Origin of the sequence: Caulobacter sp. SSI4214 (assembly GCF_012184455.1) — a bacterium.
Taxonomy (GTDB): domain Bacteria; phylum Pseudomonadota; class Alphaproteobacteria; order Caulobacterales; family Caulobacteraceae; genus Caulobacter; species Caulobacter vibrioides_E.
This window is the reverse complement of the sequence record NZ_SZWJ01000001.1, coordinates 115343-171815: the sequence shown is the minus strand read 5'-3', so window position 1 is coordinate 171815 and position 56473 is coordinate 115343. Positions and strand designations below refer to the sequence as shown.

Annotated in this window: 51 protein-coding genes and 2 pseudogenes (2 of these 53 cut by a window edge); 33 read left to right on the top strand and 20 right to left on the bottom strand. The window is 66.7% G+C overall.

Annotation, left to right across the window (positions count from 1 at the left end; genetic code table 11):
• The 4 genes and pseudogenes from eutC to FCU40_RS00710 all read left to right on the top strand — a co-directional run.
• Positions 1-497, top strand: partial view of an ethanolamine ammonia-lyase subunit EutC gene (gene eutC / locus FCU40_RS00725; protein WP_168072208.1) — the 3' portion only. It extends 271 nt beyond the left edge of the window; only the last 497 of its 768 coding nucleotides appear in the window; its start codon lies off the left edge, out of view; its stop codon occupies positions 495-497.
• 3 nt (positions 498-500) lie between these two features.
• Positions 501-1169 (top strand): RraA family protein, encoded by a 669-nt coding sequence (locus FCU40_RS00720; protein ID WP_168072206.1) that lies wholly within the window; start codon positions 501-503, stop codon positions 1167-1169.
• Entirely contained in the window at positions 1166-2242 is a 1077-nt protein-coding gene (locus tag FCU40_RS00715; RefSeq protein WP_168072204.1) for a PepSY-associated TM helix domain-containing protein, read from the top strand. The genes FCU40_RS00720 and FCU40_RS00715 overlap by 4 nt, the downstream gene beginning before the upstream one ends.
• A gap of 320 nt (positions 2243-2562) precedes the next feature.
• Positions 2563-3714: pseudogene (locus tag FCU40_RS00710) on the top strand (acetyl-CoA C-acyltransferase).
• 291 nt (positions 3715-4005) lie between these two features.
• Here FCU40_RS00710 and FCU40_RS00705 read toward each other — a convergent pair.
• Entirely contained in the window at positions 4006-4662 is a 657-nt protein-coding gene (locus tag FCU40_RS00705; protein WP_004624254.1) for a TetR/AcrR family transcriptional regulator, read from the bottom strand.
• Between the two features lie 63 nt (positions 4663-4725).
• Between FCU40_RS00705 and FCU40_RS00700 the strand changes: the two genes are divergently transcribed.
• From FCU40_RS00700 to FCU40_RS00685, 4 genes are read left to right on the top strand one after another with little or no spacing between them, the layout of a single operon-like run.
• Positions 4726-5850 (top strand): acyl-CoA dehydrogenase family protein, encoded by a 1125-nt coding sequence (locus FCU40_RS00700; RefSeq protein ID WP_168072202.1) that lies wholly within the window; start codon positions 4726-4728, stop codon positions 5848-5850.
• A gap of 10 nt (positions 5851-5860) precedes the next feature.
• Positions 5861-7042 (top strand): acetyl-CoA C-acyltransferase, encoded by a 1182-nt coding sequence (locus FCU40_RS00695; protein WP_168072200.1) that lies wholly within the window; start codon positions 5861-5863, stop codon positions 7040-7042.
• A 12-nt stretch (positions 7043-7054) separates the two neighbouring features.
• Positions 7055-7816, top strand: coding sequence for an SDR family NAD(P)-dependent oxidoreductase (locus FCU40_RS00690; RefSeq protein ID WP_004624248.1), 762 nt, complete (start codon positions 7055-7057; stop codon positions 7814-7816).
• A complete protein-coding gene (locus FCU40_RS00685; protein ID WP_168072198.1) occupies positions 7813-8631 on the top strand; it encodes an enoyl-CoA hydratase/isomerase family protein in 819 nt (272 codons plus the stop codon). The genes FCU40_RS00690 and FCU40_RS00685 overlap by 4 nt, the downstream gene beginning before the upstream one ends.
• Before the next feature lie 85 nt (positions 8632-8716).
• Here FCU40_RS00685 and FCU40_RS00680 read toward each other — a convergent pair whose 3' ends face one another.
• The 3 genes from FCU40_RS00680 to FCU40_RS00670 are packed head-to-tail and all read right to left on the bottom strand — an operon-like array spanning position 8717 to position 12512.
• On the bottom strand, positions 8717-9772 hold the full coding sequence (locus FCU40_RS00680; RefSeq protein ID WP_168072196.1) for a phosphotransferase family protein: 1056 nt from the start codon (positions 9770-9772) through the stop codon (positions 8717-8719).
• Positions 9769-10956: an acyl-CoA dehydrogenase gene (locus FCU40_RS00675; protein WP_168072194.1), complete on the bottom strand. Its 1188-nt coding sequence runs from the start codon at positions 10954-10956 to the stop codon at positions 9769-9771. Before FCU40_RS00675 ends, FCU40_RS00680 begins: the two co-directional genes overlap by 4 nt.
• A 2-nt stretch (positions 10957-10958) precedes the next feature.
• The gene (locus FCU40_RS00670; RefSeq protein ID WP_168072192.1) at positions 10959-12512 is read right to left on the bottom strand and encodes an acyl-CoA synthetase; all 1554 of its coding nucleotides are present in this window, start codon (positions 12510-12512) and stop codon (positions 10959-10961) included.
• Positions 12513-12758: 246 nt separating this feature from the next.
• Between FCU40_RS00670 and FCU40_RS00665 the strand changes: the two genes are divergently transcribed.
• The 5 genes from FCU40_RS00665 to FCU40_RS00645 are packed head-to-tail and all read left to right on the top strand — an operon-like array spanning position 12759 to position 19724.
• A complete protein-coding gene (locus tag FCU40_RS00665; protein WP_168072190.1) occupies positions 12759-14984 on the top strand; it encodes a TonB-dependent receptor in 2226 nt (741 codons plus the stop codon).
• Positions 14984-16228, top strand: coding sequence for a cytochrome P450 (locus FCU40_RS00660; protein WP_175582046.1), 1245 nt, complete (start codon positions 14984-14986; stop codon positions 16226-16228). The genes FCU40_RS00665 and FCU40_RS00660 overlap by 1 nt, the downstream gene beginning before the upstream one ends.
• An 11-nt stretch (positions 16229-16239) precedes the next feature.
• Positions 16240-17118: an AraC family transcriptional regulator gene (locus FCU40_RS00655; RefSeq protein ID WP_168072188.1), complete on the top strand. Its 879-nt coding sequence runs from the start codon at positions 16240-16242 to the stop codon at positions 17116-17118.
• Positions 17119-18591, top strand: coding sequence for an aldehyde dehydrogenase family protein (locus tag FCU40_RS00650; protein WP_168072186.1), 1473 nt, complete (start codon positions 17119-17121; stop codon positions 18589-18591).
• 14 nt (positions 18592-18605) lie between these two features.
• Positions 18606-19724, top strand: a complete 1119-nt coding sequence (locus FCU40_RS00645; protein ID WP_241693522.1) for an NAD(P)-dependent alcohol dehydrogenase — start codon at positions 18606-18608, stop codon at positions 19722-19724.
• A 32-nt stretch (positions 19725-19756) separates the two neighbouring features.
• Here the strand turns inward: FCU40_RS00645 and FCU40_RS00640 are convergent, their stop codons facing one another.
• Positions 19757-19900 (bottom strand): hypothetical protein, encoded by a 144-nt coding sequence (locus FCU40_RS00640; protein ID WP_168072184.1) that lies wholly within the window; start codon positions 19898-19900, stop codon positions 19757-19759.
• Between the two features lie 74 nt (positions 19901-19974).
• Between FCU40_RS00640 and FCU40_RS00635 the strand changes: the two genes are divergently transcribed.
• Together FCU40_RS00635 and FCU40_RS00630 are read left to right on the top strand one after the other, a co-directional pair.
• A complete protein-coding gene (locus FCU40_RS00635) occupies positions 19975-20289 on the top strand; it encodes a 2Fe-2S iron-sulfur cluster-binding protein (RefSeq protein ID WP_168072182.1) in 315 nt (104 codons plus the stop codon).
• Between the two features lie 2 nt (positions 20290-20291).
• Positions 20292-21506: an FAD-dependent oxidoreductase gene (locus tag FCU40_RS00630; RefSeq protein ID WP_168072180.1), complete on the top strand. Its 1215-nt coding sequence runs from the start codon at positions 20292-20294 to the stop codon at positions 21504-21506.
• A gap of 966 nt (positions 21507-22472) precedes the next feature.
• Here the strand turns inward: FCU40_RS00630 and FCU40_RS00625 are convergent.
• From FCU40_RS00625 to FCU40_RS00585, 9 genes are all read right to left on the bottom strand, one after another.
• Positions 22473-23393, bottom strand: a complete 921-nt coding sequence (locus tag FCU40_RS00625; protein WP_241693521.1) for an oxidoreductase — start codon at positions 23391-23393, stop codon at positions 22473-22475.
• A gap of 39 nt (positions 23394-23432) precedes the next feature.
• Positions 23433-24437, bottom strand: coding sequence for a zinc-dependent alcohol dehydrogenase family protein (locus tag FCU40_RS00620; protein ID WP_168072179.1), 1005 nt, complete (start codon positions 24435-24437; stop codon positions 23433-23435).
• Positions 24438-24692: 255 nt separating this feature from the next.
• The gene (locus FCU40_RS00615) at positions 24693-25493 is read right to left on the bottom strand and encodes a hypothetical protein (protein ID WP_131368842.1); all 801 of its coding nucleotides are present in this window, start codon (positions 25491-25493) and stop codon (positions 24693-24695) included.
• A gap of 198 nt (positions 25494-25691) precedes the next feature.
• Positions 25692-26705: a zinc-binding alcohol dehydrogenase family protein gene (locus FCU40_RS00610; protein ID WP_004624261.1), complete on the bottom strand. Its 1014-nt coding sequence runs from the start codon at positions 26703-26705 to the stop codon at positions 25692-25694.
• 59 nt (positions 26706-26764) lie between these two features.
• Positions 26765-27538: an alpha/beta hydrolase gene (locus tag FCU40_RS00605; RefSeq protein WP_175582045.1), complete on the bottom strand. Its 774-nt coding sequence runs from the start codon at positions 27536-27538 to the stop codon at positions 26765-26767.
• 44 nt (positions 27539-27582) lie between these two features.
• Positions 27583-28689, bottom strand: a complete 1107-nt coding sequence (locus FCU40_RS00600; RefSeq protein WP_004624257.1) for an L-dopachrome tautomerase-related protein — start codon at positions 28687-28689, stop codon at positions 27583-27585.
• Between the two features lie 106 nt (positions 28690-28795).
• A complete protein-coding gene (locus FCU40_RS00595) occupies positions 28796-29680 on the bottom strand; it encodes a LysR family transcriptional regulator (RefSeq protein WP_004624256.1) in 885 nt (294 codons plus the stop codon).
• 701 nt (positions 29681-30381) lie between these two features.
• A complete protein-coding gene (locus tag FCU40_RS00590; RefSeq protein WP_168072178.1) occupies positions 30382-31389 on the bottom strand; it encodes an aldo/keto reductase in 1008 nt (335 codons plus the stop codon).
• Between the two features lie 29 nt (positions 31390-31418).
• Positions 31419-31802, bottom strand: a complete 384-nt coding sequence (locus tag FCU40_RS00585) for an AraC family transcriptional regulator (protein ID WP_168072177.1) — start codon at positions 31800-31802, stop codon at positions 31419-31421.
• Positions 31803-31987: 185 nt separating this feature from the next.
• Here FCU40_RS00585 and FCU40_RS00580 point away from each other — a divergent pair, with 185 nt between their 5' ends.
• The 3 genes from FCU40_RS00580 (at position 31988) to FCU40_RS00570 (ending at position 34275) form a co-directional block, all read left to right on the top strand.
• Positions 31988-32515: a sigma-70 family RNA polymerase sigma factor gene (locus tag FCU40_RS00580; RefSeq protein ID WP_168072176.1), complete on the top strand. Its 528-nt coding sequence runs from the start codon at positions 31988-31990 to the stop codon at positions 32513-32515.
• Positions 32512-33543 (top strand): FecR domain-containing protein, encoded by a 1032-nt coding sequence (locus tag FCU40_RS00575; RefSeq protein WP_168072175.1) that lies wholly within the window; start codon positions 32512-32514, stop codon positions 33541-33543. Before FCU40_RS00580 ends, FCU40_RS00575 begins: the two co-directional genes overlap by 4 nt.
• A gap of 120 nt (positions 33544-33663) precedes the next feature.
• Entirely contained in the window at positions 33664-34275 is a 612-nt protein-coding gene (locus FCU40_RS00570; RefSeq protein ID WP_168072174.1) for a hydrolase, read from the top strand.
• A 59-nt stretch (positions 34276-34334) separates the two neighbouring features.
• On the opposite strand, the gene FCU40_RS00565 is transcribed toward FCU40_RS00570, so the two are convergent.
• A complete protein-coding gene (locus tag FCU40_RS00565) occupies positions 34335-34811 on the bottom strand; it encodes a cupin domain-containing protein (RefSeq protein ID WP_168072173.1) in 477 nt (158 codons plus the stop codon).
• Positions 34808-35743: an alpha/beta hydrolase gene (locus FCU40_RS00560; RefSeq protein ID WP_168072172.1), complete on the bottom strand. Its 936-nt coding sequence runs from the start codon at positions 35741-35743 to the stop codon at positions 34808-34810. The genes FCU40_RS00565 and FCU40_RS00560 overlap by 4 nt, the downstream gene beginning before the upstream one ends.
• 227 nt (positions 35744-35970) lie before the next feature.
• On the opposite strand from FCU40_RS00560, the gene FCU40_RS00555 reads away from it, so the two are divergent.
• The gene (locus FCU40_RS00555) at positions 35971-39033 is read left to right on the top strand and encodes a TonB-dependent receptor (RefSeq protein ID WP_168072171.1); all 3063 of its coding nucleotides are present in this window, start codon (positions 35971-35973) and stop codon (positions 39031-39033) included.
• A gap of 61 nt (positions 39034-39094) precedes the next feature.
• Here FCU40_RS00555 and FCU40_RS00550 read toward each other — a convergent pair whose 3' ends face one another.
• A complete protein-coding gene (locus FCU40_RS00550) occupies positions 39095-39703 on the bottom strand; it encodes a hemerythrin domain-containing protein (RefSeq protein ID WP_168072169.1) in 609 nt (202 codons plus the stop codon).
• 536 nt (positions 39704-40239) lie between these two features.
• Between FCU40_RS00550 and FCU40_RS00545 the strand changes: the two genes are divergently transcribed.
• The 6 genes from FCU40_RS00545 to FCU40_RS00525 all read left to right on the top strand — a co-directional run bounded on the left by FCU40_RS00545 (position 40240) and on the right by FCU40_RS00525 (position 46699).
• Positions 40240-41529: a cytochrome c gene (locus FCU40_RS00545; RefSeq protein WP_168072167.1), complete on the top strand. Its 1290-nt coding sequence runs from the start codon at positions 40240-40242 to the stop codon at positions 41527-41529.
• A 7-nt stretch (positions 41530-41536) separates the two neighbouring features.
• Positions 41537-42001 (top strand): (2Fe-2S)-binding protein, encoded by a 465-nt coding sequence (locus FCU40_RS00540; protein WP_168072165.1) that lies wholly within the window; start codon positions 41537-41539, stop codon positions 41999-42001.
• The gene (locus FCU40_RS00535; protein ID WP_175582044.1) at positions 41998-44322 is read left to right on the top strand and encodes a molybdopterin cofactor-binding domain-containing protein; all 2325 of its coding nucleotides are present in this window, start codon (positions 41998-42000) and stop codon (positions 44320-44322) included. The genes FCU40_RS00540 and FCU40_RS00535 overlap by 4 nt, the downstream gene beginning before the upstream one ends.
• 411 nt (positions 44323-44733) lie before the next feature.
• Entirely contained in the window at positions 44734-45486 is a 753-nt protein-coding gene (locus tag FCU40_RS23485) for a DUF2252 family protein (protein ID WP_275052032.1), read from the top strand.
• Positions 45483-45956, top strand: a complete 474-nt coding sequence (locus FCU40_RS23480) for a DUF2252 family protein (protein WP_275052031.1) — start codon at positions 45483-45485, stop codon at positions 45954-45956. Before FCU40_RS23485 ends, FCU40_RS23480 begins: the two co-directional genes overlap by 4 nt.
• A 65-nt stretch (positions 45957-46021) precedes the next feature.
• Positions 46022-46699, top strand: coding sequence for an exopolysaccharide biosynthesis protein (locus FCU40_RS00525; protein ID WP_206677283.1), 678 nt, complete (start codon positions 46022-46024; stop codon positions 46697-46699).
• A gap of 233 nt (positions 46700-46932) precedes the next feature.
• Here the strand turns inward: FCU40_RS00525 and FCU40_RS00520 are convergent, their stop codons facing one another.
• Positions 46933-47856 carry a LysR substrate-binding domain-containing protein gene (locus FCU40_RS00520; RefSeq protein WP_168072164.1) on the bottom strand — a complete coding sequence of 308 codons (924 nt, stop codon included), beginning with the start codon at positions 47854-47856 and terminating at the stop codon, positions 46933-46935.
• Positions 47857-48066: 210 nt separating this feature from the next.
• Here FCU40_RS00520 and FCU40_RS00515 point away from each other — a divergent pair, with 210 nt between their 5' ends.
• From FCU40_RS00515 to FCU40_RS23575, 4 genes and pseudogenes are all read left to right on the top strand, one after another.
• Complete coding sequence (locus FCU40_RS00515) at positions 48067-48906, top strand: metallophosphoesterase (RefSeq protein ID WP_168072162.1); 840 nt, start codon at positions 48067-48069, stop codon at positions 48904-48906.
• The gene (locus tag FCU40_RS00510; RefSeq protein WP_168072160.1) at positions 48903-50195 is read left to right on the top strand and encodes an MFS transporter; all 1293 of its coding nucleotides are present in this window, start codon (positions 48903-48905) and stop codon (positions 50193-50195) included. The genes FCU40_RS00515 and FCU40_RS00510 overlap by 4 nt, the downstream gene beginning before the upstream one ends.
• A 106-nt stretch (positions 50196-50301) precedes the next feature.
• Complete coding sequence (locus FCU40_RS00505) at positions 50302-52584, top strand: TonB-dependent receptor (RefSeq protein WP_168072158.1); 2283 nt, start codon at positions 50302-50304, stop codon at positions 52582-52584.
• A 72-nt stretch (positions 52585-52656) separates the two neighbouring features.
• Positions 52657-53370: pseudogene (locus FCU40_RS23575) on the top strand (DUF6615 family protein); the annotation flags it as partial.
• A 157-nt stretch (positions 53371-53527) separates the two neighbouring features.
• Here the strand turns inward: FCU40_RS23575 and FCU40_RS00495 are convergent.
• Together FCU40_RS00495 and FCU40_RS00490 are read right to left on the bottom strand one after the other, a co-directional pair.
• Positions 53528-54184, bottom strand: coding sequence for an NAD(P)-binding domain-containing protein (locus FCU40_RS00495; protein WP_004615607.1), 657 nt, complete (start codon positions 54182-54184; stop codon positions 53528-53530).
• Positions 54185-54824: 640 nt separating this feature from the next.
• Entirely contained in the window at positions 54825-55025 is a 201-nt protein-coding gene (locus FCU40_RS00490) for a hypothetical protein (RefSeq protein ID WP_004615605.1), read from the bottom strand.
• A 223-nt stretch (positions 55026-55248) separates the two neighbouring features.
• Between FCU40_RS00490 and FCU40_RS00485 the strand changes: the two genes are divergently transcribed.
• The 4 genes from FCU40_RS00485 to FCU40_RS00470 form a co-directional block, all read left to right on the top strand.
• Positions 55249-55446, top strand: coding sequence for a Flp family type IVb pilin (locus tag FCU40_RS00485; protein WP_035016819.1), 198 nt, complete (start codon positions 55249-55251; stop codon positions 55444-55446).
• Positions 55447-55527: 81 nt separating this feature from the next.
• Entirely contained in the window at positions 55528-55971 is a 444-nt protein-coding gene (locus tag FCU40_RS00480) for a prepilin peptidase (RefSeq protein ID WP_054508489.1), read from the top strand.
• An 18-nt stretch (positions 55972-55989) separates the two neighbouring features.
• On the top strand, positions 55990-56169 hold the full coding sequence (locus FCU40_RS00475) for a hypothetical protein (RefSeq protein WP_168072155.1): 180 nt from the start codon (positions 55990-55992) through the stop codon (positions 56167-56169).
• Positions 56166-56473 carry the 5' portion of an RcpC/CpaB family pilus assembly protein gene (locus FCU40_RS00470; protein ID WP_168072153.1) on the top strand. Its footprint extends 604 nt past the window's final position, so the window shows 308 of its 912 coding nt (coding positions 1-308); its start codon is at positions 56166-56168; its stop codon lies beyond the right edge, outside the window. Before FCU40_RS00475 ends, FCU40_RS00470 begins: the two co-directional genes overlap by 4 nt.

Genomic DNA, 56473 nt, shown 5'->3' with positions numbered 1-56473 from the left:
CGGGCTCCGTCGAGCGGCTGCGGGCGACGGAGCAAAGCCACGACCTGGTTATCGTCATCGGCGACGGCCTGTCGGCTCGGGCTGTCCAGGCCCATGCGCCCGCCGTCGTCGTGGCGCTGCGCGAGCAACTCGTTGGCTGGCGGATCGCCCCGATCGTCCTGGCCCGGCACGCGCGCGTGGCCCTGGGCGACGAGATCGGCGAGAGTTTGGGCGCGGCCATGTCGCTGATGCTGATCGGCGAACGACCCGGCCTCAGCTCGCCCGACAGCCTGGGCGCCTACCTCACCTGGGGGCCACGATCAGGACGAGCCGACAGCGAGCGCAACTGCGTCTCCAACATTCGCCCGCCACGGGGCCTGTCCTACGAGTTCGCCGCCGCCAAGCTCGCCTGGCTGCTGTACCAGGCTCGCGCTCGCGCCCTGACCGGGGTGGGACTGAAAGATGACTTCGATCCGGCGCTGGTCGGCGATGTCCAAAGCCGCGCCCTGGAGGGCTGAGCCATGTTCACTATCAATCCCATGCCTCCGCAGATCCCCACCGACCTGATCGCTCTGCTGGAGCAAGTCGAGACCGCCACCCTGGGGCATGTGCTGCACCACGGCTTCGTCGATCCGGCGATCCGCGCGGTGTGGGAGGGGCCGCGTGTGGCGGGTACGGCGGTGACGGTGCGGATTCCGGGCGCGGACTCGACCCTGCTGCACCACGCCGTCAGCACGGCGCGGCCCGGCGATGTGCTCGTGATCGAACGTTGCGGCGACATCCGTCACGCCTGCTGGGGCGGGGTGACCACCAACGCCGCCAAGCTGGCGGGGATCGCCGCCGTGGTGATCGATGGCCCCGCCACCGACTTCGGGGAAATCCGCCGTGCCGAAATGCCGGTCTGGTGCAGAGGCCCCACGCCCCTGACCACCAAGTTCCTCAGCTTGGAAAGCGCGATCAACGCACCGGTGTCGGTGGGCGGCGTGGCGGTCAATCCCGGCGACGCCATTCTGGCTGATGAAAGTGGCGTCGTGGTGCTCGTGCCTGACCGCGTCGAGGCCCTGGCCCGCCGCGCAATCCAGATGCAGCAGGATGAACTGGCGGTGCTGGCGCGCCTGAGGGCGGGCGAGGCGCTGGCGGACATCTCGGGCGCCAACCGCTTGATCGCTCGAGCCCTGGCGTCGCGATGAGCGGGGTGCTCAATCCGCGCGGCGTGGCGGTGCTCGCGCATCGCTGGGCCGGATTGGTGATCGGCGCGCTCTGGGCCGTGCAGGGCCTGACGGGCGCGTTGCTGGTCTTCCAGCCACAGCTCGAACGGCTGGCGCATCGTCCGTTCTCAATCGCGCGCTTGGCTTCGCTCGACCAATTGACCGACGCTGCCCAGGCGGCCGCTGGCGCGCCGATCCGTCGACTGGCCCTGCCGGATCGCGCGGTTGGCGTCGTCAACTCGGACTATCTCGATGCCGGTGGGAAGCGAAGGTTCGTCCGCCTCGACGCCGAAAGCGCCAGGGTCGTCGCGGTGACGACGAGCGCGCTCGGCGTGGCCGCGCCGGCGACAGGCTGGGGCTGGGTGCGCTCCGTCCATGAGCGCGCCTTGTTGAGCCAAGGCGGAGCCGGTCTGATCGCCGCCTCGGGGGCCTTCCTGATCACTGGCGTTCTGATAGGCGCGTGGCTCGGCTGGCCTCGACCGGGCAAGTGGCGAGTCAGCTTCGATGTGGCCCGATGGCGTAATCCGGCCCAGCGCCGATACGGTTGGCATCGCGCGGTCGGGCTCCTCGCCGCAGGTCCCTTGGTGATCATCGCCGGCACGGGCGTCTACATGGCGACCCTGGACCTCAACCCCTCACGCGCCGTTCCCGCAGTGCTGACCGCGCCGCCGATCGGGCCTCAGAGAGCCTATGAGATCGCGCACGCTCGTTTCCCAGAAGCGGTCTTTTCCAGTCTGCAGTTTCCCACCCAAACGCGCGGCGTTTACGCCGTGCGGCTGACCCAGCCCACCGAGGTGCGGCGGCGTTCGGGGCGCACCCTGGTCGAGGTCGACGCCCGAACGGGCCACACCGCCAAGATATACGATCCGTTGAACGCGCCGCTCGCCGCGCGACTTTCGGATCTGGTGCTGCCGATCCACTATGGCGAGATGGGAGGTCTGATCGGCAAGGTTCTCGCGGCGGCTGCGGGTCTTTCCCTGCCGGCGCTTTATGGCTTGGGTCTATGGATCTGGCTGGCCCGGCGCGGTGTCCTGGGGCGTCGGAAACAAGGCTAGGTTTGCGGAAGGCACAATGCCCGAGAATGAGCACCTCGTCCTAAAGATCCTTTTTCTGGGCAGATTATAATGTCGGCTTTGGGGTGAGCGGAAGTCGATCCATGCACTGCGCTATATGTCAAGCATCTGAATTTCTGAGTGAATTTAAAACTCTAATATTCGGAGGTATTGATCCCAGGTATACACGAGCACGTGATCAATGAAATATAATAAATCCAGCGGGTTGGTATAATTATTGGAATTGAGTGGGAATGATTCAGAGCCTTTCGGGGACCTTCGCGGACCATCGCGAATATAGGTTAAATCATTGAAATACGCCCATGGGCGGCTTTCAGGGCGCGCCCGCCAAGGTCACAGCAACCCAACTGGGCGCCGTGGCCATCAAGGCCGCCCTCGAACGCGCCGCCAGACGCGGTCGATCAGACGATCATGGGCTGCGTGTTCGCGGCTGGACTTGGTCAGGCGCCGGCGCGCCAGGCCGCGCTTGGCGCCGGCCTGGCAAAATCCACCCAGGCCACCACCATCAACAAGATGTGTGGCTCGGGCATGCAGGCGGCGATTATGGCGCATGACGCCCTCATGGCCAGCACGGCAAAGGTCGTCGTGGCGGGCGGCATGGAGTCGATGACCAACGCGCCGTTTTTGTCCAAGAAGCCCCGCGGTGGCGCAAAGGCTGGGCACGACATCGCGTACGACAGCCTCTACCTGGACGGTCTAGAAGACGCGTACGATCCGGGCAAGCTGATGGGGCAGTTCGCCAAGGATGCTGTCGAGACCTATCAGTTCACCCGCCAGGAACAAGACGCCTACGCGATCGAGAGCGCCACGCGCGCGCGGCGGGCTCAGGCGAGCGGAGACTTCGCCGACGAGATCGCGCCGGTCGTCGTGACCTCCAAAGCCGGACCGGCGACCATTGCCCTGGACGAGCAGCCCAGCCGCGCCGACCCCGCCAAGATCCCCAACCTCAAACCCGCCTTCAGGCCCGACGGCAGCATCACGGCCGGCTCGGCCGCCTCTATTTCCGATGGCGCGGCCGCCCTTGTGCTGACGCGGGCTTCGGTCGCCGCCGCGTTCGGTCTCAAGCCGATCGCCCGTATCGTCAGTCGCGCCGCCTTCGCCCACGAACCGGGTCTCTTCACGACCGCGCCGGTCTTCGCGCTCCGCGCCGCGCTTGAGAAAGCGGGCTGGTCTCCGACGGACGTCGATCTTTGGGAGGTCAACGAGGCCTTTGCCTTGGTGCCGCTGATCGTCATGCGCGAGCTGCACATCCCGCACGAGCGCATGAACGTGAATGGCGGCGCCTGCGCTCTCGGGCACCCCCTCGGGGCCTCGGGGCCTCGGGGCCTCGGGTTCTGACAACTCTCCTGTCGGCTCTGGCGGCGCGTGGCGCACGACGTGGGGCTGCGGCCTTGTGCATCGGTGGCGGGGAGGCCACGGCCATGTTGGTGGAGCTGCTTGATCCGCAGGCATAGCTGTCATTTCCAAGAAGGTTGTTTACACGCGGCCAAGGGTGAGGCCGCCGATGCCAGAGTGTGGTTGGCGCTGCTAGTGGGCTTCTCCGTCCGGAAGCCCCGTCCACGGATGGGAAGGCGGCGTGACCGGCCCGCCGAACGGAGAAGTCTGACTCTTTTGGGAAGTTCGAAATGGCCGCTTTCAGGCAAGCGCGCTCGGCCGATCAAGTTTCCGTATCGAGAACGCGCGCGTGACCGCGCGCTAAGCCGAACCGGCGCCTATTTGCTTGATCCCGCGGCGCGCCGGAGACGCTAGGGCCGAGGATCCACGCCCCGCATAAGGATTTGGACCATGTCGCGGGCGATCTCGCCAGCCGAGATTTCTCCGTCCGGCTGATGCCAGCGGGCCAACCAGTTCAGGGCTCCAGCCAGGGTGAAGGCCGTTAGCCGCACGTCGGGCGCAACAATCGAGCCATCCGCGACGCCTTGCTCAATCAGGTCACGCATCGCCTTGTCGACCTCGCCCTTGAGAGTTCGAAATTTCGCCGCGCTGTCGGGGGAGAGCGCTTCTTCGGCGGTGCGGATCACGCATCGGCCGAAGTCGTCCATGATGATCTCGGCGTAGTGGCGCAGGAAAGCGACGAGGCGATCGCGGCCAGAGCCTGGGCCCTTGGCGTTGCGACGCGCGGCGGCGCGAAGCTGCTCCAGCCCGCGGGTCACGCATTCCAGCAGCACCTGATCCTTGTTGCCAAGGTAGTGATAGATCGTCGGCTTGCTGACGCCGAGGCTGGTGGCCACCTCGTCGAGCGACGCGGCGTGAAAACCATGTTGGTTGAACGCCTTGACGGCGGCGAGGAGCACCGCCTCGCGCTTACGTTCGCGGTCCGCGGCGCGTTCGGACGCCGAGCGGAATGGGGACGGCGTCTCCGCCGTGGGTTGGCTCACGATCAGAAACTCCAGATCGAACACGTTGACTCTCTACGCATCATTATCATAGCTACTCACGGGTATAAATTAATCCGGAGAGTTCTCTTGCTTGCCGAGACGCAGATCGCGGTCAGAGACCATGTCCGAAACTTCGCCCAGGCGCGCATTCGTCCCCACAGCCAGGCCTATGAAGCGGCGGGCGCCTTTCCCGCCGATCTCTTTATCGACCTCGCGGACATGGGCCTGCTGGGCATGACCGCTCCAGAGGCGTTCGGAGGCGCCGGCGCCGACTATGTGTCCTACGCCCTGGCGCTGATCGAACTGGCGGCCGCGGACGGCGCCCTCTCGACGATCGTCTCGATCCAGAACAGCCTGATCGTCAACGGCTTGGCGCGGTTCGGCGACGCCGAGCAGCAGCGCCGCTTCCTGCCGGATTTGATCGCCGGTCGCACTATCGGCGCCTTCGCGTTGACGGAGCCAGACGCGGGATCGGACGCTTCGGCCATCCGCACCCGCGCCGAAAAGGTCGAGGGCGGATGGCGGCTGAACGGCGCCAAGCAGTTCATCACCTCGGGTCGCATAGCGGGCCTGGCGATCGTCTTCGCCGTCACCGATCCAAGCCTTGGAAAGAAGGGCATATCGGCCTTCCTCGTCCCGACCGATCGCGCCGGCTATATCGTCGATAATATCGAGCACAAGCTTGGCCAGGGCGCTTCCGACACCTGCGCCATTCGGTTCGAAGACCTCTTCCTGGAGGACGACCTGCTGCTGGGCGCGCCAGGCGAGGGCTACAAGATCGCCCTTTCCAATCTGGAGGCGGGTCGCATCGGCATCGCCGCGCAAAGCGTCGGCATGGCCCGGGCGGCGCTGGAGCTCGCGGTCGACTACGCCAAGACGCGCGTCAGTTTCGGCAAACCGATCATCGAGCATCAGGCCGTGGGCTTTCGCCTGGCCGACCTCGCCACCCGGCTGGAGGCCGGGCGGCTGATGGTGCTGGCCGCGGCCGAACGCATGGACGCCGGAGAACCGAGTCTGACGCAGGCCTCAATGGCCAAGCTTTTCGCTTCCGAAGTCGCCGAGCAAGTGGTGTCCGGCGCCATCCAGACCCTTGGGGGCTACGGTTATCTGGAGGCGTTTGGCCTCGCCAAGATCTACCGGGATGTGCGGGTGACACAGATCTACGAAGGCACCTCGGACATCCAGCGCATGGTCATCGCGCGGGCGCTTTAAGGAAACGAGCATGATCGATCCCGTCGTCATCTGTTCTTTCGCCCGCACGCCGATGGGGGCCATGCAGGGCGATCTTTCTGGTGTCACCTCGACCGCCTTGGGCGCGGCCGCGGTCGCCGCGGCGGTCGCGCGCGCCGGCGTCGCGGGTGATCAGGTCGAGCGCATCTATATGGGTTGCGTCCTGGCCGCGGGCCTTGGCCAGTCGCCGGCGCGGCAAGCCGCGCTTGGCGGCGGGCTGCCGCTTTCGGTGGAGGCCGCGACGGTCAACAAGATGTGCGGCTCTGGCATGATGGCCGCGATGTTGGCCCACGACACGCTGGCGGCTGGCGCGGCGGACGTGGTGGTGGCCGGCGGCATGGAAAGCATGACGCAGGCGCCCTACCTTCTGGCCAAGCACCGCTCCGGCGCGCGCCTGGGCCACGACGTGGTCAAGGACTCGATGTTTCTGGACGGCCTGGAGGACGCCTATACGCCCGGCAAGTTGATGGGCGGCTTCGCCGAGGAGGCCGCTCGGTCCCTGGGCTTTACTCGCGAGGAGCAGGATGTTTTCGCGATCCGCTCCTTGGAGCGGGCGAAGACGGCGATCGCCAGCGGCGCGTTCGACGAGGAGATCACGCCCGTTACGGTCAACGGGCGCGACGGGAGCCGCCAGATAACGATCGACGAACAGCCGGGCAAGGCGTCGCCAGAGAAGATACCGACCCTCAAGCCGGCCTTCGCCAAGGATGGCGCCATTACGGCCGCAAACGCCTCCTCGATCTCCGATGGGGCCGCGGCGCTGGTCATGGCGCGGGCCAGCGTGGCCGAGCGCCTGGGTCTGCCGGTGGTCGCGCGGGTCGCGGGGCAGGGCGCTCACGCCCACGAGCCAGGCCTGTTCACCACCGCGCCAGCGCCCGCCATGCGCAAAGCCCTCGCCCGCGCGGGCTGGCGAGTCGGCGATGTTGATCTCTGGGAAGTCAACGAGGCGTTCGCCGTCGTCGCGATGATCGCCGCCCGGGACCTGGGCATTCCCGAGGATCGGCTGAATGTCAACGGCGGCGCTTGCGCGCTGGGCCACCCGATCGGCGCCAGCGGCGCGCGCATCCTCGCGACCCTGCTGGCGGCTCTGCGCCGGCGAGGACTGAAGCGCGGCGTGGCCAGCCTCTGCATCGGCGGCGGCGAAGCGACCGCCATGGCCATCGAACTGATTTGAAAGGACCAAGCGATGCGAATTGAGGGACTGGCCGCGATCGTCACGGGCGGGGCCTCCGGGCTGGGCGGGGCCACGGCGGATCGCTTGGCCGAGGCCGGCGCCAAGGTCACGATTTTCGACCTCAACGCCGAGCTGGGCGCGGCGAAGGCCGAGGCGATCGGCGGCCATTTTGTTCAGGTGAACATCAGCGACGAGGACGCTGTCGAGCGCGCTCTCGTCGAGGCGGAAGGCCTGCACGGCAAGGCGCGCATCCTGGTCAATTGCGCCGGCATCGGTCCGCCGGCCAAGGTGATCGGGCGCGACGGTTCAGCCCTGCCGCTGGCTGATTTCTCCAAGATTATCACGGTCAATCTGATCGGCACGTTTAACGTCTTGTCCAAGTTCGCCGCGAGGATCGCCGACGCCGACCTGGTCGGCGAGGAACGCGGTGTTGTCGTCAACACCGCTTCGGTCGCCGCCTTCGACGGCCAGATTGGCCAAGCCGCCTATGCCGCGTCCAAGGCCGCCGTCTCGGGCATGACCCTGCCGATCGCCCGCGAATTCGCGCGTTATGGCATTCGCGTGGTGACCATCGCTCCGGGCCTTTTCCTGACCCCGTTGCTGATGAGCCTGCCGCGGGAGGCTCAGGATTCGCTGGGCAAGCAAGCCCCGTTCCCCAATCGGCTGGGCCATCCAGATGAGTACGCCCAGATGGTCGAGGCCATCGTCGCCAATCCCATGCTGAACGGCGAAACCATCCGCCTGGACGCGGCGATCCGGATGGCGCCCCGATGATCGACGTCGCGAGCGGGATCCGGTTCGAGCGCGACGGCGCGCGAGCGCGCATCGTGCTGGATCGGCCAGCGGCCGGCAACGCCATCGATCTGCCCATGGCCAAGGCCTTGGTCGCCGCGGCGATCCTCTGTGATCAGGACGAAACCATCCGGTGTGTCGAATTGACAGGCGAGGGGCGCTTCTTCTGCGTCGGCGGCGACGTCGCCGCCTTCGCGGGCGCCGAAAACACCGCCGCGTTCCTGAGCGAGTTGGCTGGGGTCCTGCACATGGCGCTCGCGCGGCTCGCGCGGATGGCCAAGCCGCTGGTGGTCGCGGTCAATGGTCCCGCAGCCGGCGCGGGGGTCAGCTTGGCGGCGCTGGGCGACCTCGTGCTGGCCAAGCGCTCGGCGCATTTCACGCTCGCCTACGGCGCCATCGGCCTGACTCCGGACGGCGGCGCGACCTGGCTTTTGCCGCGACTGATCGGCCTGCGGCGCGCGCAGGATCTGATCATGAGCAACCGACGCGTACCAGCCGAGGAGGCCGCCTTGATCGGGCTGATCACCGCCATGGTCGAGGACGCTGACTTCGCGGCCGAAGCCGATGCGGCGTGCGCGCGTCTGGTCCAGGGCCCCACCGCCGCGCTTGGCGCGGCCAAGGCGCTGTTGGCCGCGAGCTTCGCCAACGGTCTGGAGAGCCAGATGGAGCTCGAGGCGCGCGCCATCGCGGCCGCGGGCGCTCGCGGCGAGAGCCGAGAGGGCGTCCGCGCCTTCCTGGAAAAGCGACCGCCGAACTTCTTGAGTCTCGACACCCAAGGCTCCGCGGCTCGCCAGTAGGATTCGCCGCGCGGCATCCCCTCGCATGCGGGCTCGCCGCGCCCCGCGCTGGACGTCGAGAAGGCGCTGGAATACGGCGGAGACTTCAGCGCGCGCCGGCGCGTCTGGCGGCGTCCCAGGCCAGGGCGGTGAGTTCGGGCAGGACTCGCACACGCTGGGACGCTTCGGCCGACGCGGCCGAACCGCGGATAACGCGTCCCTTGATGCCGTGGAAGATGGCCGCCAGGCGGAACAGATTGAACGCGATCGCATAGTCATAATCGGCGCGGACGTCTCGACCACTCAGGCGCTGATAGAGGTCGATGTATTCGCTTTCGCTAGGAATGTTCAGAGCCGGCAGGTCCGCGCCCTTCAAGCCGGCCACGATGTGCGGCGGCGTCCGGTACATCATCGCGTGGTAGGCGAAGTCGGCCAGTGGGTGTCCCAAGGTCGAAAGCTCCCAATCCAGCACCGCGATCACGCGCGGCTCGGTCGGGTGGAAGATCATGTTGTCGCAGCGGAAGTCCCCGTGAACGATGCGGGTCTCGTCGCCTTCGGGAATGCGGGACGGCAGCCAGGCGATCAATCGATCCAGGTGCTCGTCGCGGCCGGCGTCCTCATCCTCGAGATACTGCCTGGACCACCGGGCGATCTGGCGCTCGAAGTAGCCGCCGACGCGGCCGTAGTCGGCCAGGTCGACCTCGGCTGGAACCAAGGCGTGCAGACGCGCCAGCGTCTCGTTCATGGCCTCGAAATAGCGCGGACGTTCGTTCCTGGGCGCGTCGGAAAACGTCGCGTCCCAGAAGATGCGACCCTCGACCAGCTCCATCACGTAGAAGACCGAACCGATCACCCCTTCGTCCTCGCACAGGCCATGCACCTTCGCGACGGGAAAATCGACCGCGCCCAAGGCGCTAAGCACCCGGGCCTCGCGTTCGACCGCGTGAGCGCCCTTCAGCAGGCGACCGGGCGGACGGCGGCGCAGCACGTAGGCGCGGCCGGGCGTCGTCAGCCTGTAGGTCGGATTGGACTGGCCGCCCTTGAACTGCTCGATGCTCAGCGGTCCTGAGAACCCCTCGACGTGTTGGGCCATCCAGCGCGATAGACGCTCTTGGTCGAGCGCGAAGCCGGGACGAACCGAGGTGACATCGGCGGCGCTCATTGGGCGGTCTCCGCGACCCGGGCGACCCGACGCTTGAGCGCCTTGGCCAGACTCCATTTGTGAACCTCGGTGGGACCGTCGTAGATCCGGAAAGCGCGGATCTCGCGGAACACCTGCTCGACAATGGTGTCGCCGGTGACGCCCGAGCCGCCCATGACCTGCACGCAGCGATCGGCCACCCGCATTAAGGCTTCGGACACGGAGACCTTGGTCATCGAGCTCTCGACGACCCCCAAGGCGCCCGTGTCGAGCACGCCGGCGCACCAATCGATCATCAGCTCGGCCTGTTTTAGATCGATCTCGTTCTCGGCCAGCATGAAGCCGACGCCCTCGTGATCGATCAGAAGCTTGCCGAAGGCCTGTCGCCGGCAGGCGTAGTCGAGGGCGATCTCATGGGCGCGCGTACAGGCGCCGAGCCAGCGCATACAATGCGACAGCCGGGCGGGCGACAGCCGGATCTGCGCGTACTTGAAGCCTTCGCCGCTCTGACCCAGCATCTGGTCGGCGGGAACCCTAAGATCCTCGATCGAGACCACGGCGTGGCCGCCGGGCATCGACGAGTCGAGGGTGTCGAGCACGCGCTCGACACGGATGGCCGGGTTGGGCAGATCGACGAGGAACATGCATGCGCCGTCCTCGGACCTGGCCATGACGATGCCGACCGCCGCGCCCTCGGCGCCGGTGATGAACGCCTTGCGGCCATTGATCACCCAATGATTGCCGTCCAGGCGGCAGGTCGTCTTCATCATCGACGGGTCCGAGCCCGCGCCGCCATCCTCGGCCGGCTCTGTCATGAAGAAGGCGGAGCGGGCCCGCCCGGCCACCAGCGGCGCGAGAAACCGCTCCTTCAATTGGGGGGCGCCGACCTTGCCCAGCAGGTACATGTTGCCTTCGTCCGGCGCGGCGGTGTTGAAGGCGAGCGGACCCAAAGGCGACAGCCCGGTCGCGCGCAGCACCACGGCGGTTTCACGCTGCGTCAGATGCGAGCCGTCCGGCAGGATGTGGGGCGTCATCAGGCCCGCCGCCCTGACAAGGGCCTTCAGTTCATTGACAAGCGCGTCGGACGGTCCGTGCGGGCCACGCCGCGGATCCCGTTCGTAGGGGGCGATCTTTTCGCGGACCAACCGCTCGATCCGCGCGGCGAGCTGGGCGACGTCAGGCCGCAGGATAGGGGTCTCTGTCATCGTCAGGTCGCGCTCTCGTTTTGGAAGGCCGCCGCGCGTTCAGGTGATGCCTGATACTCGTCACGGAGCAGCCGCTTCAGGAGTTTGCCGGTCGGCTCACGGGGCAGGGCGGCGCGAAAATCGATCTGACGCGGCGTCTTCACGCCGCCCAGACGCTGTCGGACGAAGCCGCGCAGAGCCTCCGCCAAGCCTGGCCCGGCCAACGCCATGTCAACGGGTTGGACGACCGCCACCACCCGTTCGCCCATCTCCTCATCCGGCGCGCCGATGACGGCCACATCGGCGACCGCCTCGTGCGTGGTCAGCAGGTTCTCGATCTCCTGCGGATAGATGTTCACCCCGCCCGAGATGATCATGAAGCTCTTGCGATCGGTCAGGTACAGATAACCGTCTTCATCGAGACGCCCTATGTCGCCCAGGGTCGCCCAGCCTCGCGCGTTGTAGGCCCGAGCGGTTTTGTCGGGGTCGTTGTGGTACTCAAAGCGCGGCCCGTCGGCGAAATAGACCTCCCCGACCTCGCCCGCCGGCAGAGGCTCGCCCTCCTCGTTGACGATCTTGACGACGCCGAGGACCGCTTTGCCGACGGAGCCTGGCTTTCGCAGCCATTCTTCCGCGGACAGGGCCGTGATGCCGCAGGCCTCGGTGCCCGAATAGTATTCGTGGACGATCGGCCCCCACCAGTCGATCATGCGACGCTTGATCTCGACGGGGCAGGGCGCGGCGGCGTGGATCACGGCGCGCAGCGAGCGCGTATCATAGGCCTCGCGACGCTCTTGGGGGAGCTTCAGCAGTCGGACGAAGTGTGTCGGCACCCAGGTGGCCGCGCTGATCCGATGGCGCTCAATGAGGCGCAGGGCCTCTTCGGCGTCGAACTGTTCCATGATCACCACGGTCCCGCCCAAGCGATGGATGGTCATGGCCCAGCGCAATGGCGCGGCGTGATAGAGCGGCGAGGTGGACAGATAGACCGTCTCCTCGTCCATGCCATAAAGCGCCTGGCCCATCGCGGTTAGAGGCGTGGGCGCATCGACCGGCCCTTCGGGCAGGGGCGGCTTGACACCCTTGGGACGCCCGGTGGTGCCCGACGAATAGAGCATGTCGGCGCCGGGCGATGCGTCGCCCAGGGGGGAGGCGTCCAGGCTCGCTCGCATGGTTGTCCAATCGGCCAGCGGACTTGGATCACCTACGCTCCAGGCCTGGATCGCCAGGTCCTCCAAGGCTTCGGCGACCAGCGACGCGAACCGCGACGAGGCGACAATCACCTTGGCGCCGGAGTCCCTGAGGATATAGGCCGCGTCCGCGGCCGAGGTCTTGGTCGACAGGCAAGTGAGATAGAGGCCGGCCCTCTGCGCGGCCCAGGCCAACTCGAAAATCTCCAGGCCGTTGTCGAGCAGCGCCGCGACCACGTCGCCGCGCTTGAGCCCCGATCGGCGCAGGAGTCTGGCGCCTTGGTTGGACGCGGCCACGAGTTCGGCGTAGCCGAGAGTCTGGCCGGTGGAGGCTAGGACGCAAGCGGGCTTGTCCGGAGCGTTCAACGCGTGGGCGTCGGGATGCATCGATTGTCCTTCCTGGCCTCGACGCGATCGCTAGGACGGTCGCGTCCGCCAGCGTCCTCCCGTTCTTCGCGGCGCTGGCGACTTCTGTTCTTGCGAGCCAAGCAGCCGAACTTGCTCGTGGGACACAAGAGAGGCGCAGGAATCGGCAAATCTTGAAGCAAGTCCGGAACAAGCCATGACGCGGATCAAGTCGTAGGGTCCTTAACAACAAAAAAGCCGGCCTTGAGCTGGCGGTTGGAGGAAACGATGATCTCAGTGTCGGTGAAGCGGGGGGCTCTATGCGTCCTTCTATTAAGTACCGCGTCAGGCGCGGCCCTGGCTCAAGAGAGCGGCGCGACGAACGTCGATGAGGTCGTGGTCACCGCTCAGCGTCGATCGCAGGCGGTCCTGAGCGTTCCCCTGGCCATTTCGGCGATCGGCGGCGAGGCGCTGGCCGCCAAGGGCATCAACAATTCGGCTAGCCTGTCCACGGCGGTGCCAAACCTGCAGGTCAGCAGCCCTTACGGATCGACTCAGCCCAACTTCTCGCTGCGCGGTGTTAGCGTCGCCAACGAGTACAACGCCAACCAGGCTTCGCCCGTCGGCGTCTATATCGACGACGTCTATATAGCCTCGCGCACGAGCCAAGGCATGGGCCTGTTCGATCTCGACCGCGTCGAGGTTCTGCGTGGACCGCAGGGCACGCTGTTCGGCCGCAATACGACGGGCGGGGCGATCAATTTTATCACCAAGAAGCCGTCGCTGGGCGCCACGACGGGGCGGGTCGAGGCCGGCTACGCCAACTTCAACACGGTCAGCGCGCAGGGCGCGATCGAGACCACGCTCGTGCCGGACGCCCTGGGCGTGCGCGCGGCGATCAACTACCAGAAGGGCGACGGTCAACTGCGCAATGTCGCGCCCGGCGGCGCGGACGCCAACTCCATCGACACGTTGCAGGGCCGCGTTTCAGTGCGCTATCGCCCGGCCGGGGGGCCGCTGGACATCAATCTTCGCGCCTATGCGGGGCGCGATCGCGGAACCCAGGCGGGCGTCCACGGCCTCGCCGCCGCGCGTACGGGTCTGGGTTTCTTCGAGATCAACGAGAACCGCGTTGGCAAGAATAAGACCGACGCCTGGGGCGCGGCCTTGAACGTAGCCTATTCGCTCAGTAACGCGCTGACCTTCACGTCCATCACGTCGATCGACGGCGGCAAGCAGAACCTGCAGCAGGCCGCCGATGGCGCGCCGATTGATATCCTCGATATCAACTGGCGTTCGAAGTTCGGTCAGGCCAGCGAGGAAGCCCGCTTTAACTACGAAGGACAGGGGTGGAACCTGGTCGCCGGCGGCTTCTATGGCGAGGACATCACCAAGACCGACAATACGTTCAATATCGCCAGCGCGCTCGGCCCTGGCGTCAACGGCGGCTTCTATCAGCACTATCGTCAAAAGCGGTCGTCATGGGCGCTGTTCGCCCAATCGGATGTCGACCTCTCCGACAAGCTCGTGCTGACGGCCGGCGCGCGCTACACCAGTGACGACGCCACCTATCGCGATGGTCGCGCCTTCCTGTTCCTGGGCAATATCGGTGGGGCGCAAACGCCGTTGGCGACGACCGTTCCCTGTCCGACGGCGCCTGGAACCTGCGCTTATAACCCGAACGCTCACTATGACATTTCCGGCGACGGGAGCGCGGTCACCGGGCGTCTCGCGCTCAGCTACACCTTTGACTCGGGGCTGTTGGGCTACGCCAGCTATAGCCGCGGTTATCGGGCGGGGGCCTTTAATGGCGGCGGCTACACCTCGTCGGCGGGCATCACCTACATCAAGCCCGAGCAGGTCAACGCCTATGAGCTGGGTCTGAAGGGCCGGCTGGCCGAGAACCGCATGACGCTGTCGGCGGCGGCTTTCTACTACGACTATTCGAACCAGCAGGTTCAGGACACGCGTCCGGGTCCGGTGTCGTTCCTGGTCAACGCCCCGAAGTCCGAGATCTACGGGGCGGAAATCGAGGCCGGCTATCGCGTCTCGCCGGATTTCCGCATCTCCGGATCGGCCGGCTATCTGCACGCTCAATACAAGGAGCTGTCGCTACAAGGCACGGACCTGTCGGGCAACGACTTGCCGTTCGCGCCGCGCTGGACCGCCCAGCTCGGCTTCGACTGGACCCTCGCCCATCCGGCCAGTGGCGATCTGACGCTCTCTCCGACCGTGAACTACTTCAGCCGACAGTACTTCTCCCCGTTCAACGCCAAGAACGCCGCCGGCACGGGCCAAGTGAACGCCGAGTTGCAGCAGCCCGGCTACGCGAAGGTCAATCTGGCGCTGGTCTGGGCGCGGGACGGTCTGACGGTCAAGGGGTGGGCCAACAACCTGTTCGAGAAGAAGGTCTATGCCTACGGCCTGGATCTGCGTGGGGCCGGCTTCCCGTACAACTTCCTCGTCCCCGGCACGCCGCGCACCTACGGCGTCTCGATCGCCAAGGCCTTCTGATGAACCCCGCGCCGGTCCAGCTCATGACCCAGCCCGACTTGAAGAATCCCGACCTCTATGTCGAGGCGATGCCGCACGCGGTATTCGCCGAGCTAAGAGCGTCCTCGCCCGTCTATTGGAATCCCGAGAGCGACGGCTCGGGCTTCTGGGCGCTGACCCGCCACGCCGACATCGTCAGCGTTTCGCGACAGCCGCAGCTGTTTTCGTCGGCGTATGAGAATGGCGGCCATCGGATCTTCAACGAGAACGAGGTCGGACTGACCGGCGCGGGGGACTCCGCCGTCGGCGTACCGTTCATCTCCGTCGATCCGCCGACCCATACCCAGTACCGCAAGGTGATCATGCCCGCGCTTTCCCCGGTGCGTCTGGGCGACATCGAGGCGCGCATCGAGGCGCGGACCCGCACGCTGCTGTCCGAGGTGGCGTTCGACGAGCCGGTCGATCTGGTGCCGCTGCTGTCGGCGCCTTTGCCGCTGCTCACCCTGGCTGAACTGCTCGGCGTTCCCGCCGAGATGTGGCGGGATCTCTATCACTGGACGAACGCCTTTGTCGGCGAGGACGACCCGGAGTTTCGAAAGTCGCCGGAGGCGATGGCCGAGATCCTGGGCGCCTTCTTCGCCTTCGCTCAAGAGCTTTACGCCTCGCGCCGCGCCCAGCCTGGCCCCGATATCGCCAGCTTGCTGGCCAACGCCCAGGTCGACGGCGAGCCGATCGCGTTCCGCGACTTCGTGGGCAACCTGATCCTGGTGCTGGTCGGCGGAAACGAGACCACGCGCAACTCGCTCAGTCACACGGTGGCGGCTTTCGCGAACGACCCCGACCAATGGAACCTGATCCGCGAGAACCCTGGGCTGCTGGCGACCGCGACCGCCGAAATGGTCCGCTACGCCACGCCCGTCATCCACATGCGTCGAACGGCGATGAGCGACACAGAGCTGGGCGGCCAACAGATCCGCAAGGGCGACAAGGTCGTGATGTTCTACGCATCGGGCAATCGCGATGAGGCCGTCTTCGACGACGCCGGCCGCTTCGACGTGACGCGCCGGGCGGTCCAGCACGTCGGCTTCGGGACAGGCCAGCACGTCTGTGTCGGGTCGCGGCTGGCCGAAATGCAGTTGCGTGTCGCCTTCCGCCTCCTGGCCGAACGGGTCCGCCACTTCGAGTTGATTGCGCCGCCCAGAAGATTCCGATCGAACTTCATCAACGGGCTCAAGAACCTTGAGGTCAGGCTCGTCTCAGCTTGAGGGTGGAAACGATGACCAGCGCCGACGTGTGGACCAACGAAGCGATCATCAGTGACGCGTTTTCCAGCGCGCCGGACGTTGAACTTGGTTCCTCGCAGTCTGGCTGGAAGCTCTGTCGCTGGCGACATTTCGTCGGCAGCTACGCCCTGCCGGCGCTGCCGTCTCCAACCTTCGTGGTTCACATCGCCGGCAAGCCTCAGGTCAAGACCTGGGATCGCGATGGCTGGAGCGAGACAAGTTCCATTCCGGGCGACGCGACAATCTTGCCGCCGCACCAGCCGTCGCGCTGGCTGGTCGATGGCGAACTCGACGTCGTCACCCTGAGCTTCGCGCCGCGCCTTGTCGAACACGCCGGCCGGCCGGACCGCTTCAACCGTCTGCGTTTCGCCTTTTCCGATCCGCTCGGGACGGCCCTGACCCGCCAAGTGCTTTCCGAGCTCTACGCGCCGGCGTCGGACGAGCGCGACAGTTATGTCGGCGCGCTGGTCGACGCCTTGACGGCCCACGTCCTGCGCGGCGCGTCGGGACAGGGCGCGCCGGTCATTCCCAGCTCGGTCAGCTCGGCCTACCGCCTGCACACGGTGATGAACCAGATCCGAGAGCATCCCGAGGACGATCACGGGCTGGAGCGCCTTGCGGCGACCGCCGGCCTGACGACGTCACACTTCTGTCGGGTTTTCCGCAAGGCCACGGGGGTGACGCCGCATCAGTTCGTGATGAAGACCAAGCTCGACCGCGCCAGCCATCTGCTCACCAACTCGGAGCTGAGTTTGGCTCAGATCGCCGACAGCCTGGGCTTCAAGAACCAGAGCCATTTCACGCGCGCGTTCCGTCAGTTTTCCCAAGAGACGCCCAGCGATTTCCGTCGCCGAGGGCGGGAGGCCAGTTAGGTGACGACCATTCAGGGTTTCGAAGACCTGGTTCTACCAGCCCTCAAGTTGCGCGCCGGCGACGACCCGCTGCCAGTCAGCGCCGTGTTCGAGGACGAGGATCCTTGCACGGGCGGGGTCTTCGCCGAAATTCCACAAGCCAGCGCCTTGGACATCGACGCCGTGGTCGCCGCGGCCAATCAGGCTTTCCGCGACCCAACCTGGCGCGGTCTCGCGCCCTTGCAACGCGAGCGACTCCTGCACCGCTTCGCCGATGCGATCGAGGCGGACCTGCCCCGGCTGGCGGCGCTGGAAGCCCTCGACGTCGGCAAGCCGATCAGCTTGGCCGAAGCCGTGGACGTTCCGGCCGCCGTGGCCTGGATGCGCGCCTACGCCGGCTGGCCGTCCAAGCTGCATGGGCGGACCGCATCGCTCTCGGCCACGCCCGGCGAGCATCACGTCTATTCGCGCCGGGAGCCCGTGGGGGTCGTGGCGGCGATCACGCCCTGGAACTTCCCGCTGGTCCTGGCCGTCTGGAAGGTCGCGCCGGCCTTGGCGGCGGGCTGCGCGGTGATCATCAAGCCAGCCCCCGAAACCTCGCTGACGGCGCTGCGCCTCGCAGAAATCGCCCGCGAAGCGGGTTTGCCTCCGGGCGTGCTGTCCGTGGTCACCGGCGGGGGCGAAGTCGGCGCGGCGCTGGCCAGCCACCCGGGCGTGGCGAAGGTGGCGTTCACCGGGTCGACGCGCACCGGCCAGGCGGTGCTGAGCGCTTCGGTTCCCAGCCTCAAGCGTGTAACGCTGGAGCTTGGCGGAAAGTCGCCGTCGATCATCTGCGCGGACGCCGACCTTGATCGCGCCGCCGCGCAGGCCGCCATGGGCTGCTTCTTCAATTCCGGCCAAGTCTGCTATGCGGGCACACGCCTCTACGTTCATCGGTCCATCTATGAGGACGTGCTGGATCGTGTCGCCGCCATCGCTGCGGCCCAGAAGCTTGGCCCTAGCAGTGAGCGATCGTCCGAACTCGGGCCCTTGATCAGCCGGCGCCAGCACGAGCGCGTCGCGGGCTTCGTCGATCGAGCCCTGGCCGCCGGTGTGCGGCGTCATCCTGGCGCCGATATCGTCGTGCCCGACGTGGGATACTTTTTCGCCCCCACCCTGCTGCGGGATGTGCCGCCCGAAGCCGAGATCGCCCGCGAAGAGGTCTTTGGTCCGGTGCTCGCGGCCTCCCCATTCGACGATCTCGACGAGGCGATGGACCTGGCCAACGACAGCGCCTACGGCCTCGCCGCCCATGTCTGGACGCGCGATCTGGCCACCGCCCACCGCGCCGCCGCGCGGCTCGAGGCCGGCACGGTGTTCGTCAATTGCATCCTCGCCGCTGATCCGGGTTTTCCCTTCGGCGGCATGAAGACCTCGGGTTTGGGGCGCGAGAACGGCTCCGAGGTCTTTGACGCCTATCTCGAACACAAGACCGTCGTGATGGACTTGTCCTGATCAGCGGCCAAACCATGAAAGCTCTGTCCATGAACGTCCTCGCCGCCGTCGCTCGCGCGCCCCAAGCTGATTTCTCGCTTGAAACGGCCACCATCGAGAGTCCTCGCGACGACGAAGTGCTCGTGCGGATTCTAGGGGTTGGCCTTTGCCACACCGACCTCGTCGCGCGGGATCAGTTCATCCCGATCGCCCTCCCGGCGATCCTCGGTCATGAAGGTTCCGGCGTGGTCGAGCAGGTCGGCGCCGGCGTCACCAAGGTCCGGCCCGGCGACCGCGTGGTGATGAGCTTTTCCAGCTGTGGACACTGCGCGCGCTGCGAAGAGCGCCTGCCGTCCTATTGCCAGTCGTTCCCCGTCCTGAACTACTCGGGACGGCGAGCCGACGGGACGTCGGGACTCAGCATCGGCGGAGAGCCGGTGTCGGCCAATTTCTTTGGCCAATCTTCCTTCGCGAGCCATGCGCTGACCTTCGAGCGGAACCTGGTGAAGATCGACGACCCCGAGGCGCCGATCGAACTGTTGGGCCCCCTAGGTTGCGGCTTCCAGACGGGAGCTGGCGGCGTCATGCGTTCGCTGGCTTGTCCGGCGGGGTCCTCGCTGGCCGTCTTTGGCGGCGGCCCCGTCGGGTTGGCCGCGGTGATGGCGGCCGTCGTCCAAGGCTGTGCGACGATCATCCTGGTCGAGCCCATCGCTGAACGTCGAGCCCTCGCGCTTGACCTCGGCGCCACGCACGTGATCGACCCCGCCGCGGGCGATGTGGTGACCGCGATCCGAGCCATTCGGCCCGATGGCGTGGAGTTCGCCTTCGAGACCAGCGGACGTGTCCATGTCGTCGAAAGCGCCCTGGCCTCTCTCGGCAGTCATGGGCTGCTGGGTCTCGTAGGGGTGCCGCCGAACCCGCAGGACGCGCTCGCGATAAACCTGGCGAGCGCCATCACCTATGGACACCGCATCCACGGGATTATCGAAGGCGACAGCGATCTGGATACGTTCATTCCGGAACTCGTCGCGCTCTACAAGGCCGGCCGCTTCCCGATCGACCGACTGATCAAGACGTTCCCCCTGTCGGAGATCAACGCGGCCGTCGCCGCCCAACATCGGGGCGAGGTCGTCAAGGCCGTTCTGGTCCCATGACCTAAGCCGTCCCTCTCGGTCGTCCGACCGTTTTAACCGCTATCGCCCAAACGCAGCTTCGACGCGGCTCGCCGCGTCGCGCTCGAACGCAACTTGATCAACGCGCGAACGCCCAGGAATCGCCCATGCCAGAACTCTTCATCGTCGAAGTCGCGCGCGCCGCCGGAGGCCGTCATGAGAGACCGCTTACGGGCCAACGCTCGACCCGTCTCGACGGCCTGGCCAATGCAACTCGTATCGAGGCGCCGTGATGAGCAAGATCATTGTTATTTCGCGCGACGGCGAGGAGCGCGCGATCGAGGCCGAGAACGGGTTGTCGGTGATGGAGGCGATCCGCAACGCCGGCATCAATGAGATCATGGCGCTGTGCGGCGGCTCCTGCTCCTGCGCGACCTGTCACGTGTTCGTCGAGGCTGGCGGAGAAACCTTGCCGCCGCCGGAGGCGGACGAGGACGACATGCTCGAGGCCAGCGCCTATCGGCGGGAAAATTCCCGCCTGTCCTGTCAGCTGACGGTGTCGTCCGCGTTGGAGGGGCTGACGGTTCGCGTCGCGCCCGAGGAATAGGCATGACCCGCTTCCATGACGTTCTCATCGTGGGCGGCGGACACGGCGGCGCTCAGACGGCCATCGCGCTGCGCCAGAACGGCTTCGCCGGATCGATCGCCATTATCGGCGACGAGCCGGAGCCGCCCTACGAGCGACCGCCGCTGTCGAAGGAATATCTGGCCGGCGACAAGACCTTCGAGCGGCTGCACCTGAGGCCCGAGGCGTTCTGGCGTGATCGCGCGATTGACCTTGTCTTGGGGGCGCGCGTCGATTTCCTGGACCCAACCCTCAAGCAGGTCGTCACCACGGGCGGCGAGCGCTTCGGTTATGGCGCGCTGGTCTGGGCCACGGGAGGACGACCTCGTCGTCTGGATTGCGAGGGGGGCGATCTGGCCGGCGTTCATGCCATCCGAACGCGGGCCGACGTTGATCTTTTGCGGTCCGAACTGCCGGCCGCGCGACGGGTGGTGATCATCGGCGGCGGATATATCGGGTTGGAGGCGGCCGCGGTGCTTCGCAAGTTCGATAAGTCCGTCACGCTGATCGAGGCTCAGCACAGACTTTTGGCGCGAGTGGCCGGGCCGACCCTGTCGCGGTTCTACGAAGCGGAACATCGCGACCGCGGGGTAGATGTGCGGCTGGCCTCCACAGTGAGCCGTCTGGTCGGCGCCGAGGGCAGGGTCAACGGCGTTGTGCTGGCGTCCGGAGAGAGGCTGGCCGCCGATCTCGTGATTGTCGGCATCGGCGTCGCGCCCGCCGTCGAGGTCTTGCGGCAAGCCGGGGCGCTCGGGACCAATGGCGTGCTGGTCGACGATCGCTGCAGAACGTCCTTGGCCGATGTATTCGCCATCGGCGATTGCGCCGCGCGGAAGTCTCGGTTTTCGCCGACGGCCGTCAGAATAGAGTCCGTGCCGAACGCCAACGAACAGGCCCTGACCGTCGCATGTGAACTGACCGGGCGTGAGCGAGATCATGATGCTCCGCCATGGTTCTGGTCGAACCAGTTCGACCTGCGCCTGTTGACCGTCGGGTTATCGGACGGCTTCGATGTCGAGGTCGTTCGCGGGGATCCCGCGACCAAGAGCTTTTCGGTCGTCTATCTTCGCGAAGGACGGATTATCGCTCTGGACTGCGTCAACGCGGCGAAGGATTTCGCCCGGGGGAAGTCTCTGGTCGCTAACGGAGTTCTCACCACGCCCGATCTGATAGCGGACGTGAACATTCCGCTCCCGTGAGACGCCAAGGTTAGCCTTCAACGCCAAGCTCCGCGCTCGTTTAAGAGTCTCACAAGGCTCGCTCATCCTGCTTTCGAGCGACAATCGTCCTTTCTGCACGAACCGTTGACGCCGGTTGGGATGGGCCTTGGTTCCGGCATTTTGAGAAAATGCCGAACGCCGCGCGACGCGCGGGCGCTCGACGATATCGCGAACACTGTCGGTCTTCGTCGCGACCGAGCAGCTCAGCCGTGCGGCGTGCGATACCCGCCCGCTCCATCGTCGATGGCATCGGCAACAGGATGTTGGCTGTACGCGACGCTTCGACGACGGCAGTCGCGGTGGCGAAAGTGGCATCGGTTGCCGCTATTGGGCTCGGGTGTTCTGCTGGCCACCTTGTCCGCTGTCGTACTCAACCTGCTTTACAACGGTCTGGAGCCTGGCCCGGTCGAATGACCGGGCGCTCCTGCGCCAGTCGTGCTGAGCGTCGCCTTTCTGGAGGGGAGGCAGGGTCGGCTGAAGGCGCTTATCTGCATATGAAAATCAGCGCATCCCGCGATGCTGCTGTTGCTGGTGATGGGGCTCTGCCTAGCGCATGGCGGGTCTACCAAGTGTGCGGTCGCATTCCATCGTACATTAGAGTGCTATAGCGAACACATAGTGCTCCGTTTTATTCATTGCGGCGCGCCAGACTACGCCAAAGCGCGACGGAGCGCGCCAGCGCCGCCGGCGCTGCTAGTGGTCTCCTCCGTCCAGACGCCCCATTCACCGATGGGGAAGGCGGCGTTCCTGCCCTGTTGAATGGAGAAGTCTGGCGCGAACTCGCCGACCTTCGGAAAGTCCGCTTGCCGGCCAAGGTTAGGCCTTCTGATTAGAGCAGCGGCTTGTACCGGCGTGGGAGGCTTAATGGCGAAGATCGGCAGCATTGATCCTCCATCGCAGGTGCTGCGATGGACTGGCCATACGGTCACAACGGCCAAGCCAAGCTTATATTTCGTCCTGCCTATGACCGGTTTCTAACGCCAGGTTGCCCCAAGTCTCTAGGATCTCGCGATCACGGGCGTGTTTGGCGGAGATTGCCGCCACCGTATCGTCTCCTAGCGGAAGGCGGACCGGCGGCTCGGGCACGTTCGCCAAGCGAAGGATCGCCTCGCCCAGCTTCGCCGGATCGCCGGGCTGCCGGTGATTGAGGGCGCCCACCTGGGCGCGTATGCGACCAGCGGTTTGGGCATAGTCGGCGATGACCGCCGCGCTGGTCCTCAACGAAGCCGGGTCGAGGAAGTCGGTGCGGAAATAGCCCGGCTCCACCGCCGTCACATGGACGCCCAGCGGCGCCAGCTCCGCCCGCATCGCCTCGGACAGGCCCTCGACCGCGAACTTGGTGGCGCAGTAGACGCCAAAGCCGGCCGCGCCCCTGTAGCCGCCGATAGAGGACATGTTGATCACATGGCCACGGCGCCGCGCGCGCATGGAGGGAAGGACCGCGCGCGTTACCGACAGCAGACCCAAGACGTTGACCGAGAAGAGCTGTTGAATCTCGGCGGCGCTTGCCTCCTCGACCGCGCCGACGAGACCGTGGGCGGCATTGTTCACGAGGACGTCGATGGCGCCAAACCGACCCAAGGCCGCCTGGACGGCCGCGTTCGGTTCCGTCGGTTGGGTGACATCCAGTCTCGCGGCCAAAAGGTTCGCGCGCTCGCCAAATCGGCTCGAGAGCGCGCTGGGATCACGCGCCGTCGCAACGACGTTGTCGCCAGCTCGCAGCGCGCGGTCAGCGATCTCGGCGCCCAGGCCTCGGCTCGCGCCGGTGATGAACCAGGTTTTCATGGGGAAGTCTCCTTCGGGGGGAAACGCGGTCGCCGGCTCGGACGTCGTGGCGCCGCAGGGGATGGCTTCGCCTTCGACCATAAGCTCTCGGCGGCCCTTGTCGGGCCGCCGGTACGAGCTTCAAGGGTGGGCGATATCGACGACGACCTTGCCGTGGGCCCGGCCGCTCGCCAGCGCCTGATAGGCTTCGTCGAGAGCATCCAGGCCAAACCGACCGTCGTACAGACGCGGTCTCAGCGCGCCCGATTCCGCCAGAGCGGCCACTTGGGTCAGGATCTCGCCGAAGTGGCCGCGCCCTTCGCCGCTTAACAGCGGGTGCAGGGTAAACACGCCCGAATAGGTGGCCTGCTTGAACGAAAGCGGCGCGAGCCCGTGTGCGCCCCAGCCCAGGCAGCTGACCACATGGCCGAACCTTTTGACGGCCCGGAACGACGCATCGAGCAGCGCGCCGCCGCCGGTGTCATAGACAACCTCGAAGCCAGCGCCGCCGGTATGCTCCGCGACGTAGTCCTCGACAGGACGCGCGCCGTCGATGGCGATCGCGCCAAGGCCATGGAGATAGGCCTGATCCTCCTCGCCGAGGGCGGTGGCGTAGACCTTCGCGCCCTTGGCCAGCGCGATCTGGACGGCCAGATGGCCGACGCCGCCGGCGCCGCCTTGAACGAGCACGCTTTCGCCCCTCTGGATTTGCGCGCGATCGATAAGACCTTCCCAAGCGGTGATCGCCGCCAGCGGAAGGGCGGCCGCCCCGCGCGCGTCGAGGCTGGTCGGGCGCCGCGCGAGAAGGTCCGCGTCGACGGCGACATACTGGGCTTGAGAGCCTTGAAGCCCGCCGACGCCGCCGATGAGACCATAGACGCGATCACCGGTCGCGAAGCCCCGCACGTCGGCGGCGAGGGCTTCCACCTCGCCCGCGACATCCATCCCGAGCACCGCTGGTAGCGGATTGCGCGCATGGGCGGCCTGCTCGGCGCGGATCTTAAGGTCGAGAGGATTGAGGCCGCTGGCCTCGACACGCAAAAGCACCTGGCCAGGACCCGGCGTCGGGCGCGCCAGGGTTTGGAGGACGAAAGGACCGTCGCGAGCCTCGACGACAGCGGCGGTCATGGTTTGGATCGGGCTCATCAGAGCAGCTCCGGTTGGTTGAGCCCTGATGATCCTCCAAGCGTCAATGACTGATAATAGAAGATATAGAGTAGAGTCTATGCAAAATTGAATGCGTCGCGCCGGCCGGGATTGAACGATGGACCCTTCGCTGAGTTAGCGCCCAGAGGCCCTTGGCTTCGGCGTCGCGGGCGCCGCGCCGGTCAATCACGCGCGAGGCCGCAAGAAGCGGCTGTCGGGTCGATGATGCTATAAATTTCTGATTTATAGAGCTTTTTATCTGATCTGATCGGGCCAATCAGATCTGAAAAGGCCTAGCGCGTCCAGCATCGCCAGTCTTCGCCGGACCGATGCGGATTTAAGCGGCTCGTAACGAAAGACACGACGCCCTGTGGCGTCGACCACCGTAACGGAAAGCTTTCGGCCATGGTGCGACAATTGCCGCCACGCGGCGAGTTCGGCCAGGTCCTCCGATGCGGCGGCCGTGGCGTAGAACGAGACAAACGGCGTCCGCGCCAGCGCCCGATAATAGTTGGCGGCTTGATGGACAGGGATGCGGGATGAGCCCCGAAACCGGGTCTTGGCCGCGAGGCTGGAGGCATAGGGCTCCGCGAGGTCCCGCGAGCCGATCCAGAGCGCCTTACGGACTGGGCCATCCGCATCGGCCGTCAGGCCGAGCACCTGATCGACGACGTGGGTGGCTTCATGAAGAAGGACATAGGTCAGAGCGTCCGCCCGCCCCGCGTTGAAGCGGACGCGATAGCCGCTGCCGTCGTCTTCAAATAGGCCGGCGTCCTTGGCGGTCAGAAAGTCGGTCAGGGTTTCGTGCAGCAAGCTCGCTCTAAGGGTGATGTCGAAAGCATCGCCCTTGCCGTCTGGGTCGGCGCGGCTGGTCAGGGCGTTGCCAGCCCCTGGCTTGAGATCCACGAAGCTCAGGCGGCGGAGATGACCCTGAAGCACCCGGCGGTGCAGAGGGGGCAGCTTGCCGAGCACGGAGTCCACGACTGCCCACTCTTGCTCGGTCAATGCATGGGGCGTGATCTCGGACCCGCCCGCATCACGGAAGGTCTCCATCACCAGGGCGTCCGGAGGGCCAACCCGCGACCGAAGGGATGAGGCTCGTTCGATGCGCGGAGCCGCCGCTCGGGCTGGCGACGCGGCGGCGACCTGGGGCGAGACCGTGATCAACGCGACCACCACCGCCAGAGCTCGTCCAGACAAGATCACCCCACAGTCCTCCGCCAGTCGTTCAGCCGCGCCAGCCCGCGCCCTCGCTCAAAATCCGGCGAGGGCCAGCTTGCCGATCGCCCGGCCGCTTTCCAGCAGCGCGTGAACGCGCTTCAGATTGGCCGCGTTGATCGGACCTTCGAGCGCTGTCAGGGTGGATCGCAGGACGCCCCGATCGAGCAAGGCCGACACCTCTTCCAGGATCTCGTGCTGGGCGATCATGTCGCGCGCCTGGTAGGCGGCGCGGGTGAACATCCACTCCCAGGCCACGGTGATCGACTTGCGCTTCAACTTGGCGATGTCGAAGTGATCGGGGTCGTCGATCAGGGCCAGACGGCCCTGGGGCGCGATAATCTTGGGGAACAGCGGCAGGTAATGTTCGCTGGCGGTCAGGCTGGCGACATAGTCGACCTCGGGGATGCCGATGCGGGCCAGTTCCTCATCCAGCGGCTTGCGGTGATCGATGACGTGATGGGCGCCCATATCCGCGGCCCAGGCGACGGTTTCCGGACGCGAGGCCGTGGCGATCACCGTCAGGCCGGTGAGCTGGCGCGCAAGCTGGATCAGGATCGAGCCGACGCCGCCCGCCCCATTGATCACCAGCAAGGCGCCGTCAGCCCGGCCCTCGCCATACGGAACCCGTAGGCGATCGAACAGCAGCTCCCAGGCGGTCAGCGACGTCAGAGGCATGGCCGCGGCGCTGGCCCAGTCCAGCGTGCGCGGCTTGTGGCCGACGATGCGCTCGTCGACGACATGAAGCTGGGCGTTGGCGCCGGGGCGGGTGATGTCGCCGGCGTAGAACACCGCATCGCCCACGGCGAACAGGGTCACATCCGCCCCTACCGCTTCGACGACGCCGGCGGCGTCCCAACCTAGGATCTTGATCTGGCCTTCCGGCGCATGAACGCCGGCGCGGATCTTGGTGTCGGCCGGATTGACCGAGATCGCGTTGACGCGGACCAGCAGATCATGCGGGCCGGGCGCGGGCGGCGGGACGTCGAGATCGAGCAGCGCGTCCTCACGATCGATTGCGCCCGGAGTGGAGTAGCCGACGGCTTTCATAAGGGTCTCCTTTGCCTGGCCCCGCCGCTTGAGACGGCGGGGCGAAGGACACTGAGGGTTCAGTTGGGGGCGTTGACGGCGGTCAGAATGGCCTTGGCGACCTCGGCCGGGTGCGAAGCCATCGCCGCGTGGTCGCTGGCGACGCGCGTGACCTGTGCGCCGATCGCCTTGGCCATGGCCTCCTGCTGGGCTGGGACGATCATCTGGTCCTGGGTGGTCACGACGTACCAGTTCTTGCGGCCCCGCCAGGCGGCGTGGGTCGCCGGCTCGCCGAAGGCCTTGGTGTTGATGGGCGCCTGCGTGGCGAACATCAGCTCGCGCTCGGCGTTCGTGGCTTCGGGCGCGAAGAACTTGGCGAAGCCGGCGGCGCTCATCGACGCGTAGTTCTGGCTGTCGACCGTCAGGGCCGACAGGCCGGCGCCGGGGGCGAAGCCCTTGCCCAGGTCGCCGACGCTCTGGCCCGGACCGTTCGCGAAGGCGGCGACATAGACCAGCGCGCGCACCTTGGGCGTGTCGCCGGCCTCGGTGATCACCGTGCCGCCCCAACTGTGACCGACCAGGATCACTGGGCCAGGAATGCGGTCGATGGCGCGACGGGTCGCGGCGGCGTCGTCGGCCAGCGATGTCAGCGGGATCGAGACGCTGACGACCGGCACGTGCTGAGCGCGCAGCAGCGGGATCACCTTGTCCCAGCTTTCGGCGTCGCCGAAGGCGCCGTGAACGAGCACGACGGTCGGCTTCTCGGTCGGCGCGCCAGCTTGGGCCAGGGCGGCGCCGCTCGCGGCCGCGGTCGACAAGACCGCCAGGATGGCGGCGCGGACGAAGGTTTTCATGATGACAGCTCCTGTTGAAGACGGGGTTGGACGAGAAAGGCGTCTCACTTCGGCAGATCGATCCGATAGAGGCGCACGGGCCATTCGCGGGGGCGGTCGGCTCCCGTGAAGTTCGGCGAGCGGTCCATCTGCGCGGCGGGAAGCCAGAGCCGATGACGCGCGTCGAGGAACGGCGCGTCGACCCAGTGCAGGCGGGCGTCGCGCACGATGGTGGTGATCGTCCCGTCCGGAGCGCGGCGCTTGATCGCGTTCTCGGCCAGGTCGCTGAAATAGAGGCCGCCATCGGCGTCCATCGCCGTGCCGCCGACCGGCGGCAGGTCGGCCCAAGGCGCGACCTGGGCGGCCAGTTCGTCGGCGCTCAGGGCGGCGTCCTCGAGGTCCCGGATGGCGACGCGCGACCAGGGCCCCTCCAGCGGGCCATAGTAGAGCCACTGGCCGTCAGGACTGATCTCCAGAGGATCGGAATTGACCCGTAGCGGCGCGCCTTCCCCCGTGCGCAGGACTCGGCCGGAGAGAACGATGTCGCGCTCGGCGGGAGCGATCGTCGACGGGTGGCCTTCCAGCACCCGGCGCGCGGCGCCGGTGACGAGATCCAGAACGATCAAGCCCGGACGGCCCGCGTCGGTGAGATAGGCATGGTCGCCACGAAACCTGACGTCGTCGACATAGCTGCCGGCTGGCGCGATGGCGGGACCAAACGGATAGACACGGACCACCGTGTCGCTGGCCAAGTCGATCTTCACCAGCTTCGCGCCGCCAGGCAGGGGATCGCCGCCGAACGTGGGCGCGCCGGTGTCCACGACCCAAAGCGCTCCGTGGTTATCCAGGTGGATGGCGTTGACGTTGACGAACGCGCCGGCCGCGTCCGCGCCCGGGCGCCAGCCGTTCCAGGCCGCGTCGGGGAAGGCTGTCACGGCCCCGCCGTGGACGACGCCGACCGCGGGACCCTTGGAGCCCGTCCAGCGTGGACCGGCCACGAAGATCCGATCCGTCGTCACCGCGACAGCATTCCAAACCAACGTGTCGCTTCGCGCGATCTCGGTCAGTCGGGGCGGCGACGAGGATGCGGCGTGCGCGCCGAGGGCGAGGGCGGATGTCGCCGCGGCGATCGCCAGGACGGCGGATCTCGCGGAGGACGGGCGGATCGACATGGTCTTGCTCCTCGATGGATGGAGCTAAGATCGTCGGCGCCTTTTCGTTTAGCCACGACCAGAATGACATGACATCCATTCATGAATGAATGGCTAGGTCGTCAGGCTAGAGGGGATTTGGCACGGCCTGCGCGAGATGGTCGATAAAGACGCGCAAGCGCCGCAGCGGTTTGAGGTCGGCATGATAACCGAGCCAGACATCGCGGCCCGGCAGGGGCTCGCCGACCTCGACGCGGGTCAGTCCCCACTGCTGGCCCAGCACCGCGGGCAGCACCGCCATCCCCGCCCCGCGCGCGCAGGCTATGGCCTGGGCCTCGCGGCTGTTGCTGCGGATCGCGAAATGGGCGCGGGGAAAGCGCCGCCGGAGCCAAGTGACATCGGCGACAGTATCGAACTGGCTATCCATCGTGATCAGCGCATGGTCCTGACCGTCGGCGGACTCGTTCGGCGCCCCCCTTTGCTCCAGGTAGCTCGTCGCGGCGAACAGGTCGTAACGAACGTGGGTGAAGCGTCGCTGGATGATGTCAGGCATGTCGAAGGGCAGGAAGCGAAACACCACATCCGCCTCGCGGCGGTCCAGGCTTAGCAGGCGGAAGTCGGCGACGATCTCCACGGTGATCCGAGGGTTTAGCAGGCTGAACGCAGCCGTGGCGGGGGCCACCACAAGATGTGCGAACCAGTCGGAGCACGATACCCGCAGATGACCCTCAAGTTCGCCGCCCTTGCCGGCGAACTGCCTTTGTAGGGCAAGCGCCTCCTCCTCCATGCGCTCGGCGCGCCGCAACATGACCTCGCCCTCGTCGGTCAGGCGAAAGCCGCTCGCGCTCCTCTGGAACAGCGCGCAGCCGCAGGCCTCCTCCAGAGACCTCAGGCGTCGCCCCGCGGTCGGTTGACTCAACCGCAACTGCGGTGCGGCGGCCGTTAGCGTGCCCGCCCTGGCGATGGCGAGAAAAAGGCGTAAGTCGTCCCAGTCGAGGCGCGCTTCGTTCATGCATCGATGCATAATCCATGCGCGTCGGCGAAGACAGTCATACGAGAGTGAGCCGCCTAGAAGGTGTCACGCTCTCAAATCTCATGCCAGAGATGTAAAATCCAATATCCAAGGCGCCGACGAGCTCATGTCCGTAGTCTCGCACCCTTATGTTGCCTATGCGCGGCCAGACTCTGCCGCTTGAATGTCGTTGGATGAGCCGAGTGGAGTAGAGGCCAAGCAGGCCGCGCCATTGGAGGAAGGTTGTCTTCCTGAAGGTGTGCCAACGGCAGCAAGTGGCGAATTCAGGTCTTCGGGTAGGGGCCCAAGGTGTGAAGCTCAGCTGCGTGAAACAGTTTACGAAGGTCGCGCGGGCTCGGTTGTTCGAGCGTCGTGCCGGCTTCCATTCGGAGAACGCCGTGCCTTCGCTATAGTAAGCGTCGCGCGATAATTCCCACTCGGTTTCATCTGCGCGCGCCAGACTACGCCAAAGCGCGACTGAGCGCGCCAGCGCCGCTGGCGCTGCTAGTGGGCTTCTCCGTCCGGAAGCCCCGTCCACGGATGGGAAGGCGGCGTGCCCGGCCCGCCGAACGGAGAAGTCTGACTCATCGCTGGCGTTTGCAAGGTCCGCTTGCTGGAAGGCCGCGAGCGTTGTTCCGCCCGCTGGTCGATGCCCGGGTTGACGCGCCGAAGGGCGCCGCCTTGGGACCGCCGACCGCGGATCACGCGACGAGCGGCAGGGGCGCCGCTGGATGGACCAAGCCCGCCTGTCGGAGCTCACGCCAGAAGTCGGCGGGAATGACGACCTCCAGCGCGGCGCGGTCCTCGGCGATGCGGCTGGGACGGCTAGCCCCGGGAATGACGGCCGCGACGGCGGGATTGGCCAGGGAAAACTGCAGGCCAGCCGCTTTCATACCGACCCCGTATCGGTCGGCGATGGCCTTGATCCTGGCCACCTTGTCGAGGATCGCGGGGCTGGCCGGGGCGTATTCGAAGTTCTGGCCGCCGACCAGGGCTCCGGAGCTATAGGGGCCGCCGACGACGATGCCCAGGCCACGCTCGGCGACCTTGGGCATCAACCGCTGCAGGGCGCGGTCATGATCGAGCAGGGTGTAGCGCCCGGCCAGCAGGAAGATGTTCGGGCGGGGTTCCTCCAGAGCCAGCAGCAATTCGATCGGTTCGACGTGATTGACGCCAAGACCCCAGCCCTTGATGACGCCTTCGTCCTTGAGACGATCAAGCGCCTTGAAGGCGCCTAGGCGGGCGGTCTCGAAAACGCCGAGCCATTGGTCGCCATAGAAGTCCTGCGCCAGATCGTGGATGAAGACGATGTCGATACGGTCGGTGCGCAACCGCTTGAGGCTGCCCTCGATCGAGCGGTAGGCGCCGTCCTCGGAATAGTCGTTCACGACCTTGTTCGGACGACCGTGCTGGAAGACGCCGCTCTTTTCGCCGAGGTCGCGGTCCTGCGGGGACTCCACTTCGTCCAGAATGATCCGGCCGACCTTGGTGCTGATGACGTACTCGTCGCGGGGCTTGCCCGCGAGCGCCTCGCCCATACGCAGTTCGGCGAGGCCCGCTCCATACAAGGGAGCGTTGTCGAAGTAGCGGATGCCGGCGGTCCAAGCGGCTTCGACCGTCGCCAAGGCCTCTTGCTCGGGAATGTCACGGAACATGTTTCCCAGAGGCGCGGCGCCAAATCCTAGTTTGCTGGCAAAGGGCGTGTGCATGTTGAAGCCTTTCGTTCGAGGGGGGGCTGTCAGATCGCGAGCCTGTTGTCTCGACGCCAACGCCGGGGCGTCTCTCCGACGAACGCGTGAAAGAGCCGGGACATGTGGGCTTGGTCGCAGAAGCCGCTGTCCAAGGCGATCTCGCAGAGCGTAGCGCGGCTTTGCCGCATCATGGCTTTCGCGCGGTCCAGGCGGGTGCGGATCATGTATGCGCGCGGAGGAAGCCCGAAGCTGCCCCTGAAACGACGGGAGAACTGGCTGGCGCCGAGACCGACCAGGCTCGCGAGTTCCGAGGTTCTGATCGGCTGGCCAAGATGTTCCTCGACGTATCTGAGCACCTTGCGCTCTTGCCACGGGGCAAGCGCCAAGGTCCGCGCGCCGAAGACCTTCTGGCTTTTATCGACAGCACCCATTCCGACATCCCCAATCGCTATGCCCTTCCTCCCGGTCGAACGCAGGTCGACGAGATTTCCTCACCCTCTCTCGGCGTGAAGTGAGGACTTCGCGCGCGGCTGCGTTCCGCCCTTATGACCACGCATCTCTCCTGGTCATTGGACAGGCGGCGGAGTCTCTGATGGGAATGGCGCGAGAGGGGCCCATGAGGGATGCTTCGGACGTCGCCGCGCGCGCGGACGCCTTCGCCCGGCAGGCCGCGGCGATGCGCGGACCCTTGGCCTCGTATTTCCGTCGGCGGATCCGCAACGCGAGCGAGGTTGAGGATCTGGTCCAGGAAGTCTTCCTGCGGCTCACCGTGCGGGGCACGCCCGACAGCGCCGATCACGCCAGCGCCTACATCTTCCAGATCGCCGCCAGCGTGTTGGCCGACCGCTACCGCCGCCGTACGGTCCGGCGGGCGGACGAGCACGTCGCGCTGGACCCCGAACTCCATGGCGAGCGGGACTTCGACCCGGCGCGCATCTACGCCGGCAAGCAGGCCCTTAACGCAGCGGCCGCCGCCCTGATGACCATGCCCGAACGCACCAGAACGATCTTTCTGCTTCGCCGTATCGATGGCCTTCGCCATCAAGCCATCGCCCAGCAGCTGGGCCTATCGGTCAGCGCCGTGGAGAAGCATATGGTCCGCGCCATCGAGCACCTGATGGCCCACGTGGGAGGCGCCCGATGAGCCGCCTCACGCCCGCTCAGGCCGCCGCGCGTTGGTTGGCCCAAGAGGATCTCGACCGGTCGCCCCAGCGCGAGCAGTTTGCCGCCTGGCTGGAGGAGAGCGAGGAGAACCGCCAGGCCTGGGCCCAGGCCCATCGTGTGTGGGGCGTTCTCGACGACGCCGATGAGAACGACCTTATCGCGGCCCTGACGCGCGCCGCTCGCCGAGCGGGACCGGAGCCGGCGGCGAGGTCGCCGCGCCCCTGGCTCATCGCCGCCTCGATCGGGGCGCTCACCGTCTCGGCGGCGCTCCTGGTCGGTATTCGCGAGGAATGGCCTGGACGGCGGCCGTCTCCGGTCCAGGTAGCGGCTGGCGCGGCGCCGTCACTGTACGCGATCGGCCGCGCGGATTACGTGACCGGCGCGGGCCAGAAATCGATCGTCGACCTGCCCGACGGCACCCGTCTTACCCTGGACTCCGACACCGCCGTCGATGTGGCTTTCGCCAATGGCCGCCGCGATATCCGCCTGCTGAAGGGCCAGGCCTTCTTCGACGTCGCGCATGATCGCCAGCGCCCCTTCGCCGTGCAGGCCGCCGAACGGGTCATCACGGCGCTCGGCACGCAGTTCGACGTAAAGCTGGACGCGGAAGGGATGCGCGTCGTGCTGGCCGAGGGCAGCGTCTCTGTCGGCATGGCCCAGGGGCGTACCGGCGCGCCGCCGGTGAAGCTCAAGCCCGGGGAAGCCTATTCCGCCCAGAAGAACGCCGCCGGCAAGGTGGCGCGCACAGACCTGAACGCGGCGCTCGCCTGGCGGCAGGGCGTGGTCGAATTTCACGACCAGCCTCTGTCCGAGGCCATCAGGCTGCTGAACCGCTACACGCGCGCACAGATCGTCATCAAGGATCCGAAAGTCGCCGCCCTGCGCATCACCGGCGTCTTCAAGACGGGGGATATCAAGCGCTTCGGGCGCTCGGTGTCCGAGGTGCTGCCGGTGCGGATGATGGCCCGTGACGCGAACACCTACGAACTGGTCTCCACGCGACGCTAGGTATTATTTTCGTTGAGGATTTTCGAAAGGACGGCGTTCTCCCTGATGGAGCGTCGCGGGCTCGAGGGGACCAGCCCATCGACAGCTTTCTTCGCTCGGAACCCCAGAGCGAGGACCCCAATGACATCGCCGACCACCATTCGTGATCCGCTAGCGGACCACCTGCTGACTCCGCGGAACGCCGCCCTGCTGATCATCGACTTCCAGCCCGTGCAGGTCTCGTCCATCGTCACGATGGAAAAGCGCCTGCTGATCGCCAACGTGACCAACCTGGCCAGGACCGCGCGCCTCTATGGCCTGCCGGTGGTGCTGACGACGGTCAACGTCGCCACCGGCCTCAATACGCCGACCATCACGCCAATCACCGACGTCCTTCCCGGCGTCCAACCCATCGACCGCACCGCCATCAACGCCTGGGAGGACGAGGACTTCGTCGCCGCCGTGAAGGCGACCGGCCGCCAGAAGTTGATCATGGTCGCGCTGTGGACCGAGGTCTGCCTGGCGTTCCCAGCTCTGGACGCGCTGGACGAGGGCTATGAGGTCTTCGCCGTGGTCGACGCGGTGGGCGGCACGTCGGAGCTGGCGCACCGCGCGGGCATTGACCGCATCGTCCAGGCGGGCGCCAAGCCGGTCAGCTGGATTCAGGTCGCCTGCGAGCTGCAGCGCGACTGGAACCGCAAGGAAACCTCCGAGGGGTTCGCGGACATCGTCCTGCGCGCTGTTGGACACTAAGCAAAAAGGGGGGAGCAAGGACGACCTTGCTCCCCATCTTGGTGGAAATATTCGCGGGCCTAGGGCTTCGGCGCGTCGCTCGCCTCGACATAGTCGGTGCTGGTGGGCCCAAAGCCAGAGATATAGACGCTGGCGCCTTCGGGACCGGTCATGGCGAAGTGATCTACGCCGGCCGGCTCGCTGTAGAAGCTGCCCGGCGGCAGCGTCTTCACCAATGCCGCGTCGGCCTTGCGGCCGTAGCCGAACCTCCAGACGCCCGAGACGACCACGGCGGTGCGCTCGTCCCTATGGCTGTGCGCGGCGATCCGCATGTTAGGCGGCACCCGGAGCGCGATCGTATAGGGGCCAGCCTTGGTCGGGTCGCCGTAGAGTACGGTCGTGCGAATGCCGGTGACGCCCGAGGTTCCGGCGGTCGCGCCTCCCGCGTTGAGGGCGGCGATTTCGGACGGCGTCAGGCGCAACTGGCGCTCCTGGGCCGACGCGGCGCCGGCCAGGAGCAGCAGGCCGATGGTGGTGATCGCGAGACGGCGACTCATGGCTTTGCCTCCAGGAAGTCGCGGACCATCGTCACCGTGGCCTTGGGGTTCTCTTCCATGATCCAGTGGCCAGAATCCGGCACGACGCCCTCGGTGACGTTGCTGGCGGCGAAGCGCATCACCGTCGCCATCATCGGCCCGAACGACTTCTCGCCACCCAGGGCCAGGACCGGCATGGTTAGCTTGCCTTGAGCCAGGAAGGCCTTGTTGTCGACGGCGTCCTGGTCGAAGGCGGCGAACTGCGAGAAGCCGCCATGCATGGCGCCGGGCAGGGCGTAGAGCTTGGCGTAGTGCTCGCGGGAGGCCTCGGTGAAGCGCGACGGGTTGGCCGAGAACTCGTTCCAGAAACGATCGAGATAGATACGCTCGCGGCCGGCCACGAGGCGCTCCATGTCCGGTCCGCCGAAGCGGAAGTGCCACAGCAGCGGGTTCTTGAGGATCTCGTCCCACGGCCCGACGCCCGGCAGCGGTGCGTCGATCAGCACGAAGCGGCGGACGCGGTCGCGATGCTCGGCGGCGAAGGCGTAGCCGACCATGTTGCCGATGTCGTGGGTGACGAGGTCGACTTGGCCGACCTTCAGGGCGGCGAGCACGCCGGCCACGTCCTGACCTTGCGTCTTCTTGTCGTAGCCGCCAGAGACCGGCTTGGACGACAGGCCCAGACCCCGAAGGTCGGGCACGATGACGGTGTGGGTCTTGGCCAGTTCGACGGCCATCGGCTCCCACATGTCTCCGGTTTCGCCATAGCCGTGCAGCAGCACGACGGCCGGGCCCTTGCCGCCGACCCGGACGTGGATCGTCGCGCCGTTGGTCGCGATGTCCTGGATCTTGAAGTCGGCGGGGTAGGGTTTGACCTGCGCCTGGACGGGCGCGCTCAGGGCCGAGGCCGAAAGGATGAGGGCCGCCAACGCGACCGGGGCGAGCTTGCGCACCTGCTTTCCTCCTGGATGGCGCGGAACCGACCGCGCCTAGGAGGGGGAACGCAGGCTCCGGGCAAACCCTCACGCTTTGCGGACGAGCCGATAGTTGGCGCTGAGCGATGCGTCGAACAAAACCCGCGTTCCGTGATATTTTCATCGCGAGCCTTCGCCGCTTCGGCCTGGGTCTCGGGGGCTTGGGGAAAATGATGCGTCACCGGCGTCAGCGTCGGTTCCGGGACTTGGCGCTCGTTCTGATAATGATCGCCGGGCCGGCTGAAGCCGCGCGCGCCGCGACGGTTTTCGTCGATATTCGCGCCGGATCTTTACAGGACGCGCTCGCCGAACTGGGGCGCGAGAATGGCATTGAGGTGCTCTACGCGGCCGACGTGGTGCGGGGTCGTCGCGCGCCGGCCGTCAAGGGCCGCCTGACGCCCGAGCGGGCAATCGCTCTACTGACCGGCGGTTCCGGCGTCGGTTATCGGATCACGCCTGACGGTGTCTTTGTCCTCTTCGAACTGCCGAAGAGCGAGCTCGCCGACCAGGGCGATGGCGCGGTGTCGGAACTGCTTGTCGTCGGGCGGCGCACCCAGAACGCCGACATCCGTCGGACACAGAACGACATTCAGCCCTATACCGTTATCGGCGCGCGCCTGCTGGACGTCGCGCCTCACGACAATCTTGATCAGCTCCTGCGGGAGCGCTTACCGGCGAACGGGCAGGTGATTTCACCCGTCCAGAACGTCAACGCGCCCGTTGGAGCCAATTCCGCGATCAATCTGCGCGGGATCGGTCAACAGAGGACCCTGGTTCTGGTCGATGGCCGCAGACTGCCCAGCTTGCCTTCGGACACTGCGGGGTTCGAGCAGAGCGATATCAACGCGATCCCCATGGGCGCGGTCGAGCGCATCGAAGTGCTCACCGCGACGGCCGGCGGCATCCATGGCCCGACCGCCATCGGCGGCGTCGTCAACGTAGTGCTGAAGCGCGACTATCGCGGCGCGGACCTGACCGTGGAATCCGGTCTCTCAAGCCGCGGCGACGCGGGGCGGGGCCGCGTCGAGGCGCGGATCGGCTTCACGCCCGACCATGGGCGCACCGACGTGATGCTGGCGGCGTCGTACAGCGCCGCGCAGCGCCTCACGGTAGGCCGGCGAGACTATGCGCGTCGGTCCCTGGGATGGCAGGCCGCCAACGGCGCGCCCGCCTTTCTGCTGCAACAGAGGCCCGTCAACGCGATCACGGTCCGCACCAGTCAGGGCGACCCGTTGCGCCTGGACCCAGCCTACGGCGGCGCGGTTCTGGCCGGCAGCTACAGCTTCCTGCCGATCGGGTTCCAGGGCTCCGACCAGGAGAAGGCCGCGGTGCTCGCCGCCAACGCCGGCAAATTGCCCGCCGATCCGGCGGCGGGCATGGCCGGCGACGACACCTCGCTGGTCTCGACGCCGCAGACCCGATCGCTGCTGTTCAGTGTCCGCCGCCGGTTCAGCGATCATGTCGAGGCCTTCGCCGACGGTTTCTCACTCCATGACCGCAGCTGGAACTACGCCACGCGGCATCCGGGTTTCCGTAGCGAAACCCAGGCCAACGCGCCCGGCAACCTGTTCGCCAACACGGTCTATTTCTATTTCCCCGTGCCTGGCCTCGCCGACAAGAAGATCACGACGACCGATGTCAGCCGCGCCACGGGCGGGCTGATCGCGAGCCTTCCTCGCCGCTGGCAGGCGTCCGCTGACTACACATTGGGGCGATCGATCCTGGAGCGTCGGCGCGACGGCAGAACGATCTACGGCATAGAGTCCGCGCTGTGGAACGGCCTGGCCGGGCCCGCTGGCCAGCCGCCGGTCATTCCGCTGGGCGACTATGCGAGCCTGCAGGCGGCGGCGATGGCCTATGCCGTCCCGTCCGGCGAGCGCACCCGGCTGACCACGGATTTCAGCAGCGGCGTCATCCGCGCGGCGGGCCCAATCCTCACGCTTCCGGGCGGCCCTTTGACCGCGACGCTGCTGACGGAGGTTCGGCGAGAGCGGATGCCGCGGGTGAACTATGTCACCTTTGGCGCGGGCGGGCGCTCCACCTACGCCACCAACGACCGCACACAGCGTGTCACTTCAGCCTATGCGGAGTTTCGAGCGCCCGTAATGGCCGGCGACGCCCGCTTCGTCCCGGCGCGTGGCCTCGAGCTCCAGCTCGCCCTGCGGCGCGACGAGGTGAAGACGACCTTTCCCGACACCGTCCTGACCGGCGTCGCCACCACGCAGACCATGGCCACGGTTCGCAACACCGCGGATGTCTACACGGCCGGCGTTCGGAGCTTTCCGACCGACTGGCTGATGATCCGCGCCAGCGCCGCGACCGGAAAGACGCCGCCCGACATCACCCAGTTGCAGGAGCTGGCCATCGTCCCCACCAGTTTCGGCGCCTACCCCTTCACGGACCCCGAGCGCGGCGGGCGACCGGTTATCGCCGACGGCCCGTTCGCCGTGGCCCAGCGCGGCTGGCATGGCATCGGCCAGGAAACCGGCCTGACGCGGTCCATCGGCGTCGTGATCAACCCGTCGGGCCGAAACGGCCCACGCGTGTCGATCGACGCCTCACGAGTCGAGGCCAAGGGCGAAATCAACCCCATCGGCATCGGCGGCCAAGACCTCATCAACGCAGAGGCGCTTTATCCCGGCCGCGTCGTGCGGGAGCCCTTATCGGCGGCGGACGCGGCGTTGGGTTACACGGCGGGCCGCATCGTCGCGATAAACGGCGTCTTGGGCAATGTCGGGCGCACCATCGCCGAGACCGTCGACGTGAACCTCGACTGGGCGCTTCCCAGGGTGCTCCAGGGGGAGACCCTGCTTTATGGCGCGGGAACCTGGCAGCCTACGTTAAAGACCCAGCGCCGTCCGGGAACGCCGTGGCTCGACCGTGTCGGCTATCGCGAGGACCCCTTGAGGTGGCGGGGGAACGCCGGGGTCCAGTGGGCGCGTGGACTGCTGAGCCTGGACCTAAACGCGCAATATCTCGGCCGCTCCAGCCCGCGCTTCTCGGCGTACAGCAAGGTTGTCGCCCAAAACGCCGCCTACAACCAGACGCGGACCTACACCCCGTCGCGCCTATACCTCGACCTCACCGCGCGCCGCCGGTTCGACATACCGGCAGGCCATGGGCTTGAGTCGCTCAATGTCCGTTTCGCCGTTCAGAACCTCCTAGACTCAAGCCCGCCGATCGTCGCCGATCCCAACAACATGGGCTACGACTATCGGGGCGATCCCCGTCGCCGACGCTTCGAGCTCAGCGTATCGGGCCGCTTTTAGCCTGCTGGGTTTAGGGTGGAGGGCGTGAGATCCCGCTTGATGGTCGCTCCCGACATATGGCCTATGCCACCGGCTTCAAGGCGATCTTCTTCTCGATCACGGCCGCGGCCTTTTCGGCCTTCTTCCGACGCTCGAAGACCTTCCGCATGTAGCGCTGGTCCGCTTCCGACAGGACCTTTTCGGCCTCCAGAAACTGCTCTGTCTCCTCCTCGAGAATGTGCTCGAGGTACTCGTCCTTCAGCGTGGCGAAATGGGTCAGCCAGCCCGATGAGGTGATGTCGCGCGCCGCGGCGTCGGCCATCAGCTTGTCGAGTTTGTGGTGGTCGCCAACCGCGTGTCGGGCGAATTCAGTGGTCTCGGGGTTACGCATCACCGTTGACCAAAGCGCCTGTTCCTCCGCCGCGGCGTGGCCGTGAACGTCGCGAACGAACTCCTCGAACAGCGCCTTTCTGGCGGGGTCGTTCGGGGCGGTCGCCTCGATCATAGCGAGGAGGGCGCGGTGCTTGTCGTGATCCTCGACCAGTCGGCCGAAGATCTCGGGATTGCCGCGAAACTTCGTTGCTGGCGTCGAGCCAATTCGCGCTGGCACTTCGGGCGCGAGCGCGCGCGCCTGGCCAACAGCGTCGGCTTTTGCTTTGGCTTGTTTTGCCTGGCTGACCGGTTGGGTCATGGCTGATCCTGATGTCTCGTTGTGGAAGGAAAAACCAGGCTCGAACGCCAGGCTCGGTCGCCAAGGCAACGCGCGACATCCAAGAACGCTGCGCCTTTGGAACGCGGTGCGGCAATCGCTTCGGTCGTCGCTGTCTGCATGGGAAAACATGTGGAACGGCGCCGCTCGCGGGTCGTTGTTGATGGCTGCGGCGGAAAAGTGAAAGTCGGCGGGGGCGCGATGGACAGGAACAGGTCGGGGGAGGGGCGCGGAGCGCCTAAGCCTTCGGAGCGAGAGCCGGTCCTGGCCGGCGCCCCAAACCTTAGGATGGCCCGGTCGGCGCATGCCTATGTGCGCGCGGGGTTCGGCGGACTGACTCGGGTGCGGATCAGCCGAAAGGCGGATGCTGGAACAGGCGGCGGACGATCTCGCTGCGATCGCTTCTCAGAAGTCGCGCCAGTCTTGCCGAGGGCGAGGTTTGCTCGCAGACTTATCGGATGTGGCCTTGTCGCGGCTGGGCTTGGCGCCCCCGAACGAGACCGTCGAGAGGGCTCACCGTGCTGAAACGTATCCTTGTCGGACTGCTTGTCGTGGCGGTCGTGGGATTGGTCGGTTTCAGCGTGTTCGCCTGGCGTCCAGCCATCGGCGAGATCGCGCCGCCCGCGTCCTCTAGCTTCTCGCCGGAACTGGTGGCGCGCGGCGAGGTGCTTGCCGGAGCCGGCTACTGCTCGACCTGTCACACTACAAAGGGTGGTCAGCCGTTCGCCGGTGGTTATCCGGTAAAGACCAGCTTTGGCACGATCTATTCGACCAACATCACGCCGGACCTGAAGACTGGGATCGGGACGTGGTCCGAGGCGGCTTTCGGCCGCGCGATGCGCGAGGGCGTGGCCCGCGACGGATCACACCTATTCCCCGCCTTGCCCTATGACCATTTCACCAAGCTGTCGGACGCGGATATCTCGGCGCTGTACGCCTACATGATGTCGCGGCCGGCGGTGGTCGCGCCGGCCAAACACAACACCGTCCCGTTCCCCCTCAACATTCGCGCCCTGCAGGCCGGCTGGAAGCTGCTTTTCTTCAAGCCCGGACGCTTCGAGCCCGACGCCGCCAAGAGCGCCGCCTGGAACCGCGGGGCGTACCTGGCCGAAGGGATCAGCCACTGCGGGGCCTGCCACACGCCGCGCAATTTCCTGGGCGCGGAGAAGCGCGACAAGGCCTTCGCCGGCGCCGCCATCGACAACTGGATCGCCCCGCCGCTGACCGCGGCCAATCCCTCGCCCGCGCCCTGGGACCAGGCCGAACTGGTTGCCTATCTCCGGACGGGGGTCAGCCGCTATCACGGTGTCGCCGCGGGACCGATGGCGCCGGTGGTTCACGACGGGCTGATCAAGTTGCCCGACGCCGACATCCAGGCCCTGGCGGTCTATTTCGCCGACATCGACGGATCGGCCGGCCGCGCGGGAGCCCTGGAGCAGGCCTTGCGGCGCGCCTCTGTCGCCGACCGCTTGAACGTCGGGCCACAGAACGACCCAGCCGCGCGGCTCTACACCGCCGCCTGCGCCTCTTGCCACTACAACGGCGTGGGCCAGCCCAATCCGCTGCGGCCGGATCTCGCCCTCAACAGCGCCGTCAATCTAGACGATCCGACGAACCTGATCCGGGTAGTGCTCTATGGCGTCAGCGCCAAAGACGGCGCGCCGGGGGTGGTGATGCCCAGCTTCAACCGGTTCAGCGACGCCGATGTCGCCGAGCTGGCCGCCTATCTGCGCGCCACCCGCACCGACAAGCCGGCTTGGCCGGATCTCAAGAAAAAGGTCGCGGCGATCCGCGCGCAGGGAAAGTGAGCCAGCCATGACCCAGTTCACGATCAACGGTCGGCCGGTCTCCATCGACGCAGATGAGGATACGCCCCTGCTGTGGGTGATCCGCGACGACATCGGCCTGACCGGCACGAAGTTCGGCTGCGGGATCGGCATGTGCGGAGCCTGCACCGTCCATGTCGGCGGGCGGGCGACCCGCTCGTGCATCACGCCGGTCAGCGCCGTCGAAGGCGCCGAGGTGACCACGATCGAGGGGCTGGACCCCGCCGGCCAACATCCGGTGCAGCAGGCGTGGCTGGAGCTGCAGACCCCCCAGTGCGGCTACTGCCAGTCGGGCCAGATCATGCAGGCCGCGGCCATGCTCAAGGACTTCCCCGCGCCCACCGACCAAGACATCGACGCGACGATGAGCGGCAATCTGTGTCGCTGCATGACCTACGCCCGCATCCGGGCGGCGATCAAACAGGCCGCCGCCGCGATGGGGGGCAAGTCGTGAGCCGTCTTCCACCCCTGAGGGAAAAGCGGGGAGGCGGGGCCGGCCACGTTTTCTCGCGCCGTAATTTCCTGATCTTTTCGACGGGCGCGGGCCTGGCTTTCGGCTTCTCGGCCCTGGTCGAGGCGGCCATGGACCCGGCCGTCCCCGGCGGGGCGCCCCCCGCCAGCGAAGGGCCTCGGTTCGAGCCGACCCTGTGGTTCGCCATCGACGGCGAGGGGATCGTCACCGTCAACATCATCCGCGCCGAGATGGGGCAGCATGTGGGCACCGCGCTGGCCCGCATTCTGGCGGACGAGCTGGACGTAGCCTGGGACAAGGTGCGGATCGTCCATGTCGACTCCGATCCCAGGTGGGGGTTGATGGTCACTGGCGGCAGCTGGTCGGTGTGGCAGACCTTCCCGATCTTCAGCCAAGCCGGCGCGGCGGGTCGGATCGCCCTGGTCGAGGCCGCCGCCAAGTTGCTAAACGTCTCGCCTGCCGGCGGGACGGCGCGCGGCGGCATGGTCCATGTCGGCGGTCGTTCGATCTCGTACGGCGACATCGTCAAGCGCGGCGGCGTGGCGCGCCAATTCACGCCCGAGGAGTTGGCCAAGCTGCCGATCAAGTCGGCGGCCGAGCGCAAGCTCATCGGCAAGCCGGGCAGGGCGCTGGACATCGCCGCCAAGACCAACGGCACGGCGGTCTACGGGATCGACGCCAAGGCCCCGGGCATGGTGTACGCGCGACCCAAGCTGCCGCCCACGCGTCACGGGGCTAAGGTAGTCTCCGTCAACGACAGCGCCGCCAAGAAGGTCAAGGGTTACCTGCGCTGCCTGACCATTGAAGATCCGTCCGACACCGTGCCGGGCTGGGTGCTGGTGATCGCCGAAAGCTATGCCGCGGCCCTTCGCGCCTCGGAGCTAGTCAAGGTGACGTGGACGGCGGGGCCCGGCGCGACCGTTTCGGAAAAGGACCTGCAGGACCACGCCGCTGGTCTGATCGCCAAGCCCGATGTCGGCGCGCTGCTGGACACCAAGACCGCCGACACGGCCCCGGCTTTCAAGGCCGCCAAGTCGGTGCTTGAGCAGACCTACACCAACGCCACCGTGCTGCACTTTCAGCTCGAGCCGCTGAACGCCCTGGCCTTCGAGAAGGACGGGGTGATGGAGATCCACACCGGAAACCAGTGGCAGAGCCTGATCCTGCCCACCCTGGCCAAGGCGCTGGATCGCCCCCAAACCAAGATCATCATGCGCACCTACATGCTGGGTGGCGGCTTTGGGCGACGACTGAACGGCGACTACGCGGTGCCCGCCGCCCTGGCGGCCAAGGCGCTGGGCAAGCCGGTCAAGCTGGTGCTGACCCGGGAGGACGACGTTCGCTTCGACTCGGTGCGATCGCCTTCGGTCCAGACCGTGCGCATGGCGTTCGACGGCGCGGGAAACATCCTGGCCCAGGAGCATCACGCCGCCGCCGGCTGGCCGACCCTGGCCAATGCGCCAGCCCTGATGCCCAAGGGCAAGAACGGCGTGGCCTACGACCCCTTCGCCATTTCCGGCGCCGACCATTGGTACGAGGTGGGCGCCCACAAGGTGCGGGCCATCAACAATGACCTGGCCAACGAGACCTTCCGTCCTGGTTGGCTTCGATCGGTGGGGCCGGGCTGGACCAATTGGGCGAGCGAAAGCTTCATCGACGAGGCCGCCCATCACCTGAAGACCGATCCAGTCGCCCTGCGCCTCAAACTGTTGACCGGCGCGGGCGCCAATGCGGGAAGCGACGCCAGCACCAAGGGCGGCGCCAAGCGTCAGGCCGAGGTCGTGCGCCGCGCGGCCCAGGCCGCCGGCTGGGGCCAGTCCCTGCCCAAGGACACCGCCCTGGGCCTCGCCACCAGCTTTGGCCAGGAACGCGATATGCCTACCTGGGTGGCCTGCGTGGCCCGCGTCCGTGTCGATCGGACGACCGGCGTGGTGACGGTCCAAAAGCTGACTGTGGTCACCGACGCCGGAACAATCGTCGATCCGGACGGCGCCCGGGCCCAGACCGAAGGCGCGGCGCTCTGGGGTCTCAGCATGGCCCTGCACGAGGGCACCGAGTTTGTGAACGGCCAGGTGAAGGATTTGAACCTCGACACCTATATGCCGCTGCGGATCTCCGACACGCCGGAGCTGGACATCCAGTTCGTCGACAGTGTCGAGGTCCCCGTTGGTTTGGGTGAGCCGGCGACGACCGTTATCGCTCCCGCAATCGCCAACGCCATCTTCCGTGCCGTCGGTGTGCGCCTGCGGCATATCCCCATCACCCCGGCCGCCGTGCTCGCGGCTCTTGGGGGCAGGGCCTAGCACATGACAAAGGTCTGAAGGCGGCGCCCCTACGTCGCCGGCGATCAGCTTCGCGTACCCTTCGCGGAATTACATTGAGGGGCTGCGCTTAGCGCCTGTCTTCCTAAGGACAGCGGCGCTCCCACACCCGCGAGGCGTGCGCCAAGCCGCGCGCCTCGCCCCATCACATCAAGCGAAGGCGACGCCCGGTAGTAGGGCGGGCGGTCTCACCGGAGTCTGGCTCTCGCCAACGGGGGAAGCTCGGGCAGGGCCATGGGGACACGCGGGGAGGGGCGTCAGCGAAGTCTCATCGCCGCCGACGGTTGCGGCTTCGTCTGTGGAGTCCGGGCTATGGCGGGAACAGCGCGCGGAACAGCGCGGCGTGCGCGCCGTTGTGGATAGCGTTGGAAAACGGCGAAGGTTCGGGGTGCGATGAGCGTGAAGGATTCGGTTAAGGCGCGAGGGGCACCTCGTCCGTCGGAGCGCGGACCGATCCTGACCCGCACGCGAAACCTTAAGATGGCCCGCTCGGCACACGCCTATGTCCGCGGTAACACAGTGCGGTTTTACGAGTGGCTGGACGCCAGCGGCTGCCGACTGCCCGCCGGGCCGTCGATCTGGATCTGCGGCGACTGCCATCTTGGAAACCTCGGGCCGCTTGCCGATGCGAGGGGGCGTGTCGACATCCAAATCCGCGACCTCGACCAGACGGTGATCGGCAACCCGGCCCACGACCTCATCCGGCTGGGCCTGTCGTTGGCGTCGGCCGCACGGGGCTCGGACCTGCCTGGCGTCGTTAACGCGCGGATGATCGAGGGCCTGATCGAGGGCTACGAAGCCGCTCTGGCCGAGGATTTCGACGCCAAGTCGCGCCATCCGCCAATGATCGGGGCCGTTTTGAACCAGGCGGCCAAGCGCAGCTGGAAGCATCTCGCCGCGGAGCGTTTGCAGGGCGTCGAGCCCAGGACCACGCTTGGCAAGCGCTTCTGGCCAGTGGGCAGGGCCGAACACCGCGCGCTGGAAGAGTTGTGCCTCGGCGATCGAGTCAGCGAGCTGGTGACCAGCCTTAAGTCACGCGATAACGGCTCCGAGCTGCGCCTACTGGACGCCGCCTACTGGATGAAGGGCTGCAAGCTCGCTTGGCCGTCTGCGTTACGCCGCGCTGGTGGCGGTCGAGGGCGATGACGGCGAGACCGACATCTGCTTTGTCGACATCAAGGAAGCGATCAAGGCCGCCGCCCCCCGCGACCCGCGACCCGCGAGCCGTGATGCCGCGCGACAACGCCGAGCGGGTCGCCGCCGGGGCGCGGGCCTTGTCGCCCAACCTCGGCGACCGCATGGCCGCCTGCCGGCTCCTTGGCAAGTCAGTCATCGTGCGCGAACTGATGCCCCAGGACATGAAGATCGGACTCAGCGGCCTGGCCCCTGATGAGGCGATGGCCTCTGCCCAGTCGTTGGCCCGCGTCGTCGGCGACGCGCATGGCCGGCAGATGGACGAAACCACGCGCCGGGCGTGGCTCGACGAGCTGTCGCGCAATCGCACCGGCGGTCTGGACGCTCCGTCTTGGCTGTGGACGAGCGTCGTTGAGCTGACCGCCGCCCACGAGGCGGCCTATCTCGAGCACTGCCGACGTTATGCGCTAGGCCTGGCCTAGGCCCCGGGGCCGCATGTGAAATTGAAATTGTTGGAGGCGATTGGCCTTAGAATGGAGAGGTCCAAGTGCGGCGGGTGAAAACTAGCGGGACATCTCCGATCGAACCGTCGGACCTGCCGCCCGCGGCGCTCAACATATTCTTCCGGCGCCAATCGATCTCGAACGTGATGCTTCAATTGGCGGCCACGGCCAACGAGACCGTGACGGTTCGAGACCTTGTGAACCACTTCGGCGAACGGGCTTTTGGGGCGCTGCTGCTGATCTTCTCAATTCCAAACGCCCTTCCGATGCCGCCAGGGGTATCGCTGGTGATCGGCGTGCCTCTCGTGCTCATCACCTTCCAAATCATGCTCGGCAGCCCACGGCTCTGGTTGCCCCGTACGATGATGGATCGTGGAGTGTCGCGAGCGACGTTCATCGCCATGAGCCTGCGCATCCTGCCGACCCTGCGCCGCGCCGAGCTGGTGGTGAAGCCGCGTTTTCAAGGTTTGTTCAACCCCGTGGGAGACCGCTTGCTCGGGACCGCGGCGTTCGTTCTGGCCTTGGCTAGTTTCATGCCCATTCCGTTCGGCCATCTGTTGCCGGCTCTGGCGCTGGTAGCGTTCGGGTTTGGCCTAATCGAGTTCGACGGACTGGCGATCCTGGTCGGATGGCTAGTGGGCGTGTTTAGCATCGGCGTATTGGCGCTTCTGTCTCACTCGCTAATCGAAGGCGCGAACCACCTCCTGGCGAGGGGGCATTAGGGCTTGGCGCCCGACTGGGGTCGCGGGCGGCCTAAAGCCGTCAACAATGCAATGTTTGGAAACGGGCGCACCCATTGTCGGCAACGATGATGCGCTGGAAATGTCCGAGCAGATCGATCTCTAATACATCGACCCGCCGGGTTTGGCGCGGTTATCGCGCACGATGCGTCCACCGAACGTCGCGTTCCTGGAGGACAGCCAACGGCAGCAATTGGCGCGGCCCAGTCGACAGGCTAGGCGTAATGCTCGTGGGCGACAGGCGTGCTGTGGAAACGGTCGCAGGAAGCGGCGGTTTCGGTCTTCAGCCAGTCGACGAAGGCTTCGTGGGCGGTGCAAGCGCGGCGGGGGCGCTCGGCATGGACGACGCGATATTGCTGGCCGATCGGGGCGCCGGCGTTCAGGCGACGAACCAGCCGCCCTTCGGCCAGCAGCCGCTCGCTGGCCAGCGGCACGGCCAGCGCCAGACCCATGCCGCTGGCTGCGGCTTCGTACATCGCTTGCAAGGTGGGAAAGGTCTGGCTGGCGCGCGGCGGCGCGGCGGGACGGCCGACCTGTTCGAACCAGCGCGACCACAGGTTCGCGCCGCCAGCCGTAGTCAGCAGGGCGTGGTCGGAAAGATCGTCGATCTGCTCAATGGGCGCGCCGCCGGCCGGTGTCGGGGCCGAGACGACGAAGGCGTCCAGCTCGACCAGCACCTCGGAGGCGAAGTCGGCCGGGGCCGCATCGCCGCCGCAGATGGCCAGGTCCGCCTGGCCGTCGCGCAGGCCATCCAGCCCCTGGCGGATGATCAGCTCGATTTCCAGTCCGCGCGCGCGCAATGCGCCCAGGCGCGGCATCAGCCAGGTGACGGCGAACGAATGCGAAGCGCTGACCCGCACCGCGCCGCCAGGCGCGCGCAGGCGACGGGTGGCTCGCCGGATGACCTCCAGCGCCGGGGCGATCTCGTCCAGATAGCGCGCGCCGATCTCGGTCAGACGCGGCGTGGGCCCGGAGCGATCGAACAGTGGCGCGCCGACGAAACTTTCCAGCAGTTGGATGCGACGCGAGAAGGCCGAGGGGCTGAGGGCCAGCTCGGCCGCGCCGGCGCGGAAGCTGGCGGTGCGAGCGGCGACCAGGAAGGCCTCGGCGGCCTCCAGTGGCGGGGTCTGTCTCAGCATGGGCGAGAACCCTTTGCGACCATGACGTCGAGCTAGCACTCCATTGTCACAGAATGAGGACAGCTTGCGCGGCGCGGGACGGGCGGTTCGGGGGATGCGTTGCGTTCGACGCAAGGACGGTTGCAAGGTCCGCGCTTCTGGCGAGACGGGCGATCCGGCAAGCGAAGCGTGCGGACCATTCTGCATCCGCGCTTTGCTAATCGCCTACCCATGCGCCTTGCCCTGATCTCCGACACCCATCTGGCTCCCGTCGCGGCCGCCTTCAACGCCAATGCCGAAGCGGCGATCGACTGGATCGAGACGTGGGCGCCCGATGCGGTGATCCACCTGGGCGACGTCACCGCCGACGGGGCCGAGGATCCGGACCAGTTCGAGCATGCCCGCGTGCTACTCTCGCGGCTGTCGGCGCCGCTGCACTGCCTGCCCGGCAATCACGATGTCGGGGACTGTCCGCCTGCGAACGGAACCAAGGAGCCGCCGTTCTCATCGCGCCGCCTGGCCCAGTTCCGCGCCGCCCTGGGCGCCGATCAGTGGTGGTTCGCCCGCGATGGTTGGACGTTGATCGGCCTCAACAGCCAGCTGTTCGCGAGCGGCGATCCCGAAGACGCCTTGCAGGCCGAGTGGCTGGAGAATGAATTGGCGGCAGTGCGCGGGCCTGTCGCGCTCTTTCTGCACAAGCCGTTGGTGCTGGAAACGCATGAGGACACGCCCGATCATCCCCGCTTCGCGCCGCTGGAGGCGAGGCGGCGGCTGGCGCGGCTGCTAGCGGATCGTCCGGCCCTGGTGGTCAGCGGTCACGTCCACCAGCACCGGCGCCGGCGGATCGGCGTCGCCGATCATCTGTGGGCGCCATCGACGGCTTTTCTGCTCCCCGACAGCGTCCAGCCGCGCTTGGGCGACAAGCAGGTCGGGCTGCTCACGCTCGAGCTGTCGCCGGACGGCGGCTGGCGCGCCGAGATGGTGTCGCCGGCGGCCATGGTCTCGCATGACGTCCTGGACCACCCCGAGGTCTATCCGCAGGTTCTCGAGATGAAGCGGAGCGCGATGTGACGGTCCCAGCCCAAGGCTCTAGCCGTTCGCGTTACGCCGTCTATGGCCTCTGCGTCCTAATCGTCGCCTATGTGCTGGCCTTCATCGATCGGCAAATCCTGAACCTGCTGGTCGAACCGCTGAAGCACGACCTGGGGCTCAGCGATCTGCAGGTAAGCCTGCTGCAAGGGCCGGCGTTCGGTCTCTGTCTCGCCTTAGCCGGCCTGCCGATCGGGCGGCTGGTCGATACGCACCGGCGCGTGACCGTGCTGGCGATCGGGGTGGCGGTCTGGAGCCTGATGGCGGCCGGCTGCGGCCTGGCGCCCAGCTATGCGATGCTGCTGGCCTGCCGGATTGGCGTCGGGACGGGAGAGGCCGCCATGACCCCCAGCGCCTATTCGCTGATCGGCGACTGGTTTTCTCCCAAGCGCCAAGGCGTCGCGGCCGGCTTCTATAGTATGGGCGCCTATGTCGGCGGCGGGCTGGCTCTGATCCTGGGCGGGGTGCTGCTGAAGGCTCTGCCGGCCAGCGACGGGATGGCGGCGTGGCGTCTGGCCTTTATAGCGACCGCCGCCGCCGGGATCCCCGTGGCCCTGTGGGTGGCCACCCTATGCGAGCCGTCCCGCAGCGATCCGTCGCCGAGCAAGACCCCGCCCTCGTGGCGTGAGGCGCGAACCTGGTTCGCCGGGGCCGGCGGACGAGGGGCCCTGGCCGTCAACACCGCCGTCACCTTCGCGGCGATGGCCAGCTACGCGATCTCCGCCTGGACGCCCAGCGCCTTGATCCGCGCCTTCCACCTGGCGCCGCATGCGGTGGGTCTGCGCTTTGGCCTGACGATGATCACCGCGGGCGTCGCCGGCAGCTTGAGCGCGGGCTTCATCGGCGACGCTTTGCGCGCGCGTGGGGTGAGAGACGGACGGCTCTGGGCACTCGGCTTGGCGGCCATGGCGGCGATCCCTTTGGCGGCGAGCGCCACGCGCGCGGCTTCGCCCGACCTGACCTTCATCCTGCTATGGCCGCTGATCTTCCTGGTGACCATGGCCGTCGGCTGCGGGCCAGCCAGCCTTCAGGAGATCACCCCGGTCAGGATGCGCGGCCTGCAGCACGCCCTGGCCGTCCTGGCGGTCAATCTGTTCGGTTTAGGCCTGGGGCCGCCGGTCGTGGCCGCCATCACCGATCTCGTCCTGCACGACGACGTCCGGGTCGGCCACGCCCTGGCCATGGCCGCGCCGGTGATGCTGGCCCTGTCGGCGACCTGCGCTCTGCAGGGGCGGGCCGTCTATCGCCGAGCGCTTCCGGTCGACGCCTGAAGGCTGCGTTGCGCCTGGCGCAACGCCCGTTCGAACCTGCGCGCTTAGGCGCGCCCGGGGGGCCGAAGTATCGCAAGGCCGTAGCTTTCAGACGCTCGGGGATCCCATGTTCAGACTGTTCGCCACGACCAGCGCCTTCGCCTTGCTCGCCACCGCTGCTGGCGGCGCTCAGGCCCAAGAGACCGCTCAGTTGGAGGAGGTCGTCGTCGTCGGCAGCCGCGCGACAGCCCGCCTGGTCACCGACTCGCCCGCCCCAGTGGACGTGATTTCGGCCGAGACGCTGGCCGCCCAAGGCTTCGACGACATCAACCGCGCGTTGGCTTTCATCGCTCCGTCGTTCAACTTCCCGCGCGGCGCCACCGGTCCGTCGGCGGCCAATACTCGGGCCGCCAGCCTGCGCGGCCTGGCGCCCGACCAGGTGCTGGTGCTCGTCGATGGCAAGCGCTGGCATGCCTCTTCGGTGATCAACTTCAACAACGTGTTCGGCCGCGGCTCTGTCCCGACCGACTTGGGCGCCATTCCGATGTCGGCGGTGGCTCGGATTGAGATCCTGCGCGACGGGGCGGCGGCCCAATACGGTTCCGACGCGATCGCCGGAGTGATCAACATCGTCATGCGCAGCGACCGAGGCGGTCGCGCCACCGTCCAGGCCGGTCGTACGGAGGAGGGGGACGGCGGCACGGTCACCGCCTCGCTAGGCTATGGCTTCACTCTGGGCGAACGCGGCCGGCTAAACCTTTCGGCCGAGGTTCGCAGCCGCAACAGCACCAACCGCGCCGCGATCGACAGCCGCTATGGCCGCGTGACCACCCAGCAGGGCGACCCGGATTCTCTGGACGTCGGCCTGGCAGCCAACGGCGAGTACGACCTCGGTGGCGCCGTCACCCTCTACGGCGACGTCGTCTATGATCGCCGCCGTTCGATCAGCCCGGCCCAATACCGCGCCCCGACCGTTGCCCCGGCCATCTATCCGCAAGGCTTCGTACCGCACATTCGGCTGGATCTGGACGACGCGGGTGGCGCGGTCGGTCTGCGCGGCGCTTGGCGCGGCTGGTCCTGGGACCTCAGCGACGCCCCCGGCTACAGCCACGCCCGCTTCGCGGTGCGCGACACCACCAACACCTCGCTGGGGACCGCCAGCCCGACCCGTTTCGACGGCGGCGGCGCGCGCTACGTCCAGAATGTGCTCGACTTCACCGCTTCGCGACCGTTGCGCCTGGGCGCCGGCGGCAACCTGGCCCTCGGTGTCGAGCACCGCTGGGAAGGCTTCAAGATCATCTCGGGCGAGCCGAACTCGTACACCGGCGCCGGCGCCCAGGGCTTTCCAGGCTTCAACCCGCCCACGCCGGTCGACGCCGACCGCGGCGCCGTGGCCGCCTTTGTCGACGGCGAACTGAAGCCGGTAGAAAGCGTGACCCTGGCCGCCGCGGCGCGCTACGAACACTATGGCGACTTCGGCGATGCGACCTCGGGGAAGATCAGCGCCCTGTGGCGGCCCGTTCCCGTCCTGGCGGTCCGGGGAACGATCTCGACCGGCTTTCGCGCTCCGTCGCTGCAGCAACGTTTCTTCTCGACGGTGACCAGCCAGTCCAGCGGCGGCATTCTGGTCAACATCGGGACCTTTGCCGTGGACGATCCGGTGTCGCGGGCGCTGGGCGCTTCCCCGCTAAAGCCCGAGAAGTCGCATAATCTCAGCGCCGGCCTGGTGGTGACGCCAGCCGCAGGCTTCTCGTTCACCGCCGACGTCTTTCGGATCAGGATCGAAGATCGCATCGCGCTCAGCGAAACCCTGAGCGGCGCCGCCGTGACCGCCGTCCTGAAGGCGGCCGGGGTCACCAACGCCAGCCAGGCGCGTTTCTTCACCAACGCCGCCGACACCACCACGCGCGGCTATGAGCTGACGGCGAACTGGCGCGGGCGGCTGGGCGCGAACGGCCGGTTCGACGTGACCGCAGGCCACACCCAGACCGATACCGACCTGGACCGGCTGCGAGCCAATCTGGTCTTACCGTCCTTGCCCTTACTGGGTGTCGCCGCGATCGACCTGATGGCCGACGCCCTGCCGCGAACCAAGACCACAATGACCGCGCGCGCCGACTGGCGGGCTTGGAGCGCGGGCGTGAATCTGGCTCGCTTCGGGTCGTTCCGCGCTGTTCAGGTGGCTAGCGAGCAGGTCTTCGGGCCGATCACCACGATCGACCTTACCCTCGACTACGCCGTCAATTCGCGCCTGAAGGTCGGGTTGTCGGTTCTGAATCTGAGCGACGCCTATCCCGACAAAATCGTTGACCGGGCCCTGACACAGGGTGGCGGCATCCAATATCCTGAGGTCGGTGGCGTCGGCACGAACGGTCGCGAGTACGTGCTTCGACTATCATCGCGCTTCTGAGGGCGGCCGCCGGCATTCAAGGCAGGTGAACGTCCGCCTCCAGACAATGCACGAACGTCCGCGTCTGGCGGCGACTTCGACATCCTCATCATCGAGCCAGCGACGGGCGAGGCGATCCAGTACAGGATCCAAGCCAAGCGCCTTTCGCCGCATCCGACCACCTGGGGCTGGGGCTCCTATCGCGAGCTCGACCATCCCCACGGCCAAGGAAAGCAGGCTTCCACCCTGATCCGGTCTTCGGCCAAGGAGGCGATCAAAACCATTCCGCTCTATGCCTTCTACAATCCCGAGACCGGGTGCGCGGCCTCCGGTGGCGAGATCTCCGGCATCGAGCTGGCGGACGGGCGAGAGATCAACCAGATCGTAAAGACCCTGGTGAAGGCCAAGGCCGCCTCCAAGCGGCCGCGCCTGAAGCGCCTAGATCATCTGCGCGATCTCTTCTTTCCCCTATCGACGATACTGTGCCCGCCGTTGGGCGCGGAGAGGCCCGCGTCGACGGGGATCATCCCACCCCGAACCTCCCGTCTGGCAATCGAGACCCGGGGTCGTCCTCATTGGATGTGGGTCAAGAAAATCCCCCGACTGCCGCGTGACCGCCAGGAGAACCTAGCCCTGCCGTCGCCCACCCAAGAACCGTCGCGGCGATCGCGCGGCGCGCGCCAAGTGTCCGCGGCTCGCCGGTTTCCGGCGGTGGTCGAGCGCGCCTTGGCGCGGCGCGAGGAGGAGGCGATCCAGGTTGCTCTGGTCAAGCGGCCGAAGATCGTCCTCGTCTCCAAGGGTGGCTAACAGACCCCGCATGGGTCGGAGAAGAGCCGTTCGCTGCCAGCGGCGCCGGCCTGAAGGTCCGGAGCTTGGCAAGGTGCCAACGTCCGCAATTGGCGCACTGTTGCCTCGAAGGGGCTTAGTTCGGGGCCGTAGGCGTCCTAGCAATTGAACCGAGCTCCTATCGCCAAGAACCTTCGGGCAGGAGCACGTTGCGATCCGCATGGACGATGGCTTCGTGCAACGCGGCCTTGCTGAGTGGCAGGCAGTAGGCTGGTCTCGCGCGTTCAAAACGCCAGCTCTCACCGAGCGAGCCTGCGTCGTAGGGTTCGAATCCGAATTGCGCCACGAGCTCGGACACGACGCGTTTTGCATCGTCGTCGTCGCCTGCCAGCGGCAGTGCGCGGCGCGCCCCTGAGGTCAGCCGGGATCCCGTATGGTTCAGGTCGCGGGCCAGGATAGCGTTGAACGCCTTGACGAGGCGGGCGCCGGGAAAGCGCTGCGCGACGAGCTCACTGGTTGTTGTGCGGTTTGCGTCGAGTTCGACGATCGCGCCGTCACGATCCGGATAATAGTTGTTTGCGTCGACGACGATCTTGCCGGCTAGGCCTGGATGTTGAAGTTCTAGTGCCCGGGCAAGAGGGATGGCGATCAGGACGATCTCCCCATAAGCGACCGCGTCGTCAACGCCGCCAGCCCTAGCGCCAATTTTCTGCGCGAAGTCGTCTAGCGTCACCGGGTCACGCGAGTTGCTCACCATGACTTCGTGTCCGGCGTCGACCGCAAGTCTAGCGAAGGCGCGGCCGATGTTCCCCGCGCCAATCGTGCTGATCCGCATTGCAACGCCCTCTTCACTGTGCGGGACAGGTGGTGGCGTCCTCTCGCTCGGTCAAGCTTCAGGCGCTGATTTCAGAGCGGCGTTGGTTGGGGTGAGAGGCACCTGTCCGACGAGATACCAAGGTCTCAGGCGCTCAGGCCGACCTCATCATCGGCTTGGCGGAGTCGTTTCCTGTCAGCGGCGTCGCTAGCTGAAGGTCCGGAAGCTGGCAAGGTGCCAATGTCAGCAAGTGGCGCACCCCGGCCAACCCACCTACAGCGATCAGCGCGCGGAGTGCGGACCCTGCCTATGGTGGCGAGGGGGGATGAAATCCTACCTCGCGGCGAAAAGATCTTCGAACTTACGCAGCAGGTCGAAAGTCACCTTCGCCAATGTCGTCGGGAAAGGGCGGCCACGCGCCATTAGCGGGCGCTTGTAGCTTCGCAACCACAGCTTCTCGGGGCCGGACCGAATGGACAACCTATTGAGAGCTCGCATCTAGATGGCCAGGGGCCATTCACAGTTCTCACGGGTGTCCGCTTCAGCGCACCTACGCCCCAAGTACGCACCGACGCTCGTGCGGTACGTTTAAGGCGCATGTGTGTGCGGGGAGGGGGGCTTGAACGGCCGCTTGCCTCGTAACCGGAGCGTTCGGATCACCCTAGCCGCCTGGCGCGATCATCCGCTGAATGGCCGCGTCCTGCGCCGCGCGCATGGCATGAGCGCCCCAGACGATCAATCCCGACAACACCCCGCCGGCCGTGCAATATTCCACGGCGGTCAGCCCTTCCTCGTCGCGCCAGAGCGCGATCAAGGCCTCATTCAAGCGGAGGCGACGAAGGTGGGCGATCACGAAGGTCATGGGCCTTTGGCTTGAAGCTGCGTCCCGCCAAACCTCCCACCTCGGACTTAAGATCGCGCCAAGCAACGTGGTTGAACCGTCTTAACGCCCCTTCGGCGCGGGCGCTGCGGGACCGCGATGCTGCCCAATTTGGGCGGTGGGGGCGTTGCCGCGCGGGGGGCGCGTCGGCCAAGGTTTTAATTATTGAGCAACCATGCTCAGGGGTTTCTGGGGAGTGGGCGACATGCTTCGCGAATTCATCAATCAAGTTTCGGCGCTGCTGAAGGACGAGTCGGGGCTGACCTCGACCGAATATTCGACCATGGGCGGCGCCATGGCCGGCGGCGTGTTCACGATGTCGGACGCCCTGTCGCAAGCCTCGGGCACGGCCTTCGACAACGTCGTCAACGCCGTGGCCGGCGACGACGGTTCGGCCGGTTAAGCGTAACGGCGCGCCCGGGTCGCTTCACGGGCCGGGCGCGTTGAAACCATGATTGGCGTTAATAGGGTCATAGACGCGACTTTGGTCGCCCTTCTGGCCGGCTGCATCTTCTCGGATGTCCGTCGACGGATCATTCCGAATGGTCTTTGCCTCGCGGTTGCCCTGCTGGGCCTGATCGCTGGACTGATCGAGGATCCCGCCGCCGTGATCTATCCGGTCCTTGGCGGCGCCTTGCTGATCGTCGGTGGTCTCGCGTTGCATCGCAAGGGCGTGCTGGGCGGCGGCGACGTCAAACTGATGGCCGCCTTGGCCATCTGGCTCACCCCGATCGAGATGGGGCGGTTCGTTCTGTGCACCATGATGGCGGGCGGCGTGGTCGGAGCGGCCTATCTGCTCGCTGGTTTCGCACGGCGCTTACGCGACAAGACCGCGCCGGCCGCGAGCGGCGTGCCCTACGCCTTGGCGATCGTGGTGGGGTTCTATTTCCTGCGCCCTGATCGCGTACTTCTTCTCCTGCAGGCCTAAGGACGGGAGACAGTCGCCATGAGCCAGAATGAAACCGGCGCTTCGCCGCGGGGTGGTTTTCTCCTGCTCTTGAAAAACGTTGGAATGTTCGTCCTCGCCGCGGTTGTCGCTGGCGTGGTGATACAGCTGGGCAAGCACATCGCGCCCTCGTTGTTTGGCCGCCCTGCAGAGCGCCCTGTCCAGGAACAAGGTCGATGACGCCCTCCGACCCTTTCGGGCTCGGCCCGACAAGCGCTCCGGCCAAGCCGGCCTCGTCGCTGCTGACCGGCCTGAAGAATATCGGCATGTTCTTCGCGGCCCTGATCGCGACCGTACTGATCGCCAGCCTCTTCAAGTCGGCCCTGGCCTCGACCGGCGGTCACGCGGCCGGCCGCTATTATCTGGAGACTTCCACGGCGATCCGGGCCGGAGAGACCCTTTCGCCAAGCAATACGGTTTGGCGCGCGGGCGCCGCCAAACGCGGTCCCGATGTGTTGTCTTCCGACACCAAGGGCGCCGATGT

Excerpts from the sequence above, each read along its gene's own strand:
- FCU40_RS00475 (WP_168072155.1), top strand. The coding sequence starts at position 55,990 with ATGAGCCAGAATGAAACCGGCGCTTCGCCGCGGGGTGGTTTTCTCCTG.
- FCU40_RS00550 (WP_168072169.1), bottom strand. The coding sequence starts at position 39,703 with ATGACCCAACCGGTCAGCCAGGCAAAACAAGCCAAAGCAAAAGCCGAC.
- FCU40_RS00690 (WP_004624248.1), top strand. The coding sequence starts at position 7,055 with ATGCGAATTGAGGGACTGGCCGCGATCGTCACGGGCGGGGCCTCCGGG.
- FCU40_RS00630 (WP_168072180.1), top strand. The coding sequence starts at position 20,292 with ATGACCCGCTTCCATGACGTTCTCATCGTGGGCGGCGGACACGGCGGC.
- FCU40_RS00635 (WP_168072182.1), top strand. The coding sequence starts at position 19,975 with ATGAGCAAGATCATTGTTATTTCGCGCGACGGCGAGGAGCGCGCGATC.
- FCU40_RS00605 (WP_175582045.1), bottom strand. The coding sequence starts at position 27,538 with ATGAAAACCTTCGTCCGCGCCGCCATCCTGGCGGTCTTGTCGACCGCG.
- FCU40_RS00720 (WP_168072206.1), top strand. The coding sequence starts at position 501 with ATGTTCACTATCAATCCCATGCCTCCGCAGATCCCCACCGACCTGATC.
- FCU40_RS00680 (WP_168072196.1), bottom strand. The coding sequence starts at position 9,772 with ATGAGCGCCGCCGATGTCACCTCGGTTCGTCCCGGCTTCGCGCTCGAC.
- FCU40_RS00565 (WP_168072173.1), bottom strand. The coding sequence starts at position 34,811 with ATGAGTCGCCGTCTCGCGATCACCACCATCGGCCTGCTGCTCCTGGCC.
- FCU40_RS00595 (WP_004624256.1), bottom strand. The coding sequence starts at position 29,680 with ATGAACGAAGCGCGCCTCGACTGGGACGACTTACGCCTTTTTCTCGCC.
- FCU40_RS23485 (WP_275052032.1), top strand. The coding sequence starts at position 44,734 with ATGAGCGTGAAGGATTCGGTTAAGGCGCGAGGGGCACCTCGTCCGTCG.
- FCU40_RS00540 (WP_168072165.1), top strand. The coding sequence starts at position 41,537 with ATGACCCAGTTCACGATCAACGGTCGGCCGGTCTCCATCGACGCAGAT.
- FCU40_RS00675 (WP_168072194.1), bottom strand. The coding sequence starts at position 10,956 with ATGACAGAGACCCCTATCCTGCGGCCTGACGTCGCCCAGCTCGCCGCG.
- FCU40_RS00505 (WP_168072158.1), top strand. The coding sequence starts at position 50,302 with ATGTTCAGACTGTTCGCCACGACCAGCGCCTTCGCCTTGCTCGCCACC.
- FCU40_RS00585 (WP_168072177.1), bottom strand. The coding sequence starts at position 31,802 with ATGGGTGCTGTCGATAAAAGCCAGAAGGTCTTCGGCGCGCGGACCTTG.
- FCU40_RS00695 (WP_168072200.1), top strand. The coding sequence starts at position 5,861 with ATGATCGATCCCGTCGTCATCTGTTCTTTCGCCCGCACGCCGATGGGG.
- FCU40_RS00495 (WP_004615607.1), bottom strand. The coding sequence starts at position 54,184 with ATGCGGATCAGCACGATTGGCGCGGGGAACATCGGCCGCGCCTTCGCT.
- FCU40_RS00610 (WP_004624261.1), bottom strand. The coding sequence starts at position 26,705 with ATGAAAGCCGTCGGCTACTCCACTCCGGGCGCAATCGATCGTGAGGAC.
- FCU40_RS00580 (WP_168072176.1), top strand. The coding sequence starts at position 31,988 with ATGAGGGATGCTTCGGACGTCGCCGCGCGCGCGGACGCCTTCGCCCGG.
- FCU40_RS00640 (WP_168072184.1), bottom strand. The coding sequence starts at position 19,900 with ATGACGGCCTCCGGCGGCGCGCGCGACTTCGACGATGAAGAGTTCTGG.
- FCU40_RS00655 (WP_168072188.1), top strand. The coding sequence starts at position 16,240 with ATGACCAGCGCCGACGTGTGGACCAACGAAGCGATCATCAGTGACGCG.
- FCU40_RS00715 (WP_168072204.1), top strand. The coding sequence starts at position 1,166 with ATGAGCGGGGTGCTCAATCCGCGCGGCGTGGCGGTGCTCGCGCATCGC.
- FCU40_RS00660 (WP_175582046.1), top strand. The coding sequence starts at position 14,984 with ATGAACCCCGCGCCGGTCCAGCTCATGACCCAGCCCGACTTGAAGAAT.
- FCU40_RS00485 (WP_035016819.1), top strand. The coding sequence starts at position 55,249 with ATGCTTCGCGAATTCATCAATCAAGTTTCGGCGCTGCTGAAGGACGAG.
- FCU40_RS00665 (WP_168072190.1), top strand. The coding sequence starts at position 12,759 with ATGATCTCAGTGTCGGTGAAGCGGGGGGCTCTATGCGTCCTTCTATTA.
- FCU40_RS00520 (WP_168072164.1), bottom strand. The coding sequence starts at position 47,856 with ATGCTGAGACAGACCCCGCCACTGGAGGCCGCCGAGGCCTTCCTGGTC.
- FCU40_RS00620 (WP_168072179.1), bottom strand. The coding sequence starts at position 24,437 with ATGAGCCCGATCCAAACCATGACCGCCGCTGTCGTCGAGGCTCGCGAC.
- FCU40_RS00625 (WP_241693521.1), bottom strand. The coding sequence starts at position 23,393 with ATGGTCGAAGGCGAAGCCATCCCCTGCGGCGCCACGACGTCCGAGCCG.
- FCU40_RS00685 (WP_168072198.1), top strand. The coding sequence starts at position 7,813 with ATGATCGACGTCGCGAGCGGGATCCGGTTCGAGCGCGACGGCGCGCGA.
- FCU40_RS00590 (WP_168072178.1), bottom strand. The coding sequence starts at position 31,389 with ATGCACACGCCCTTTGCCAGCAAACTAGGATTTGGCGCCGCGCCTCTG.
- FCU40_RS00570 (WP_168072174.1), top strand. The coding sequence starts at position 33,664 with ATGACATCGCCGACCACCATTCGTGATCCGCTAGCGGACCACCTGCTG.
- FCU40_RS00670 (WP_168072192.1), bottom strand. The coding sequence starts at position 12,512 with ATGCATCCCGACGCCCACGCGTTGAACGCTCCGGACAAGCCCGCTTGC.
- FCU40_RS00575 (WP_168072175.1), top strand. The coding sequence starts at position 32,512 with ATGAGCCGCCTCACGCCCGCTCAGGCCGCCGCGCGTTGGTTGGCCCAA.
- FCU40_RS00515 (WP_168072162.1), top strand. The coding sequence starts at position 48,067 with ATGCGCCTTGCCCTGATCTCCGACACCCATCTGGCTCCCGTCGCGGCC.
- FCU40_RS23480 (WP_275052031.1), top strand. The coding sequence starts at position 45,483 with ATGACGGCGAGACCGACATCTGCTTTGTCGACATCAAGGAAGCGATCA.
- FCU40_RS00645 (WP_241693522.1), top strand. The coding sequence starts at position 18,606 with ATGAAAGCTCTGTCCATGAACGTCCTCGCCGCCGTCGCTCGCGCGCCC.
- FCU40_RS00600 (WP_004624257.1), bottom strand. The coding sequence starts at position 28,689 with ATGTCGATCCGCCCGTCCTCCGCGAGATCCGCCGTCCTGGCGATCGCC.
- FCU40_RS00490 (WP_004615605.1), bottom strand. The coding sequence starts at position 55,025 with ATGACCTTCGTGATCGCCCACCTTCGTCGCCTCCGCTTGAATGAGGCC.